This is a genomic window from Trinickia sp., from assembly GCF_051953955.1.
Taxonomy (GTDB): Bacteria; Pseudomonadota; Gammaproteobacteria; order Burkholderiales; family Burkholderiaceae; genus Trinickia.
Genome location: NZ_JBQCIF010000020.1, coordinates 1 through 49,923 on the forward strand (window position 1 = coordinate 1; position 49,923 = coordinate 49,923).

At 63.4% G+C, this 49,923-nt stretch carries 48 protein-coding genes, 2 pseudogenes and 1 riboswitch; of the genes and pseudogenes, 28 read left to right on the top strand and 22 right to left on the bottom strand.

Annotation, left to right across the window (positions count from 1 at the left end; all coding sequences use genetic code 11):
* Window positions 1–382: 382 nt before the first annotated feature.
* From ACTHNZ_RS03650 to ACTHNZ_RS03670, 5 genes are all read right to left on the bottom strand, one after another.
* Complete coding sequence (locus tag ACTHNZ_RS03650) at window positions 383–970, bottom strand: YceI family protein (RefSeq protein WP_440541135.1); 588 nt, start codon at window positions 968–970, stop codon at window positions 383–385.
* A gap of 33 nt (window positions 971–1,003) precedes the next feature.
* Entirely contained in the window at window positions 1,004–1,567 is a 564-nt protein-coding gene (locus tag ACTHNZ_RS03655) for a YceI family protein (RefSeq protein ID WP_440541136.1), read from the bottom strand.
* Between the two features lie 13 nt (window positions 1,568–1,580).
* Window positions 1,581–2,129, bottom strand: coding sequence for a cytochrome b (locus ACTHNZ_RS03660; protein WP_440541179.1), 549 nt, complete (start codon window positions 2,127–2,129; stop codon window positions 1,581–1,583).
* An 82-nt stretch (window positions 2,130–2,211) separates the two neighbouring features.
* Window positions 2,212–3,201 carry a fumarylacetoacetate hydrolase family protein gene (locus ACTHNZ_RS03665; RefSeq protein ID WP_440541137.1) on the bottom strand — a complete coding sequence of 330 codons (990 nt, stop codon included), beginning with the start codon at window positions 3,199–3,201 and terminating at the stop codon, window positions 2,212–2,214.
* A gap of 8 nt (window positions 3,202–3,209) precedes the next feature.
* A complete protein-coding gene (locus tag ACTHNZ_RS03670; protein ID WP_440541138.1) occupies window positions 3,210–4,475 on the bottom strand; it encodes an MFS transporter in 1,266 nt (421 codons plus the stop codon).
* Window positions 4,476–4,815: 340 nt separating this feature from the next.
* Here ACTHNZ_RS03670 and ACTHNZ_RS03675 point away from each other — a divergent pair, with 340 nt between their 5' ends.
* Window positions 4,816–5,880 (top strand): LacI family DNA-binding transcriptional regulator, encoded by a 1,065-nt coding sequence (locus tag ACTHNZ_RS03675; RefSeq protein ID WP_440541139.1) that lies wholly within the window; start codon window positions 4,816–4,818, stop codon window positions 5,878–5,880.
* Here the strand turns inward: ACTHNZ_RS03675 and ACTHNZ_RS03680 are convergent.
* Window positions 5,855–6,016, bottom strand: a complete 162-nt coding sequence (locus tag ACTHNZ_RS03680; RefSeq protein ID WP_440541140.1) for a 3-hydroxyacyl-CoA dehydrogenase family protein — start codon at window positions 6,014–6,016, stop codon at window positions 5,855–5,857. The genes ACTHNZ_RS03675 and ACTHNZ_RS03680 overlap by 26 nt on opposite strands.
* Before the next feature lie 25 nt (window positions 6,017–6,041).
* Window positions 6,042–7,196 (bottom strand): porin, encoded by a 1,155-nt coding sequence (locus ACTHNZ_RS03685; protein WP_440541141.1) that lies wholly within the window; start codon window positions 7,194–7,196, stop codon window positions 6,042–6,044.
* Between the two features lie 266 nt (window positions 7,197–7,462).
* Here ACTHNZ_RS03685 and ACTHNZ_RS03690 point away from each other — a divergent pair, with 266 nt between their 5' ends.
* Both ACTHNZ_RS03690 and ACTHNZ_RS03695 read left to right on the top strand, forming a co-directional pair.
* Window positions 7,463–8,425 carry a C-terminal binding protein gene (locus ACTHNZ_RS03690; protein ID WP_440541142.1) on the top strand — a complete coding sequence of 321 codons (963 nt, stop codon included), beginning with the start codon at window positions 7,463–7,465 and terminating at the stop codon, window positions 8,423–8,425.
* 43 nt (window positions 8,426–8,468) lie between these two features.
* Complete coding sequence (locus ACTHNZ_RS03695; RefSeq protein ID WP_440541143.1) at window positions 8,469–9,497, top strand: phosphotransferase family protein; 1,029 nt, start codon at window positions 8,469–8,471, stop codon at window positions 9,495–9,497.
* 70 nt (window positions 9,498–9,567) lie between these two features.
* Here the strand turns inward: ACTHNZ_RS03695 and ACTHNZ_RS03700 are convergent, their stop codons facing one another.
* Complete coding sequence (locus ACTHNZ_RS03700; RefSeq protein ID WP_440541144.1) at window positions 9,568–10,629, bottom strand: DMT family transporter; 1,062 nt, start codon at window positions 10,627–10,629, stop codon at window positions 9,568–9,570.
* Between the two features lie 139 nt (window positions 10,630–10,768).
* On the opposite strand from ACTHNZ_RS03700, the gene ACTHNZ_RS03705 reads away from it, so the two are divergent.
* From ACTHNZ_RS03705 to ACTHNZ_RS03750, 10 genes and pseudogenes are all read left to right on the top strand, one after another.
* On the top strand, window positions 10,769–11,746 hold the full coding sequence (locus tag ACTHNZ_RS03705; protein ID WP_440541145.1) for a chromate resistance protein ChrB domain-containing protein: 978 nt from the start codon (window positions 10,769–10,771) through the stop codon (window positions 11,744–11,746).
* 2 nt (window positions 11,747–11,748) lie between these two features.
* Window positions 11,749–12,927, top strand: coding sequence for a chromate transporter (locus ACTHNZ_RS03710; RefSeq protein WP_440541180.1), 1,179 nt, complete (start codon window positions 11,749–11,751; stop codon window positions 12,925–12,927).
* Window positions 12,928–13,298: 371 nt separating this feature from the next.
* Window positions 13,299–13,580: pseudogene (locus ACTHNZ_RS03715) on the top strand (Fe-Mn family superoxide dismutase); the annotation flags it as partial.
* Between the two features lie 41 nt (window positions 13,581–13,621).
* Window positions 13,622–13,939 carry a hypothetical protein gene (locus ACTHNZ_RS03720; RefSeq protein WP_440541146.1) on the top strand — a complete coding sequence of 106 codons (318 nt, stop codon included), beginning with the start codon at window positions 13,622–13,624 and terminating at the stop codon, window positions 13,937–13,939.
* 40 nt (window positions 13,940–13,979) lie between these two features.
* Window positions 13,980–14,411, top strand: coding sequence for a chromate resistance protein ChrB domain-containing protein (locus ACTHNZ_RS03725; protein ID WP_440541147.1), 432 nt, complete (start codon window positions 13,980–13,982; stop codon window positions 14,409–14,411).
* Window positions 14,398–15,654, top strand: a complete 1,257-nt coding sequence (locus ACTHNZ_RS03730) for an MFS transporter (protein ID WP_440541181.1) — start codon at window positions 14,398–14,400, stop codon at window positions 15,652–15,654. Before ACTHNZ_RS03725 ends, ACTHNZ_RS03730 begins: the two co-directional genes overlap by 14 nt.
* Before the next feature lie 119 nt (window positions 15,655–15,773).
* The gene (locus ACTHNZ_RS03735) at window positions 15,774–15,989 is read left to right on the top strand and encodes a hypothetical protein (RefSeq protein WP_440541148.1); all 216 of its coding nucleotides are present in this window, start codon (window positions 15,774–15,776) and stop codon (window positions 15,987–15,989) included.
* Window positions 15,956–16,459: a DUF1259 domain-containing protein gene (locus tag ACTHNZ_RS03740; RefSeq protein ID WP_440541149.1), complete on the top strand. Its 504-nt coding sequence runs from the start codon at window positions 15,956–15,958 to the stop codon at window positions 16,457–16,459. Before ACTHNZ_RS03735 ends, ACTHNZ_RS03740 begins: the two co-directional genes overlap by 34 nt.
* Before the next feature lie 81 nt (window positions 16,460–16,540).
* The gene (locus ACTHNZ_RS03745; protein ID WP_440541150.1) at window positions 16,541–17,635 is read left to right on the top strand and encodes a YVTN family beta-propeller repeat protein; all 1,095 of its coding nucleotides are present in this window, start codon (window positions 16,541–16,543) and stop codon (window positions 17,633–17,635) included.
* A gap of 7 nt (window positions 17,636–17,642) precedes the next feature.
* Window positions 17,643–18,029, top strand: a pseudogene (locus ACTHNZ_RS03750) (Tn3 family transposase); the annotation flags it as partial.
* 74 nt (window positions 18,030–18,103) lie between these two features.
* Here the strand turns inward: ACTHNZ_RS03750 and ACTHNZ_RS03755 are convergent.
* Window positions 18,104–18,919 (bottom strand): fumarylacetoacetate hydrolase family protein, encoded by an 816-nt coding sequence (locus tag ACTHNZ_RS03755; protein ID WP_440541151.1) that lies wholly within the window; start codon window positions 18,917–18,919, stop codon window positions 18,104–18,106.
* A gap of 243 nt (window positions 18,920–19,162) precedes the next feature.
* Between ACTHNZ_RS03755 and ACTHNZ_RS03760 the strand changes: the two genes are divergently transcribed.
* From ACTHNZ_RS03760 to ACTHNZ_RS03785, 6 genes are all read left to right on the top strand, one after another.
* Window positions 19,163–19,744, top strand: coding sequence for a cupin domain-containing protein (locus ACTHNZ_RS03760; RefSeq protein ID WP_440541152.1), 582 nt, complete (start codon window positions 19,163–19,165; stop codon window positions 19,742–19,744).
* A gap of 122 nt (window positions 19,745–19,866) precedes the next feature.
* Window positions 19,867–21,192, top strand: coding sequence for a phosphopyruvate hydratase (gene eno / locus ACTHNZ_RS03765; RefSeq protein ID WP_440541153.1), 1,326 nt, complete (start codon window positions 19,867–19,869; stop codon window positions 21,190–21,192).
* 54 nt (window positions 21,193–21,246) lie between these two features.
* Window positions 21,247–22,254 carry a VOC family protein gene (locus ACTHNZ_RS03770; RefSeq protein ID WP_440541154.1) on the top strand — a complete coding sequence of 336 codons (1,008 nt, stop codon included), beginning with the start codon at window positions 21,247–21,249 and terminating at the stop codon, window positions 22,252–22,254.
* Between the two features lie 22 nt (window positions 22,255–22,276).
* Complete coding sequence (locus ACTHNZ_RS03775) at window positions 22,277–22,810, top strand: carboxymuconolactone decarboxylase family protein (RefSeq protein WP_440541155.1); 534 nt, start codon at window positions 22,277–22,279, stop codon at window positions 22,808–22,810.
* A 74-nt stretch (window positions 22,811–22,884) separates the two neighbouring features.
* The gene (locus ACTHNZ_RS03780; RefSeq protein WP_440541156.1) at window positions 22,885–23,994 is read left to right on the top strand and encodes an alcohol dehydrogenase catalytic domain-containing protein; all 1,110 of its coding nucleotides are present in this window, start codon (window positions 22,885–22,887) and stop codon (window positions 23,992–23,994) included.
* Between the two features lie 262 nt (window positions 23,995–24,256).
* Window positions 24,257–24,604 carry a DUF4148 domain-containing protein gene (locus tag ACTHNZ_RS03785; RefSeq protein ID WP_440541157.1) on the top strand — a complete coding sequence of 116 codons (348 nt, stop codon included), beginning with the start codon at window positions 24,257–24,259 and terminating at the stop codon, window positions 24,602–24,604.
* Window positions 24,605–24,650: 46 nt separating this feature from the next.
* On the opposite strand, the gene ACTHNZ_RS03790 is transcribed toward ACTHNZ_RS03785, so the two are convergent.
* The 3 genes from ACTHNZ_RS03790 to ACTHNZ_RS03800 all read right to left on the bottom strand — a co-directional run bounded on the left by ACTHNZ_RS03790 (window position 24,651) and on the right by ACTHNZ_RS03800 (window position 28,641).
* A complete protein-coding gene (locus ACTHNZ_RS03790) occupies window positions 24,651–25,592 on the bottom strand; it encodes a LysR family transcriptional regulator (protein ID WP_440541158.1) in 942 nt (313 codons plus the stop codon).
* A gap of 428 nt (window positions 25,593–26,020) precedes the next feature.
* A complete protein-coding gene (locus ACTHNZ_RS03795) occupies window positions 26,021–27,652 on the bottom strand; it encodes a hypothetical protein (protein WP_440541159.1) in 1,632 nt (543 codons plus the stop codon).
* 245 nt (window positions 27,653–27,897) lie between these two features.
* Window positions 27,898–28,641 (bottom strand): IclR family transcriptional regulator, encoded by a 744-nt coding sequence (locus tag ACTHNZ_RS03800; protein WP_440541160.1) that lies wholly within the window; start codon window positions 28,639–28,641, stop codon window positions 27,898–27,900.
* Window positions 28,642–28,762: 121 nt separating this feature from the next.
* Here ACTHNZ_RS03800 and ACTHNZ_RS03805 point away from each other — a divergent pair, with 121 nt between their 5' ends.
* Window positions 28,763–29,752, top strand: coding sequence for a nitrilase-related carbon-nitrogen hydrolase (locus ACTHNZ_RS03805; protein WP_440541161.1), 990 nt, complete (start codon window positions 28,763–28,765; stop codon window positions 29,750–29,752).
* Window positions 29,749–30,675: a threonine/serine dehydratase gene (locus ACTHNZ_RS03810; protein WP_440541162.1), complete on the top strand. Its 927-nt coding sequence runs from the start codon at window positions 29,749–29,751 to the stop codon at window positions 30,673–30,675. The genes ACTHNZ_RS03805 and ACTHNZ_RS03810 overlap by 4 nt, the downstream gene beginning before the upstream one ends.
* 49 nt (window positions 30,676–30,724) lie before the next feature.
* Here the strand turns inward: ACTHNZ_RS03810 and ACTHNZ_RS03815 are convergent, their stop codons facing one another.
* From ACTHNZ_RS03815 to cbiE, 6 genes are all read right to left on the bottom strand, one after another.
* Complete coding sequence (locus tag ACTHNZ_RS03815; RefSeq protein WP_440541163.1) at window positions 30,725–31,102, bottom strand: VOC family protein; 378 nt, start codon at window positions 31,100–31,102, stop codon at window positions 30,725–30,727.
* Between the two features lie 133 nt (window positions 31,103–31,235).
* Window positions 31,236–31,796 carry a cupin domain-containing protein gene (locus ACTHNZ_RS03820; protein ID WP_440541164.1) on the bottom strand — a complete coding sequence of 187 codons (561 nt, stop codon included), beginning with the start codon at window positions 31,794–31,796 and terminating at the stop codon, window positions 31,236–31,238.
* Window positions 31,797–31,799: 3 nt separating this feature from the next.
* Window positions 31,800–32,525, bottom strand: a complete 726-nt coding sequence (gene cobM / locus ACTHNZ_RS03825; protein WP_440541165.1) for a precorrin-4 C(11)-methyltransferase — start codon at window positions 32,523–32,525, stop codon at window positions 31,800–31,802.
* Window positions 32,522–33,295 carry a cobalt-precorrin-6A reductase gene (locus tag ACTHNZ_RS03830; RefSeq protein ID WP_440541166.1) on the bottom strand — a complete coding sequence of 258 codons (774 nt, stop codon included), beginning with the start codon at window positions 33,293–33,295 and terminating at the stop codon, window positions 32,522–32,524. The genes cobM and ACTHNZ_RS03830 overlap by 4 nt, the downstream gene beginning before the upstream one ends.
* A complete protein-coding gene (locus ACTHNZ_RS03835) occupies window positions 33,292–34,395 on the bottom strand; it encodes a cobalt-precorrin-5B (C(1))-methyltransferase (RefSeq protein ID WP_440541182.1) in 1,104 nt (367 codons plus the stop codon). The genes ACTHNZ_RS03830 and ACTHNZ_RS03835 overlap by 4 nt, the downstream gene beginning before the upstream one ends.
* Before the next feature lie 12 nt (window positions 34,396–34,407).
* Complete coding sequence (cbiE, locus tag ACTHNZ_RS03840; protein ID WP_440541167.1) at window positions 34,408–35,637, bottom strand: precorrin-6y C5,15-methyltransferase (decarboxylating) subunit CbiE; 1,230 nt, start codon at window positions 35,635–35,637, stop codon at window positions 34,408–34,410.
* A gap of 200 nt (window positions 35,638–35,837) precedes the next feature.
* Between cbiE and cobG the strand changes: the two genes are divergently transcribed.
* Genes cobG through cobJ form a run of 4 tightly spaced genes read left to right on the top strand, consistent with a single transcriptional unit; the run spans window position 35,838 to window position 40,328 of the window.
* The gene (cobG, locus tag ACTHNZ_RS03845; RefSeq protein ID WP_440541168.1) at window positions 35,838–37,265 is read left to right on the top strand and encodes a precorrin-3B synthase; all 1,428 of its coding nucleotides are present in this window, start codon (window positions 35,838–35,840) and stop codon (window positions 37,263–37,265) included.
* Window positions 37,262–37,888: a precorrin-8X methylmutase gene (locus tag ACTHNZ_RS03850; RefSeq protein WP_440541169.1), complete on the top strand. Its 627-nt coding sequence runs from the start codon at window positions 37,262–37,264 to the stop codon at window positions 37,886–37,888. Before cobG ends, ACTHNZ_RS03850 begins: the two co-directional genes overlap by 4 nt.
* Window positions 37,885–38,619 (top strand): precorrin-2 C(20)-methyltransferase, encoded by a 735-nt coding sequence (locus tag ACTHNZ_RS03855; RefSeq protein WP_440541170.1) that lies wholly within the window; start codon window positions 37,885–37,887, stop codon window positions 38,617–38,619. Before ACTHNZ_RS03850 ends, ACTHNZ_RS03855 begins: the two co-directional genes overlap by 4 nt.
* A complete protein-coding gene (gene cobJ / locus ACTHNZ_RS03860; RefSeq protein WP_440541171.1) occupies window positions 38,607–40,328 on the top strand; it encodes a precorrin-3B C(17)-methyltransferase in 1,722 nt (573 codons plus the stop codon). The genes ACTHNZ_RS03855 and cobJ overlap by 13 nt, the downstream gene beginning before the upstream one ends.
* A 15-nt stretch (window positions 40,329–40,343) precedes the next feature.
* Here the strand turns inward: cobJ and ACTHNZ_RS03865 are convergent, their stop codons facing one another.
* From ACTHNZ_RS03865 to cobW, 4 genes are all read right to left on the bottom strand, one after another.
* The gene (locus ACTHNZ_RS03865) at window positions 40,344–40,832 is read right to left on the bottom strand and encodes a vWA domain-containing protein (RefSeq protein WP_440541172.1); all 489 of its coding nucleotides are present in this window, start codon (window positions 40,830–40,832) and stop codon (window positions 40,344–40,346) included.
* A gap of 197 nt (window positions 40,833–41,029) precedes the next feature.
* Window positions 41,030–42,133, bottom strand: a complete 1,104-nt coding sequence (locus ACTHNZ_RS03870) for an ATP-binding protein (protein ID WP_440541173.1) — start codon at window positions 42,131–42,133, stop codon at window positions 41,030–41,032.
* Entirely contained in the window at window positions 42,130–46,002 is a 3,873-nt protein-coding gene (cobN, locus tag ACTHNZ_RS03875; RefSeq protein ID WP_440541174.1) for a cobaltochelatase subunit CobN, read from the bottom strand. The genes ACTHNZ_RS03870 and cobN overlap by 4 nt, the downstream gene beginning before the upstream one ends.
* Window positions 46,003–46,023: 21 nt before the next feature.
* Window positions 46,024–47,112, bottom strand: coding sequence for a cobalamin biosynthesis protein CobW (gene cobW, locus ACTHNZ_RS03880; RefSeq protein ID WP_440541175.1), 1,089 nt, complete (start codon window positions 47,110–47,112; stop codon window positions 46,024–46,026).
* Between the two features lie 54 nt (window positions 47,113–47,166).
* A riboswitch (cobalamin riboswitch) is annotated at window positions 47,167–47,441 on the bottom strand.
* Window positions 47,442–47,597: 156 nt separating this feature from the next.
* Here cobW and ACTHNZ_RS03885 point away from each other — a divergent pair.
* The 3 genes from ACTHNZ_RS03885 to ACTHNZ_RS03895 all read left to right on the top strand — a co-directional run.
* Window positions 47,598–48,044: a cobalamin biosynthesis protein gene (locus ACTHNZ_RS03885; RefSeq protein ID WP_440541176.1), complete on the top strand. Its 447-nt coding sequence runs from the start codon at window positions 47,598–47,600 to the stop codon at window positions 48,042–48,044.
* Entirely contained in the window at window positions 48,041–48,643 is a 603-nt protein-coding gene (cobO, locus tag ACTHNZ_RS03890) for a cob(I)yrinic acid a,c-diamide adenosyltransferase (RefSeq protein WP_440541177.1), read from the top strand. Before ACTHNZ_RS03885 ends, cobO begins: the two co-directional genes overlap by 4 nt.
* Before the next feature lie 2 nt (window positions 48,644–48,645).
* Window positions 48,646–49,923, top strand: a 1,278-nt coding sequence (locus ACTHNZ_RS03895; protein WP_440541178.1) for a cobyrinate a,c-diamide synthase, incomplete at its 3' end; no start/stop codon positions are given.

Consider the following 49,923-nt stretch of genomic DNA (forward strand, 5'->3'; position numbering starts at 1 on the left):
CCGTTCCACAGCCTGCCTTCTACGCTGCTTCGATCGAGAACCATGAGAACCGACAAACGGCGAACCCGACATTCCATTTAGCCGAAAGCGGACATTTGAACTTAGCCCACACCCGGACATTTGAATCCGGATTTGACAGGCTGTGTAGCGGCTATATGCAAATGTCGTGTTCTAGCCAAATAGAAATGTCGTAGCTGGCGGTTGATCGGTGCATGCTGGACCCCCTCGTGACGCGCTTGCGGAGTCCATCGTGGTCAACAACACCAATGGCGGGATGATCAGCATGAGCATGCGGGAATTTGGGGATCGGATGCACGCGCCGGCGCACGATGCCCATTCGGTGACATTTCCCGGTGCAATGACGCGATCGTCCCCGCCACGGCTAGTCTTGCTTGATCCCTTCCGCCTGGATATGCAGCTTCGTGAGCATGTCGAATCCGAGTTTGCTTCCCACGTCGATGCCGAAGTCGGCACGATTGAATTGCGCGCTTGCTTCGACGCCACAGACCTGGCGCTTGAAAAAAGGATTGATGATGCACTTGAACGACTCGATTTTCAGGTTGACCGACCGAGTCACCCCATGCAGCGTCAACATCCCGATTACCTCGCTAGGCCGATCTCCATCGAACTCGATTCGGTTGCCCGTGTAAGTCGCATGCGGAAAGTCGTTGGTATCTAAGCCGTCCCTGCCACGCAGGGTTTTGTCGAGCAGCGCGTTGCCCGTGTCGATCGACGACGGATCGATGGAAACCTCCACCGTGCCCGTCTTCTTCGCCAGATCGAGCGTCACCGAACCGCTCGATTTCGTAAACTTTCCGCGCCAGATCGATACGCCGCCGAAATGATCGACCGCGAAGCTCGGATACGTATGTGTCGGATCGAGTTGATAGGTCGTGGCGAACGCGGTGCCCGAGCATGATGCGGAAGCCGCGATCACGCCGGCCGCGACGAACAGGCTTCGTTTATTCATAGTCTCCTCCTGGTTTGTAGATGGGACGGCACTTCAAAACTTCGCCGCGACAAGGTGGAATTTGATGGACACTTCATCTGCGACGATCGACGTATCTTTCCACTCGCCGGTGCCGATATTGAATTGCGAGCGCTTGATCGGCAACGTACCGTCCAGCGCCTGCGCGTTCTCGCGCTGCGTGAACGTCACCGGCACCACGACGAGTGCGGACTTGCCCTTGATCGTCAGCTTGCCCGTGACGTCATACCGGTTGCTGCCGGCAGCGGCAATGGCGCTCGACACGAAGGTCGCTGTTGGATAGCGCCGTGCATCGAACCAATCCTTTCCCACGACCTGGCTGTCATAGCTTGGATCGCCCAAATCGTAGCTGCCGACATCGACCGCGATCTGGGCGCTGCCGGAAGCTGGCTTCGCCGGATCGAAGCTCACTCGCGCGCTGAATTTCTTGAAGACGCCCTCGATGGGAACGTTCATCTGCTTCGATACCGCCGTGATCGAGCTCTTGCTCAAATCGACTTGGGCGTGTGCGCCGCACGGCGCCGCGACGGCGAGCGCCGCAAACGCGGATGCCACGCAGTGGTGAAACAATGGCTTCATTTGAAATCCTTGATTACTTGAGGAAAGGCAGCATGCGCCGCAGCAACCCGTCGCGGTCGATCCACTCGTGTTTGACCGCGGCGGCAGCATGGCCGAGTACGAGGACGAACAACGCGTAATCGAGCACAATATGAACAGTCTTGAGCCACGCTTTGAGCGCGGAGTCGGGCGCGATGAGCTTTGGCAGCGGCACGATGCCCAGATAGACGACCGGCACGTTCGCCGCCGAGCTATAGAGATAGCCGGACACTGGAATCGCGATCATCAGCAGATAGAGTGCAATGTGAACGGCATTGGCCGCGCATCGCTGCCAAGCGCTCATATTCGCAGGCAGCGGCGGCGCGCGGTGAGTCGCACGCCAAACGATACGCGTCAGTGCGAACGCGAGTACCGTCACGCCGATCCATTTGTGCCACGAAAAGAAACGCAGTTTGTCGGGCGTGATGCCCGGAATGCGCGTCATCGTCCAGCCGAGTGAAAATCCCGCCGCAATCAACGCTGCGATGATCCAATGCAGCGCGATCGCGGTAGTCGTATAGGCATGGCCGGCGCCGGCATGCATCGTCCCCGACACGCTTTCGGGCACATGCTCGGGAACGACACGCTCGCGGTCGGCGCTGCTCAACTGAGTCATTGTTCCTCTCCTAGTCGATCCGGTGCGCAACGATCGAGTCCACACAGACGGTGCGCTGGGCGCCGAGTCCCGACACCCCTGCCTCGACGACATCGCCCGCACGCAAATAGCGTCCGTAGTGGCTGCCGATCCCAGCGGGCGTACCGGTGCAGATCAAATCGCCCGGTTGCAAAGACGTATGTTGGGACAGATATGCGATCTGCTCGGCGATACTGAAAATCATGTTTTCGGCTGCACCGTCTTGCATCGATGTCCCATTCAGGCGTAGCCAGGGACGCAGCGTCTCCGGACGCTCGACGTTCCAAGCAGGCACGAGCCAAGGCCCCGCGGGAAGCCATCCCTTGCGCGACTTCGATTGCAGCCAATCCGTTCCCACCGTGGGTACGTCCTGCCGCAGGATGCGTTCGCGCAACGTGATGTCGTTGACGACGCAGTAGCCGGCCACATAGCCAAGGGCCTTCGACGGCTCGACGTCGTGCGCGACCCGCCCCATGACCACGCCGATCTCCACCTCCCAATCGAGCGTCGACATTTCCGCTTCGACGAGCAACGGATCGAACGGCCCGGCAATCGCCGCCGGCCCTTTCAGACAGACGTAGGGCGCGCCGTCGCGGCGACGCTTTTCGATGGAAGCGAGCGTCGCGTCGCGGCGGCTACGCTCATCGGCCTGCCCCTCGGCGTCCAACGCCGCTTGCATGACTTGGCAGCGGTAGTTGCCAATCGTGCAGTAGACCTGCCGTGGCGCGACCGGCTCATGAAGCGCGAAGCCAGCGAGTTCGACTCCTCGCCGCTCGATGAGCGAGCGCGTCGCTTGCGAAGCGCAGATTTGCTTCAGCAGCTCGGCATTGACATCCCATTCGATGAGCAATTTCGCCATCGACGAGGTACCGCGCAGGCCCTCGGCGCGCCAATGCGCCAAGGCAATCACGCGCCCTTCGCACAGCAGCGCCGGAAAGGGAGCGCAAGCCGCGGTCGAAAGATTGACGAGTACGGGAGACATGAGGATTTTCAAAGATCGTTGGCCGAAGGCGCGACGGCGACGTCGCCCGCCCTCCCCGCCGCAACGCAGCGGCGAGGCGCGGTCTCGACGAGCAGGACGACCACGAGTGCGCCCGCCACGAGACTGTAGAACGCGAAGTCGAGCGTGCGAGCCAGGCCGTAATGCTGGGCGATGAAGCCCGCTATCACGGGCGCCACGCCGCCCCCAAACGTTTCGCCGACGCCCGAAACGAAGCCGATCGTAGAAGCGACGAGGCCGACTGGAGCCGCTTCCGTCGCAACCGGGCCGCTCAGCAGCGACAGCAATCCAATGGAAAACATCGACAGACCGAATAGCAGCGCGAACAACAGCGCCGGATTAGGTCCGGTGCGCGCGAAGCAATAAAGCAGCAGCGTCGCGGCAGCGAAGCCGAACAAGGCGGTCGGACGACGGCCGAGATAATCGGAAATGCCCGGCAATGCGAACGAGCCTGCGAAGCCGCCGAAACCGATTGCAGAAGCAACGAAGCCCATGCTTCGCGTATCGAGGTGGAGTTCAGCAACGAGATACGTGGGCACCATCGCGCCCATCACGAAAATGCCGCCCATCGCACACAAGATCGCGGCGGTTGCGACCAGCACATTGCGCGTGCGCAACAACTGCGTCCACGGCATTTTCGCGGCATCGGAGCCGCGAGCCGATGCGCCGCCTCGGCCATGCTCGGTCAGCAAGCGCCAAATGAGCGCCGAAACGATCAGCCCAGGCACGGCCGAGATCATGAACACCCAATGCCACGACGGAACGATTCTGAGCAACTGCGTGGCGGCGATCGGCGCGAAGCCCAGCCCGACGAGCGGGATCATGCTCAGTTGAAGCCCTTGATTGAGCCCGCGGCGCGAGGCGCGCGACGCCTCGCTATTGGCCGCGAGGCTCGCCGGCGTGAACGCGCCTTCGGCCACGCCCATCGCCGCACGCAGCAGCATGAGGCTCGCGAAGCCGGTGGCAAATCCCGACAAGCTCGACAGAATCGAGAAGACCACCATCGTCGCGATGAGAATCCTTTTCCGACCGATGCGATCCGAGACCGGGCCCATGACGATCGACCATAAGCCCCACGCTACGCCGAGCACGCCGATCAAGCTGCCCAGTTGGGAATAGTCGAGGCCCAGGTCTTTCATCATGTACGGAAACATGGGCGCCATCAGCCACCGGTCGAACCCGACCAATCCGAACCCAAGCCCGAGCAGCACGAGCGTTCTGCGCTCGTAACCGATGTCATGGTGAGGTGTGGTCATCAAATGTCTCCAGTGAGTTGTCTTTCGTCTGATGTGGGAATGCGCACGGCGCTAGCGTGCCGGCGGAACGACGCTCCAACTGCCGTCGTTCTGCCGGAAGAAATAGATCGCCGTCCCATGTGTTTATGCTAACGTTAGCGTAGATTAGATGCGCATTTGGAGGATGTCAAATGCGTAGATCCACTGATTCAGTGCTTACGTATGCATTGTCATGTCGTAGGAACTGAGAATTCTGGCGACAACGAGGCCTTCGCATGGGCTCTGTGCGGCTGCCGCGACGGACAGCATCAGCGCAGTCCAGTGTGCTATCGTTTGTCCTAAATCGCCTCATCGGAACGCCATGATCACCATCAAAGACATCGCCGCACGACTGAATGTCTCTCCGTCTACCGTGGGCCGCGCCCTCGCCGACGATCCGAGAATCAGCGCCGCCACGAAAAAGAAGGTCACGGAAGTCGCGAACGAAATGGGCTACGTGGCCAATCTCGCCGCGCGAATGATGCGCGGCGTGTCGAGCAATCTCGTCGGGCTGGTGTTGCCCGACATTCGCAACAGCTTCTACTCGACCATTGCGCATGCGCTGTCCAAGTGCGTGCAAAGTGCGGGGTTTCAACTGACGCTGTCGGAAACCGAAGACGATCGCATGGTCGAACTGCAGCACATCCGTGAGCTCGCGAGCGCGAACGTCGCCGGCATCATCATCGTCCCCACGGCAAAGCCGCATCGCGAAACCGTACGCTTGCTCAAACTATCGCCGCACGTCCAATTGATTCGCCGGCAAGCGGCCATCGGCGAGCAGTTCTTCGGCATCGACGATACGCAAGCGCTGTTCGACGCGACGAACCATCTGATGTCGCTCGGCCATCACCGCATCGCGTATATCGGCGGTACCGACGAGTTGCCCACGGGCGCGTCGCGTCTTCTCGGGTATCAAAAGGCGATCGATTCGTTGCCGCGCAATCAGCGGCCCGGCGCCGAACTCGTGCGGCTCGGCTCTCCGGGTTCGGTCGAATTCGGTCACGAAGCCATGAACGCCCTTCTATCGCAGGCCGCGCCGCCCACGGCGGTGGTGGCGGGTACCGTACGCGCCACGCAAGGCATCCTCGAAGCGCTCATGGTGCGGCGTATCGCGGTTCCCGATCAACTATCCGTCGTGGGCTTCGGCGATGAAGTGGGATTCAGTTGGTGGGGACCTGGGCTCACGACCATTGGCTTGCCCGTCCACGATTTGGCGACCGCGTGCGGGCTTTGGTTCGTGCATCAGATTCGTCAGAATGCGGCCGCCGGGGCGCCTTATGCCTCCATCGCCACGGCGACGCTGATTCAAAGGGGCAGCACGCGTGCGCTCGCGTCCGCGGCGCCGCGCGAGCGTACCCCCGTCAGTAGAAGTAAAAGCCACGCTTAGCCTTGCGGCCGCCGTAGCCGGCGCTCACCCTCTCCCTGAGCATCGGCGCCGGCCGATACTCGTCGTCGCCAAATGCTCGATCGAACTTCATGGATGCTTCGATTTCCGCAATTGGATCGCGGGCAGGGCCGGCCATCCTGCGGCCCTGCCCGCGCCTCGGCTTAAAACTTGTGCCGCAGGCCGATGCTCGTCAAGAACTGATGGTTCGTCGAAGAGGGGCCGCCGCTGCCGCCGATGAACGCGCCGTTGAATATCGTCGGCCCAGCGCCGCTGACGGTTTGGTACTCCGCCATCAAGTAGACGTCGGTGCGCTTGGACAGCGAATAGGCTGTCATCAAATTGAACTGATTCCAGCGCGGCTTCGCTCGCACCGAGGCGTTCGAATAGCTGCCGTCGGTGAACGTGTACGATGCTGCGACCACCCACGCCGGATTGATCAGGTACCGAATGTTGGCTTCGTAATTGTCGAACGTCAGATCGGTGGGCAACCCCGTCGCCGCCGGCGACAGCGTGCTGCCACGATAAACCGCGCTCGCCGCGCCGTAGTGCGAATGGCTCCAAACGAGCCCTAGCGTTGCCGGTCCGATCATATAACCCGCCCCGACGCCCCACACCTGCTGCTTGGCGGCATGGAACGTCGCGTCGCCCGAGGTCGAGGAACCGTCGAGCGCGCCCGCCGCGCCATCGCCCGGGTTGTCGATGCTCATATACGCCGCACTGACCGTGACGGGCCCACGCTCGTACGTCGCGCCGGCGCTGAACGCACGATTGTCCGCGAAATCGCCCGCCTTATTGGAAAACGCGTACAGGCCGCCGAACTTCAGGCCCTTGAAGTCCGCGCTTGCAAATTTGACGGCATTGTCGAGCCGAAAAAAATCGCCGAAGTTGTCGTTGTCCATAGGGTGCATGAACTCGAGCCCGCCCACGAAGCTTTGCGCCAAACTGCGCGGTGCGAGATAGTCGACCACGGAGTCGTACTGACGACCCAGCGTGGCCGCGCCCCAGGGGGTCGACAGGCCCACCCATGCTTGCCGGCCGAACAAGCGCCCACCCTGCTGCAGCGTGCCGTTTGTGCCCGTAAAGCCGTTTTCTAGCTTGAAGATGGCTTTCAATCCGGCTCCGAGATCTTCGCCGCCTGTCACCCCCCAGCGATCGCCAACGATATTCCCGGTCGACGCGAATGCGGCGCTCTGTCCTCGCTGATTGCTTACGTAGGAAATGCCGTTGTCGATGAGGCCATACAGCGTGACCGAGCTTTGAGCGTGAGCCGCCGCGCAAAGACAGCCTCCGATCGCGAGTGCGAGTTGCCGCTTCATTCCTTGTCTCCTGATTGTTGTCGGTGTCGTCTGGTGCGATCGAACGCGCCACATCGAGATCATGTGAGCTAACGTTAGCACTAATAGGCAGGATATTTCGCCTGGGCACGTCGCAACATTGGGGTTTTCGATAGCCAGGTCAGCGAGAAGAAGCGGCACGGCCTGCACGAAGTATCCGATGGAATATTGGTTCGGTCGGCTTGGCATGCGCCGTTTGCCGTGCTAACGTTCGAACAAATTCATCTCTTTCACGAGCAAGGTCATCCATGAGCGACACCGTTCTTCTCACCGACTACGCGTGGCCCGACGACAACGTGGAGCGCACCGTCATTGAATCGGCCGGCTTGCGGCTAGTGAGCGGGCCCGCGTCGCCCGCGTCCGCTTCGTCGATCGAAGCCCTCGTCCGCGAACATCGGCCAGCCGGCATCTTGACGTGTTGGGCGCAGGTATCGGCAGAAGCGATCGCAGCCGCGCCGGATCTGAAAATCGTCGCGCGGCTCGGCGTCGGGCTCGACAACATCGCCGTGCAGGCTGCAACGGCAAGAAGCGTTCTAGTGACGAACGTGCCAGACTACTGCGTCGAGGAAGTCTCCGACCATGCAATCGGTTTCGCGCTGGCCTGGACGCGCGGCATCGTCGCGTTCGACCGTGAGGTGCGCGCGGGGCGTTGGTCCCCGGCCGACGCGAAGCTGCGCCGCTTGTCGTCACTCACCTGCGGACTGATCGGCTATGGCCGAATCGGGCGCGCGAGCGCGCGCAAGTTCGCCGCCTTCGGATGCCGCGTACTCGCACACGACCCGTTCATGCCCGCAGACGCTGCGGGCGTGCAAGCCGTTGGACTCGACGAATTGTTAGCGGCAAGCGACATCGTCGTCGTGCATGCCCCGCTGACCGACGGCACCCGCCACCTCGTCGATCGCGAGCGGATCGCGCGCATGAAGCCCGGAGGCCTGCTCATCAACGTTAGCCGCGGCGGCATCGTCGATACGGACGCGGTCATCGAAGCGCTCGAAAGCGGTCGCCTCTCAGGGGCCGCGCTCGATGTGCTCGAATCGGAGCCCGCCGTTCCGGCGCGCTTGCGCGAGCAGCCCGGCGCGCTGCTGACCCCTCACGTGGCGTTTTCGTCAGACGCTTCGCTGCACGAATTGCGCGAACGCGCGGCGCAAGAAGTCGTACGCGTCTTGCGCGGCGAAGCAGCGCGCAACCCTTGCAACTCGTATAAGGTGTGACGGCGAGCGTGCCGTTTCGATTTTCCACCACTGCCGTCCCACGATGAACGAACGAAATTGCCCCGACCCGCGCCTCGACGCCTTTCTCATCGAGCATCGGCTCGCTGCCCCGAACGAACCTGCGTCTTGGCACGCCTTGACGGGCGGAGTGTCGTCCGACATTTGGCGGGTCGATCTTCCGGGTCGATCGCTGTGCGTCAAACGCGCGCTTTCCACCTTGAAGGTTGCCGCGCGATGGGAAGCGCCCGTTTCGCGCAACGCCTATGAATGGGCATGGATGCAATTCGCCGCGCAGCACTGCCCTGAAAACGTGCCCGCGCCGCTGGCGCATGACCCGGTCCTCGGGGTGTTCGCGATGTCCTTTCTTTCCCCCGCCGAACATCCCGTTTGGAAGCAGCAGCTCATGGCAGGCGAAGTGGAGCCCAGCACGGCGAAAGCAGTGGGCCGCTTGATCGGCAGCTTGCATAGCGCGAGCGCGGACAGCAGCGAACTCGCCGATGCGTTCGATACCGGCGCGAACTTCCGCGCGCTGCGTCTGGACCCTTACCTTATTGCGATGTCCGCGCGGCACCCGACGCTCGAGCGAAGACTCGGCACGCTGGCACTTCAAACGGCCTCCGTGCGCACGGCCCTCGTCCATGGCGACGTGAGCCCGAAGAACATTCTCGTCGGCCCGACAGGTCCGGTGCTGCTCGATGCTGAATGCGCGTGGTTCGGCGATCCGGCATTCGATCTCGCGTTCTGCCTCAATCATCTGCTGCTCAAGTGTCTCGTGCGCCCCGACAAGGCCGAGGCGCTGATCATGTCGTTCAAGGCGCTGACCGAAGCCTACTTCGACGAAGCCGATTGGCAATTGCGCGCCAGCCTCGAAGCACGTGCGGCTTCGCTGTTGCCGGCCTTGCTGCTCGCGCGCGTGGACGGCAAATCGCCGGTCGAGTATCTGACCGACGACCGGCTGCGCGATCAGGTCCGTTGGGTCGCCGTCCCGCTGTTGCACGAGCCTGTCGATCATCTTCACCAAGTGGCAGCGGCATGGGTCGAGGGACTCGATCGCTACACGCCGGCAAGGTGAGCGGCTGTTCCGTTGGGCCGGAGTGCGCGTGTGATGATTTGACGACGGATTTCGCCTCCCCGGACAGAGCCTAGTGCTGATGACGGTGATGGATGTCGGGGAAATGCGCATGCGAGTGCGTGATGGGCAGATGGACATGAGGATGGGTATGCGGTTCGTCGCCGGCATACTGGAAGTCGTGCTCATGCTGATGATGTTCGTCGTGGCGATGTCGATGCGTGTGTTCGAGCAACTCGTGCGTATGCTGGTGCTCATGTCGCTCGCGTACATGCAGCCATACGCCAAGCGCCATCAATACTGCAGCACCCCAGAAGAATACGGAGGGTAGCTCAGGCCACATGCCGATCGAAAGCGCCACGCCGAACAGTGGCGCCACCGAGAAATACGCTCCAGTCCGGGCGGTCCCCAAGTGCCGAAGCGCAACGACGAACATGACAAGGCTCACGCCGTAGCCTGCGAGGCCCGTCAGCATTGCAGCGCTGACGGCGCTGGCGGACGGCAGCGTCGCCCCGGTGGCAAAGGCGATGGCCAAATTCACGGGCCCGGCGATCAAGCCTTTCAAACATGCGATCACCATCGCGTCATTCGCTGATACCTTGCGCGTCAGGTTGTTGTCGACTGCCCAGCACGCGCAGGCGCCGACGATCAGCAGTGCGCCCACGGGAACGGCCACTTGGCCAGGGTGCCACGATAGCAACACACCTCCCGCGACGATGGCCACCATCCCGAGAAACACCTGGACGTCAACGTTCTCTCGAAAAACCACCCAGGCGATCACAGCGGTCAAAACGCTTTCAAGGTTCAGCAGTAGCGAGCTCGTTGCTGCCGACGTGCTCGACAAGCCCAGCATCAGCAGCGCGGGCCCCACGATACCTCCCGCGAGGATGGCGCCCATCAGCCACGGCAGTTCGCCTTTCGGGATTCGATGGCTGGCCGTCGCGTTCTGAGAAGAGCGCCGGAGCCTCCGGGCAAGGATGCCGATGCCGAGGCCGACGCCGCTGCCGAGGTAAAAGAGGCCGGCCACCATGAAAGCGGACATGGAGCCGAGGAGCGCTTTGGCAAGCGGTGTGGCCGCACCGAACAGCGCGGCGGCAGCGAGGGCGACAAACACTGCACTAAGTCTTGAATTCATGGCTTCTGAGTACGGGGATCAAGGCGCGCGGCGCCCGAACGCAGTGTAGCGGATCGTCATCGCTGGCATATATGGCCCGCTCGAATCAAATCGCAAAGTTAACTTGTATGAATATCAACAAAGACGTAGCATATTCAACATGAATTCTTTATCAGCTTGGTCGTTACTCGTGCTGACGCTGCCCACCGAGAACGCGACCGCTCGCATGCGCTTTTATCGGGCACTGAAGGCCAAGGGCTGTGCGGTCCTGCGGGACGGCGTCTACCTTTTGCCATACAGCGAGGCGCACGAAGAGACGCTGCGTGAGCTCGCCGGTGCCATCGCCGAAAGCGGCGGTACCGCGCATCTGTTGCGCGTGCCAAGCCTCGACGCGTCTCAGTACGAAGAGTTCCGGACGCTTTTCGACCGCGAGAGCGACTATGACGCCTTCATTGGATTGCTGGCCGAGGCACGCAAGACCATTTCGGGGCAATCGGCCACCGAGTTGTCCCGGCTAGTACGGCGCCTGCGCAAGGACTACGAGGCCATCCAGGCCGTCGACTACTTTCCTGACGATGCCGCGACGCGTGCCGAGGCCGCATGGCAAGACTTCGTCGCGCTGGTCGACACGGTGCTCTCGCCCGGTGAGCCGCATCCCGCCGAACGCACCATCCGTCTGCTTTCACGCGATGAGTACCAGGGCCGCACCTGGGCCACGCGTCAACGGATGTGGGTCGATCGCGCAGCGAGTGCTTGGCTCATTCGGCGCTTCATCGATTCGGATGCGCATTTCCTCTGGCTGACGTCGCCGGACGCGTGCCCGGACGGTGCGCTGGGTTTCGATTTCGATGGGGCAGCGTTCACCCATGTGGGTGAGCGGGTGACGTTCGAAGTGCTGCTCGCGAGCTTCGGTCTGGACAAGGATTCAGCTCTGCTGCGGCTAGGTGAAATCGTGCATGCGCTCGACGTAGGCGGGCCGGCCGCTCCGGAGGCAGTCGGCTTCGAAGCGGTGATGGCGGGCACACGCCGGCGCGTCGACAACGACGATGAGTTGCTCGATCAGATGAGTCCGGTATTCGAGGCGCTCTATACGCATTTCGCCGCGAGCGCAAAGGAAGAATCAGGGAGACGTTCTTGAGCATGGTCACCACGGCGGCACCCGCCTATTCATTGGGTCAACTCGTCCGATACATGTTGCGTCTCGGCACATTCGGCTTTGGCGGTCCGGTTGCACTTGCAGGTTACATGCGGCGCGATCTCGTCGAACGGCTCGGCTGGATCTCCGAATCAGACTACAAGGAAGGCCTCACGCTGGCGCAGCTCGCGCCGGGACCGATGGCCGCGCAACTCGCGATTTACCTCGGCTTCGTCCACTACCGGATCTTGGGCGCCACGCTCGTGGGTTTCGCCTTCGTCCTGCCCTCGTTCCTGATGGTCGTGACGCTCGGCTGGGCCTATGCCCACTTCGGTGGTTTGTCGTGGATGCAGGCGGTGTTTTACGGCGTGGGAGCGGCCGTCGTTGGCATCATCGCCATGAGCGCGTACAAGCTCACGACGAAGACAGTCGGCAAAGACAAGCTACTGTGGGCGATCTATCTCACGCTTGCAATCGTCACGTTCGTGACGGAATCTGAGATTGCGTGGCTGTTCATTGCCGGGGGGCTGATCGGCTGGCTGTGGCGTGCTCCGCCGAAGTGGCTGCATAAGGGCGGCGTGAATGCGCTGGCGGCCGCGAACCTGCCTGCGGCAAGCGGCGTTGTCGCTGGCTTCGACTGGCCTCTCCTTGCGCAGATCGGGGCGTTCTTCACGAAAGCGGGCGCGTTCGTGTTCGGCTCGGGGCTTGCCATTGTCCCGTTCCTTTACGGCGGCGTCGTCACCGAGCATCACTGGCTGAACGATAAGCAGTTCGTCGACGCCGTCGCTGTAGCGATGATCACGCCTGGGCCGGTCGTCATCACGGTGGGCTTCATCGGCTATCTCGTAGCGGGTTTTCCGGGGGCGCTCGTTGCGGCGCTCGGCACTTTCCTGCCGTGCTACCTGTTCACGGTCATCCCCGCACCGTACTTCAAGAAGTATGGGCATCTGCCGGGAGTCAAGGCATTTGTCGACGGCATTACCGCAGCGGCGGTGGGCGCCATTACGGGTTCAGTGATCGTGATTGCCAGGCGTTCGATCGTCGACATCCCGACCCTCGTCATCGGCCTCGTGACAATTGCCCTGCTGTGGCGCTTCAAAAAGCTTCAAGAACCGGTGATCGTCACGGCGGCCGCGCTCCTGGGCCTTGTTATTTATCCGCTTACCCATTCGCACACTATGTGACGGGGTGCGTGCGCGCGAGCGAATCGGCGGGTTCAACGCGGAGGATTACCGACCATGCGGCGTGTAACTCGATCTACGCTGCTCGCGGCAGTGGAGACGGATCGGCTCCAATGGATCGTCCCCACGCGACTCGCGACGGGTCTGCTGCTGCTCGCGCCGATCGAGGGTCGCATCGAACACCTATTTGCGTTCCAGCATGCCGGGTCACCGTCGTTGGCTTTCGCCTCGGTAGCTGCTGGACTGTTTCTGCGCGGCATTGAAGTGTTGGCAGGAGTCAGTTTCATCGCGGGATTCGGAATCAGGCTGGCCGCGCCTGCTGCGCTGGCGATCTTTATGGTGCGCGCTCTGGCCAACTCGGCGAACTCGTCCGCGAGCGCTGGCAGGCGGAATTCGTCGCGATGGGCAAGGCGCTCGGGGGCGGCTCTGGTTGGGTGCTCTTGAGCTGGTCGCCCCGACTCGGGAAGCTGTCGAACCAGTGGGCCGCCGATCACGCGCATACGCTGGCCGACGGTGCGCCGATTCTGGCGCTCGACATGTACGAGCATTCTTACCATATCGACTTCGGCGCGAAAGCCGGAGCCTATGTTGACGCGTTCATGGAGAACGTGAACTGGCAACGGGTGAAGACGCGATTCGAGGCTCTGATTGCGTAAGGTGCAATCGCGCACTTTGCGCGCCAGACACGGAGGACAACATGTTGATTCGTAACAGACGGTATGCCATCGCCGTCCTCGCGCTTTCATGCGGGCTCGCCGTAACGGCGTGCAAGGAGCGGTCCATCGAAAAAGCGGGTGGGCAAACCATCGATCTCGCACAGGTGCCGGCACCGGTCAAAGCCACCATTGACCAACAGGCGAAAGGCCGCGCGGTGAGCGAACTCGAGAAGCATACGGACAAAGGCGTAACCCGATATTCCGTGACATTGGGGTCGGGCGATCAGAAGCAGGAACTCGTCGTCGATGAAAGCGGCAGGGTCGTTGCAACAGGGGATCGTGAGGAAGACGACGATTGATTGACCGGCTGATCCACGGCCATGTCAGAGGAGCGAAGTCATGAAATGGATTACGCGCGAACGTCCCAAAGTCGATCGCATTGCCTGCCCTTGGCTGATTGCCCGCTTCATCAATAACGAGCCCGAGTTTCTGTATGTGCCGCGCGACGACGTGATGCGCATCGCACAGGAATCAGGGGCGACCCCCTTCGACGTACCGAGCGTTGAGCTCGGTCATCACGGCGAGCTCTGCCGCTTCGATGCGTTTCTGAGCAAGTATCGATTGGACGATCCCGCGCTCCTGAAGCTTGCCCGTATCGTCCGCGGAGCCGACACGGGGCACCTCGATCTGTCTCCCGAAGCGGCCGGCCTCTATGCAATCTCAATCGGGCTCTCGCAACGCATCGGCGACGACCACGAGCAATTGCGTCACGGCATGATCGTCTACGACGCACTGTATGCCTGGTGCAAAGGCAGTGATGAACCCGCGTGAAGCTGGACGTGCTGCCTTGTTGCGCGACCGACTGTGGCACGGGATTTTGCCGGCTGGCGCCGACAGCGCCGCACGAGTGCTGCTGATCAGCCGGAGTTTGCGAGGCACGTGCGACGGTTTCGTCGCTGTACTGCTGCCTGCATACCTGCTCGCACTTGGCTTGGGAAAACTCGACGTCGGCTTGGTGAGCACCGCGACGCTCATCGGCTCCGCGGGCGCCACGATCGCCGTCGGCGCGCTCGCGCATCGTTTCGCGGCGCGCCGGATGTTCATGGTCGCGGCCACACTGATGATCGCGACCGGCATTGCTTTTGGCGCATTATCGTCGCTTTGGCCGCTCCTGATCGTGGCATTCGTCGGCACGCTCAACCCGAGTTCGGGCGATGTCAGCCTTTTTCTGCCGCTCGAGCAGTCGCGTCTTGCCGAGTCGGCTGCAGGCAATGCCCGCACGGCTTTGTTCGCCCGCTACAGTCTCGTCGGCGCGGTGTCGGCCGCAGTCGGCTCTCTCGCGGCGGGCATACCGGAGTGGCTGGCCGATCATACGCGAATCGCGGTGCTCCTCGCGATGCGCACGATGTTCTTGCTGTATGCCGTTACGGGCATCGCCATCTGGTTGCTCTATCGTAGGCTGCCGCGCACGGCCCCACATACCGAACGTCGTTCGGCGCCGCTTGGGCAATCACGGCGCATCGTGACACGACTCGCACTCCTGTTCAGCGTCGACGCGTTTGCTGGTGGCCTGGTCGTCAATTCGTTGCTGTCGCTATGGCTCATGCAGCGCTTTGGCCTGTCTCTCAGCGCGGCGGGCCAGTTCTTTTTCTGTGCCGGGCTCCTGAGCGCGGCGTCCCAGCTCGCAGCACCACCCCTCGCGGGCAAGATCGGCCTGCTCAACACGATGGTGTTCACGCACATCCCCGCCAGCCTGTGCCTGATCGCCGCGGCGTTTACCGTATCGCTTCCGGTGACATTGACGCTCTTGCTGGTCCGCAGCGCGCTATCGCAGATGGATGTCCCTACACGAACCGCCTACGTAATGGCGGTTGTCACGCCGGCAGAACGGCCTGCTGCCGCGAGTTTCACGTCCGTGCCGCGCAGCCTTGCCGCGTCGCTCGCACCAACGTTGGCGGCCGGCCTGATTGGAATGGGATGGCTCAGTGCGCCGCTCGTTGCCTGTGGCGGATTGAAGATCGCCTACGACCTTTCGCTGCTATTCACCTTTCGCCACGTCAAACCGGATCCCTAAGCAGACCCGCTACACGCTTACATGCGCCACAAGAAGCGAAGCGCCGAGCAGGAATAGGCCCTTCCGCAAAACAATTTGGTGCGCGGTCTATCCACCCACTTTCTAAGGAGGGCAATGTGATGTCTTCGCTACGACGTCTCTCGCAAGCAATCGTCTTTGCCGTCGGTGCCTTTATGGCCGCTGGCCCTGCACTCGCTCAGCAACATGCAGCCATTGACACCGCACGCATTGAGCAGATTACCGGCTTAAAAGGTACTTTCTCCAAGCAGGAGGACGTGTTCAAGGTTTGCATATCGGTGGCATGGGGGACTCCGCGCAGCTCGCTGAAGGGGTGAAAAAGGTTTACGACGCGATCGCACAAGTCCGTTCTGCTCATGCCGAACCGCAGTCCACTTTTCCGGGGAATATTCCCGACAAGAGCAGTATTACGCCGGAGCCGCTGGAAGCCAGCTTCGGCTCGAAGGGGCAAGCCAAGGACGGCATGTTCAAGGTCGTCGTCGGCCGGACGGCTGCGATGCATGGTGTGACGGTCGGTAATGAAATGGGCGTCAACACATGGGCCGCATTCGCAGGCACGGATGACGACGCGGTGGTCGACGGCGACTTCGCGATGCACGAGTCCGAGCTACAGGCAGTGCTGAAGAACATGAGGGCATCCGGGATCAACATTGTGGCAATCCATCAGCACATGACCGGTGAATCGCCTCGCATCTTGTTCCTGCACTACCGGGGCAAGGGCAAGGCAGTGGACTTGGCGAGGGCTGTCAAGAGCGCCCTCGACACACAAAGTTTGACCGCCCGATGATCTCGGGAATCTGTTCTTAGTCTATCGGCACTCCGCCGCGTCAGGTATGCGAGGCGGGGGCTGTTGTTGCCGGAGGTAATCTTGAAACCTTTACGAAATTGGCGCCTGTGCCTGCCGTTGCTCCTTGGCGCATGCCTGATCCTCGGGGGCGCAGGTCTGCTCTCGGGGAAGATGTCGACCGCGGCAGACGACCCATCGTTGGGCAATCTGCCGCTCAAGCATATGGCCGACGTTCCTCTTCCCGGCCATACCACCCGACTCGATTACGAAAGCTATGATGAGAATCGCCATCTGCTTTTTATCGCTCACCTTGGGGATGGCGAGGTGATCGCTTTCGACGTCGGCTCATCGCGCGTAGTCGCACGCATCAGCGACGTCTCGTTAGTACACGGCGTGCTCGTCCTTCCGAAACTGTCGCGTGTCTACGCTTCGGCCACGGGCACGAATGAGATCGTTGCGATTGACGAAGCGACGCTCGAGATCGTAGCGCGCACGCCGGGTGGCCAATACCCGGACGGGATGGCCTATGCACCCGACGTCAACAAGCTTTACGTGTCCGACGAGACCGGCGACACCGAGACAGTCATCGATGTTCGAACCAACCAGCGCGTCGCGACGATCCCGCTTGGCGGGGAAGTCGGCAATACCCAGTACGACCCGGCATCGCGTCACATCTTCGTGAATGTGCAGACCCGCAACGAGCTTGTAGAGATCGACCCGACGGCGGACCACGTGGTGGGCCGTTTTTCTCTAGCGGGCGCAAGGCACAACCATGGGCTATTCATCGATTCGCAGGACCATCTCGCCTTCATCGCTTGCGAGGGGAACGACAAGCTTCTGGTCTTCGATATGGGTTCGAAGCGCGTTGTCCAATCCTTTGATGTCGGCAGCGACCCGGATGTGCTGGCGTTCGACGCGGCGTCGAGAACACTGTACGTTGCCGGAGAAGCGGGCATTGTTTCAATGTTCAGCGTGAAAAGCGCCGAAGTAAGAAAAATCGGCGAAGGCCGAATCGGACCGAATGCGCACGTCGTCGCTGTCGATCCGACTACTCACCGCGCCTATTTCCCGCTGAAGAACGTCGGTGGACAGCCCGTATTGCGCGTAACGGAGGCACGGTCGGCGTCGCCGGCGCGCGCCGCGTCCAGGCGTTTTTTGCCACGTACCCGGCGTTGACCGAACCCACGAGATGCGTGCTCTCAAGCCCGCCAAACGATACACGCTTGCCGTGTTGTTCATCTTCTCGCAGTTGCAGAAGGTGCTCGACGACGTTGCCGAGATCTTCATCAAAACGGTTCGCAATCTCGATAGCACGGCAAAATTCCGGTTGGAGCAATATCGACTGCGACACGCCGATCAGTTGCAATCGCTCGTTAGCCAGTTTCGCGATGTCCTCCACATCCTCCAAGACGACGAGTTGCCTGCGGCCGCGTGCATTGAGCGCATGCATGTCGCACTCAACGACGACCTAGATTCGGTTTTGGTTCAGTGCAACGAGCGCATCGCACAAGCAGGCAACCACACGTTTCCATTCCTGCTCGCGCCATACCAAAAGCTTCGCTCGCCGTTGCGCTGCATGTGGAAGCTTTTTAGGCGTACTTGGCGCGGAGCGAGCACTCCGGCCATCGATGAGCGTGCACTGCGTCAGTCGCTTCGTCTTCGTTCATGCGTCGACGCCTCGGCCACGACGTTATTGCGCAATACGCCGATCGGTGCGATTTCGATCTCGATGGTGTCCCCGACGTGAATCGGCCCCACGCCGGCCGGAGTGCCCGTCATGATGATGTCGCCCGGCAGCAGCGTGACGTAGCGGCTCAGGTAGGCAATCAGGTACGGCACCGGAAACAAAAGTTCCGCAGAATTGCCGTTTTGCCGCACTTCACCGTTCACACGCGTGACGATCGGCAGATTGAACGGATCGAGTCCGGTCACGATGGCGGGTCCGAGCGGCGCGAACGTGTCGTAGCCCTTGCCCGCGAAAAGACATCCGAAAGCGCTTTCTCGCCGTTGCAGCACCCTATCGCTGACGTCGTTGCCGCATGTGTAGCCGAGCACGTAGTCGAGCGCGCGGGCTTCAGGAACATGTCGCCCGGCTTTTCCGATCACGACGCACAGTTCGCCTTCGAAATGCACGATCTCGCCATCGGAGGGATAGACGATCGACTCATCCGGGCCGATCACTGCGGTGCTCGGCTTCATGAACAGTATGGGCAGGTCCGGAACAGGCTTGCCGACCTCGTTCGAATGCGCCTTGTAGTTGTAGCCGAGACCGAAAATCCTGGGCTGCTCGACGGGCGCCAAAAGACGAGCGTGGCTCAATAGATCGCGCTCGCCGCTGCGGTGAAGGCCGTCGAACGGCGACCCGGCCAAGCGTGCGATCGTGGCGTCGTCGGACATCACGCCGTAGTGGGTCGCTCCATCGAGCGCATAGCGAACGATCTGATCGGACGGCACTGACATTCTCCATGGTCATTATGGTGCCAACGTTAGCATTGCGGATAGCTGTGGTCAATGGATCTTATGCAACAGGGTTCATGCATCTCCTCTCTTGACAGACTGAACAATGCGCTGCCAGAATCGATGCTAACGTTAGCAAACATGGAGACGAGCCATGCATCGGACATGCCGCGCAGAGCCAAGCCCTTCGGGCCGGTTCGCCCTCCCGCCCTCGTGCCGCCTCCGTCTTACATCGGGAGAATAGCCGTGAGCCAAGCGAATCGTGCCTCTCTTGATGGCGTGCCGCTGGCGATACGCCGGGTTGTCACGGGGCGTGACGAAACCGGCGCATCGATGGTCGCGCACGACGGCGTGGCGCCCCGTTCCGACGCATTCCGGCACATTCCGGGCATGATGTCCAGGCTCATTTGGGCCACGGACCCCGCGCCGTCATTGTCGTCCGCGCCCACCGACCCGACGTTGTCGGTCACGAGCATCGTTCCGCCGCGCTCTGGCACCCGCTTTCTCGTGGTGACGTTTCCGCCGGACAGCGTATTCGGTGCGCCGGGTTTCGATCCGGCCGCTGCCGCTGCCGAGAATCTGACGATCAGCCCGGGCCTCGCGGAATTGTTCGAAGCCGACGGCATGCATACCACCCCGACGATCGACTACGGCATCGTGCTCGATGGCGAGATCTGGCTTGAACTCGACGGCGGGCGCGCCGAGGTGCTGCGCCAGCACGATGTCGTCGTTCAAAACGGGACTCGCCATGCCTGGCGCAACAAAAGCAACCGCTCAGCGACGCTCGCGTTCATCTTGATCGGCGCAGCCAAGGACGCGGCGCCCTGAGCCCGAATGGAAATACGGCCGCTTGCCGGCGTTCATCTGCTCGACGGTCGAGCGAAAACACACCCTTCCGCGGACCCAACACTTCGCCACGGCGATACACACGAAGACACAAAGAGAAAACCATGACTGATGCAACGATCGCCAACCTCCGCGGGCGCCGCGTCTGGGATTCACGCGGCCGCCCCACCGTCGAAGTCGAAGTCGCGCTCGCGAACGGCGCGAGCGGTCGTGCCATCGCCCCCGCGGGCGCCTCCACGGGCACCGGCGAAGCCGTCGATCTGCGCGATGGCGGCAACGCCTTCGGCGGGCTCGACGTCACGAATGCGTTGGCAGGCGTCAATGGACCGATCGCCAGCGCGCTGCGCGCAAAGGACGCCTATGATCAGGCGGGTATCGATGCAGCGCTCGTCGAGCTCGACGGCACGCCGAACTTGAGCCGGCTCGGGGGCAATGCGGTGGTCGCGACTTCGATGGCCGTCCTCCATGCCGCAGCCGCGAGCAGCGCTCAACCGCTCTGGCGCTATCTGGCCGGCGACGGCCAGGTGCTGATGCCGTTGCCAGAAATCCAGATCTTCGGCGGCGGCGCACACGCGGCCCGCCGCGTGGACGTTCAGGATTTCATGGTGATGTGTCCATCGGCAGGCAGCTTCAGCGAAGCGCTCGAATGGACCGCCGAGGTGTATCGCGCCGCGGGCGCACTCATGAAGCGAGCAGACAAACTGCAAGGCGTCGCTGACGAAGGCGGCTATTGGCCTGCTTTCGACAGCAATGAAGAAGCGCTCGAAGCGTTGACGCGCGCGATTTCGGATACCGGCTTGCGCCCTGGCAAGGACGTCGGCATTTCGCTCGACATCGCCGCATCGGAATTCGGGCGCGACGGCCGTTATACGCTTGCGCTGGACGGGCGCACGCTCGACACCGCTCAACTAATCGACATGCTCGGGCGCTGGCTGAACGCCTATCCGATCATATCGATCGAAGATCCGTTGGCCGAGGACGACGAGGCCGGCTTTCGCCAGTTCACGCAAACCTATGGCGCGCGCTGTCAAATCATCGGCGACGACTTTCTGGTGACGAACGCCGCGCGCGTCGAGGCAGCCGCCTCATCGGGTGCCGTCAACGCCGTGCTAATCAAGCCCAACCAAGCCGGCACGGTCAGCGAAGCGCACGCCGCGCTGCGTGCGGGGAAAAGAGCCGGATTCGGCACGATCGTCTCGGCACGCTCGGGCGAAACGGAAGACGTGACGATCGCGCACCTGGCCGTCGGCTGGAACGCCGGTCAGCTCAAGGTCGGCTCGTTCTCGCGCTCCGAACGGATGGCGAAATGGAACGAAGTGCTGCGCATCGAAGAAGCGCTCGGAAAACAGGCGCTGTTCAGCGGATGGGCCGCGCTGCCGTTTTCCCGTGCGCGCACCGCCGGCCTCGGCAACACGCACTCTGAGTGCTAACGTTAGCCATCGTTTGCACGATCTCTTGGCACGACAAATTCAGCGAGAACATCCATGCTACCCACCGTCGATCTAAAGCCGCCGTTCAATATCACGCGCGCGAGTCACATCGTCTTGAACGTCGCCGACTTGGCGAAGAGCCGCGAGTTCTACGTCGACATCGTCGGCCTCGTCGTCACGGAAGAAACCGGCGATATCTGCTATTTGCGGGGGCTGTCCGAGGCTTGCCATCACAGCCTCGTTTTGATTCAGTCGAAGAACGCAGCATCGACCTGCAAGCGTATCGGCTTTCGCGTCTTTCTCGACGAGGACCTCGATTTCGCCTGTGCCTTCTTCAAGGAGCAGGGGTTGCCGGCGCAATGGGTCGACGTCGCGCACCAAGGGCGGACGCTGCATGTCGAAGACCCGTTCGGCACGAAAATCGAGCTTTGCGCCCGGATGGAAACGCGTCCGCGCCTCTATCTCGAGCGCGATAAATTCAAGGGCGCGCACGCTCAACGCATCGACCACTACCAGATCTTTTCGCCCGATACGTACAAGTCGTGCGAGTTTTACAGCAAGCTCGGCTTTCGCAATTCGGAGTATCTCGCTCACGGCGAAACGCTGCTCGGTGCGTTCATGTACCGCAAGGGCACGTGCCTCGACCTGGCCATCGTGCAGAACGACGGGCCGTGCATGCATCACTTCGCGTACATCGTCCCCGAGTCGCACGACATCTTCACCGCCTGCGATCTAGCGGGCATCTACGGCTATGCGCATGAAGTCGAGCGCGGCCCCGGACGCCATGGCCCGGGCGGAATGCTGTTCGTCTATCTGCGCGACCCGGACGGCCACCGCGTGGAGTTGTGCGATGGCCACTATCAAACGATCGATGTCGAGGTCGAGCCGGTTCGCTGGGATGCGGCTTCGCTCAACACGAGCGTGCGCTGGGGGTTGCCCGCGCCGCACCGGTGGTATTTCGAAGCCTCTCGATTCGAAGGCGCCGAAATCGTCGAAACGCCGAGCAAACCCAAACCCGAGACGCTCGAAACCTACGTCAAGAAGCAATCGGCTCTCGACTGAACTCATATACGGTAACCATCAAATGGCACGCGTCAAATATCTACAACGTTCCGACCTCGTCGGCGTCAACGACGCCTTGTTCGATCGTCTCGAACGCGAGCGCAAGGTCCCGACCGCGAACATCTTTCGCGCACTCGCGCACGCGCCCGACATCCTCGATCAATTCCTCTCCTACGCGAACGCGATCCGGGCATCGTCGATCAGCCCCAAGCTTCGCGAGATGGCGATCCTCACCGTGGGCCACTGCACGGGATCCGAATACGAGATCGCGCATCATCAGTCACATGGGTTGAAGGCCGGCATCAGCGCCGAGCAGCTGAAAGCCATTCCCGACTTCGAGACGTCGCCTCTTTTTAGCGAAGAAGAGCGCGCCGTTATGGCAGTGGCAAAGGAATCGACGCTGAAGGTCGACGTCAACGACGCAACGTGGCAGCGCGTCGCCGCGTTTCTCGACGAGCGCCAACTCGTCGAATTGGCGCTGAACGTCGCTTGGTACAACTCCGGCGTTCGGATCATGGGTGCGCTCGGCATCGAACTCGAAGACGGCTATCGGTGAGACGCGATGGCGTCGCACGGCGCTAGCGGAGACGAACACACAAGCACGGCGATTTGACAAGCATAGAGGTAGACATGGAAAGAACAATGGTTGCAGCGCGGCTGCACGCTCTCGGCACTCCAATGACGCTCGATACGATTCCCATCCCAAAGCCGCGGCCGACGGATGTGCTCGTGCGCGTGAAGGCATGCGGCATCGTGCCGAACATGGCCAATGTCATCAACAACTGGCCGACATGGTTCCCACATCAGCCGCTGCCCGAGTTTCCCGCGATTTTCGGGCTCGACCCGGCCGGCGTCGTGGAAGAAGTCGGCGAAGCCGTCATCAATGCAAAGCCCGGCGACCGAGTCTATGTGAGCCCGCTGCGTTCTTGCGGGTCTTGCAAGGCCTGCCGGGCAGGCCGGCGCAGCGAGTGCCGCTACTACACGCTCAACGGCTACTTCAGCACGAGCCGCGACGGCCAACGCATCTTTGATCTATACCCGTACGGCGGCTTCAGCGAGTATATGACGGCGCCCGAATATGCACTCGTCAACCTCCCCGACAATCTAAGTTTCGAGCAAGCGGGCCGCTTCGGCTATTTGGGCACTTCTTACGGCGCATTGAAGAATGCGCAGGCTGGCTCGGGACAAGTCGCCTTGATCGACGGCATCACGGGGACGCTCGGCGTGGCCTCGACCATGCTAGGTCTCGCCATGGGGCTGACGCGCATTCTCGGCACGGGGCGCGATGAGCACCTGCTTCAGCGCATCAAGGCCATCGCACCGGATCGCATCGAAGTCATGAAGCTCGGCGACGGCTCGGTCGGCGATTGGGCGAAGTCGCTCACGGGCGGCGATGGCGTCGATTTCGTGATCAGTGCGCTCGGCGCGAAAGCCCCCGCGTCGACGATGCTGGATTCGATGAAAGGCGTTCGGCGCGGCGGCAAGGTCGTCAACGTCGGCGGCGTGGCCGAGGAGCTTCCCATCGACGTCAAATGGCTGATGGACGAGCAGGTTCATTTGATCGGCTCGAACTGGTTCACGACGGCTCAAGGCCAAGAAATGGCGGATATGGTCGGCACCGGCGCGCTCGATCTCCACTATCTCGAACATCGCAAATTCCCGTTGTCGCGCGTCAACGAAGCGATCTCGGGCCTCAAGGATCGCGACGGCGGCTTCAGCAATTACATCGTCATTCCTTAAGCCTTCCATTTTGCGAGCGCCGCACAGGCGCCGCTCCCCTGCTCCGGGTGACGATGCGCCCGTTGGCCAGCCGATGAGCTGGCCTTTTTCATGCGCGCGCATCATGCTTCACGCGATCGCCGATTACCCGCATAGCCGGCAACGGTGCGTTCCGTACCGTAGGTATTCACCCTAATCGTTTGCCTCTCTACACTGCATACATCGGTTGCAATCAATCGATCGAGATCGACAACGGATGTCGCAGTCAAACGCAGAGGTAGCCATGAAGAAATCGCTGATACAGACCATCGCCATTGCAATTGCAATGGCCACCACGGCACCGCTCGCCGCCCTCGCGCAAGCGAACAACCCCACGCCGGCAACGCGCGCGCAGGTGAGGCACGAACTCGTGCAACTCGAGAACTCCGGGTATTCACCGGCCGGCGGCAACATCGAGTTTCCAGACGATTTGCAGGCCGCCGAGGCACGATCCGGCGCGGCAACCGTCGCCGCCATGACGAACGCGTATGGCGGCAGGCCCGGGGGAACGACCGATGCCGGTTCACGCGTGGCGACTCCGCCAAAATCGCTTTACCTCGATAACGGGGCGTCGCTGTACGTTGGTGACTAACTCGTCCGCGGCCGGTGTGCAACTTCGCATCCTTCAGCCCCAATGGTCACCGCGCGCCGTCTATGGAAGCCAATGCGCGATGATCCGCCTCGAAAGTCGACGGCAGTTCCTCGCGCATGAAGGAGATCCACGTGCGGATCTTCGCGTCGACGAAATGCCGCGATTGATACAGTGCGTGGACGATGACCGGCTGCACGTCATAGCCGCGCAAGATTCTCGCCAGTGCGCCGGAACGCAAGCCGGGCAGCGCGACCGCTGCTGGCAAAATGCCGATCCCCAAACCGCTCCTGACTGCTGGCTCGAGCGCCTCAACGATATTGACGGCATAACGAGGTGCGCCGATCTCGACGGCGACGGGCGTATCGGCGCCGGAGAAGATCCATCTATTGAACGGAAACACCGGCGTTGCCAACTGAAGGCAGTGATGATGCCGGAGGTCATCGGGCGTCTTGGGTTCACCGTGAGCGGCGAGGTAGCGCGGCGATGCGCAAACCACGCCGGACGTACTTCCGAGTCGAATACTGATCAACCCCGAGTCCGGCAAACAAGGGGCGACCACGATCGATACGTCATAGCCTTCGACCAGTATGTCGGGCACGGTACCCGACAACGTGAGTTCGACTCGCAGTGACGGGAATTGCTCCTGATATCGCAACACCGTCGGCACCACGAGATGATGACCGAAGCTCGACAACGCATGCACGCGCAAGCAGCCTGAGGGATGCTGGCGAGCGGCGTTCGCCTCTGCCTCCGCTTCATCGATATTGTCCAAAATCTGCCTGCATCGATGAAAATAGCGCTCGCCTGCTTCCGTCAATGCGGTATGTCGCGTCGTTCTGTGCAGCAACCGAGAGCCTAGATGATTCTCCAGCGACGATACGGCGCGCGAAGTCACGGACGTTGTCAGATTGAGCTTGCGCGCCGCGGCCGCGAAGCCGCCCTCGACCGCAACCTTTGCAAAAATGCGCATACAGTGAAGTGTGTCCATAAACTGTGTCGTATCGGCGCTTCGCGAGACATGGGGGGAATGTCCAGCGGTGTGCTAGAGGGGGAAGGTGCGGCGCTTCTCAACGCGCCGAAACGCCCATTGCGCCCGGTAACGGGCCTACCCCAAAATGCTATCGTTAGCATAACATAAACGAGATCGTAAGGCGGCGTCCCGAGGCATGGATGCTGCCAAGCGAACTCAGCCCGAATCGGCTCGAGCCGTGGCCTGGTGATGATCGGTAGTAACCTGGGTGGAATGCTTGGAGAGGCTGCAAACGATGCCTACCAAGACGAACTGGTGGAGTTCAGTCGTTGGGCTTCGAAATAATGGGCGACAGCTATGTCGATGACATTGGCCGTCCCTGCAGCCTGTTCGACGGCGCCGAAACTCATCCCGCCACTTGGCGCCCGCACCGCCCTCGTTTTCTATCAGCTCGCGGAGAGGAACGCCGCAGCCTTGCCCGCCATCGTATCCCGCCCGTGATGATGCACGGCGTGATCGAGCAGGCCCTGGATACTTCCGCGCGTTTCCGACTGGCGCGCCGAGAACTTGAAGCCGGAACTCTGCATGTACTGCGCGCCGAAAGCCTTGAGCCGGGAAAAATAAGCCTCCCCGCTGCCGTAGGTTGCCCGATCCACCACTTCGCGACCGGTTACCTGCTCGTCCCTGAATAGATTGACCAGCGTCATCAGGCTGCCGCAAATGCCGGTGTTCAGGGTGAGCATCGGGATCAACGGGCTCGCGTCGCAGCCTTCCTGGAAGAAGGCCGTGAACTTGTCCACGTCGTGAATGATGCCGCCTTTGCTCGGATCCATGTTCGGCTGAAACTCCAGGCCACCCGCGCCCGGGTCGCGCTTGGCCAGCTCGCGCTCGTGCAGGTACAGTTCGCGCGCCTTGACGAGAAATGCGTGGATCTTGCTCTGCTCCCACAGCCGGAAGCAGAATTTCACCAGCCATTCAACGCCTGTGACGATGGCCGATACGAGGCTGCCGGCTCCCGGCAGGAACGAACTCAGCGCCATCGAGACGGCCCCCTTCAGCGTGGTCCACAGCCCCTGGAAAAGCCCCGCCTGCATTTCGCCCTCGAGCGCCGTTGCGATCAATTCCGGGTGTCCGGCGTTCAGTTCGATCCGGCGCCGCTCGAGCCAGGCGCCGACCTTTTCCGCCGCGGCACGCAAGGTTTTGATAATGCCCGCGCCCAGATCGATGGCCGCACCGACGAAAGGCGCCGCGCTCGCGAGGCACTGCGTGACCACCACCTTGATCAAGGAGCGGACGATACCGCCTGCAACGTTGAACGTGCTGGCCGACGTGCCGAGCAACGCGTTCTTGATCTTCTCGAAGGCCCAAGTGACTGCGCTTTCGATCTCGCGCCGCAGGTTGTTCAGCGTTTCCGTGACGGTCACGAGCGCCGCGCCCACCAGCGTGGTCGGCAGGACCCAAGGGTTCAGGAACAGCGCCGGATCCTCTTTGATCATCTCGAAGCCGGCTTGGGTGGTCGGGTACGTCCAAGTGACCTTGGATTTGATCGGACCGCTGCTCGCGTTGTCCATGGCGGGCCGGACGGTGCCGGTCTTTGCCCAGCGCCGCTCCCTCGTGGCGGCGTTGCTGATGCCGAAAGTCTCGTCGAGCGTCTTGCCTGCTCTCGGCGCCGATTTGGCGGCTGCCGAGCCCGCGCCGACGATTGCCCGCGCCGATACTTCGTGCCCCGCTACCGAGACATGTCGGGCGGCCTGCGTGGCGCTGTTCAGATGGCTCATGTTCGTCGCGAAGCCGGATCCGATGGCGCCGCCCACCGCGCCTACCCCTTCCATGGCGATGGTGAAGGCGTTCATGTCGACGTCGATGTTGCCCAGCAGGTAAAGCACTCCATAGCGAGAGTGCGGGATATCGAAAGACCGGATTCTGTCGCGCGCCGCCGCGGCCGACGGTTGCGGCGGTGCAACCGCTTTCGCTTGCTGGTGGATGTATTGCATGAGGCCGCCGCTTTCGGTGTTGCGCGGCACCTTTGACCAGTCACCCCCCTTCTCGGCCAGGTAGTCTTCGAGCGCGTCGCGCAACGTGGCGGCCTTGGCCCGGTCGAAGCGTGCGTTCCACCAGGCTGCGTATGCGGTATCGATGCGGACGGTGCTCGCACTGCGCGAACTGAGCGTCAGCGCGGTACGCCTGATCCACTCGCGCGAGCTGACGACTTCCAACGGTCCCTTTGCGCCCATGACTCGGTCTCCTGCGGTCTCCGAGTGGTTAATCCACCCTGGTTGTCGGCGCAGTATAGCAGTCACGCCAGACTACAACGAGGCGGCCCCTACACCGAACTCGACAACGTTTTCGCCGCGGCTTTGAGGCGGTTCGCCAACGTCTCCGGATCGCCGATTCGAGCCGTCGGGCCTGCGACCGAGATCGCGCCGCGAATCCGTTCTCCGATCATCACCGGCACGGCCACGCAAGTCAGCCCCTCGATCAACTCTTCGTCATCGAACGCATAGCCTTGCTTGCGGATCTGCGCCAGTTCCGCCTCGAGCTTAGCTTTCTCAACGATCGTCTTAGCGGTGAATCGCTCTAGCCCCTGATCGCAGATCCGTGAAAGCAGTTTTGCTTCCGTCGCGGCGAGCAGGACCTTGCCCACCCCCGTCGCATGCAGCGGTCCGCGCCAGCCGATCTGCGAAAACATGCGAATCGGATGCGGAGAATCGACCTTCGCGAGGTAGACGACGCGATCGCCGTCGAGCGCCGCAAAGTGGGCCGTCTCCCCCGTTTCGTTCACCAGGCGACGCAGCACCGGCGTGATGCGTTCCGCCAGCGCCGCCTGCGCGCCCACACCCGCGCCGCGAAAAAGCTCCGTTAGGCGGAAGCTGAGGCGATACGTCTTGTCGTCCTGAATGACCCACTCGCGCTGGCCCAACGTCTTGAGCAGCCGATAAACCGTCGCGCGCGGCAAATCCAGCGACTGCGCCATCTGACTGACGCCGAGGGGGATCTCCGAACCGGCCATCAGTTCGACGAGACGAATGGCGTGGTCGACGCTATTGACTGTCGCGATTTCTCCCATCTCCTCGCTCCTCAACGGTGAACGCAGACGAATACGCGTCACTTGCCCAACATCGGGCGAGCGACTATAGTGTTCTTTATTGATACTAACATGTTCACTATAGATACACAAGGAGATGACAATGAACGAGTCGAACATGGAGGCGCCGTGGATCGCTTCCGTCATCCAGGGCACCCCCGTTCCTTTCGATCAGCGCCGCACCTTGGCAAAGGTCGACGATCTGGTCGCCTCAGCGGTGTCCCGCAACGCCAAGCTCGTCGTTTTTCCGGAAGCGTTCGTGGGCGGCTATCCCAAGGGGCATGCGTTCGGCTCGTATGTCGGCGGGCGCAGCGACGAAGGAAGAGACGCTTACCGCGAGTATTGGGAATCGGCGATTGACGTGCCGGGGCCGTGCGTGGACGAACTTGCGGCTATCGCGGGGCGTTACGGCGTCCATTTGGTGATCGGCGTGATCGAACGCGATGCCGGAACCCTTTATTGCTGTGTCCTGTTTTTTGGACCGGCCGGCGATTTTCTAGGCAAGCATCGCAAGCTGATGCCCACCGGCGCCGAACGGCTGATCTGGGGTTATGGCGACGGCTCGACGATGCCCGTTCTGGATACCCCGCTCGGGAAACTCGGCGCCGTGATCTGCTGGGAGAACTACATGCCCATGATGCGCGCAGCCATGTACGCGAAGGGAATTCAGCTTTACTGCGCGCCGACGGCCGATTCGAGGCCCTCGTGGATCGCATCGATGCAGCACATTGCCGTCGAAGGCCGATGCTATGTCCTTGCCAGCAATCAGTTTCTCCGTAGAAGCGATTTCCCCGACACCTACGCGAGCCTGTTCGGAGACGATCCGGAAACGGTGGTGCAAGCCGGCGGAAGCTGCATCGTCGATCCGTTCGGACGCATTCTGGCAGGCCCCGCGTTCGGCGAAGAAGCCATTCTCACGGCGGAGATAGATTTGAAAAATATTGCGCGCGGTAAGTTCGATTTCGATGTGACGGGGCATTACAGTCGCCCGGACGTTTTTCGCCTGACGGTGGATGAGCGTCGTCAAGCGCCGGTGACCGTCATCGCTGCTGCCCACGAGCAACAAGCCCATTACGAGGATCGGCTCAAATGATCACGAAAGAAGACATTTCCGCGGCTGCGGAGCGCATCGCTCCCTACATTCGCACCACGCCCGTCATCCGGTTGGAGTCCGGCTGGTTCGACGTGTCCGGCGACACATTCCTCAAGCTCGAATCGCTGCAGGTCACGGGCTCGTTCAAGCCCCGCGGTGCATTCAATCGTCTGCTGAGCGCCGATCTTCCGCGCGCGGGCGTGATCGCGGCGTCGGGAGGCAACCACGGTATCGCCGTTGCCTATGCGGCGCAAAAGCTGGGCGTGCCGGCCGAGATCTATGTGCCGAGCCTTGCAACGGAACTGAAGCGCAACGTGCTGACGCAACTCGGCGCGCGGGTCGTCGTCGCCGGCAGCAACTATGTCGAGGCACTGGCGGCGAGCGAAGCGAGGGCAGCTGAAACGGGCGCATTGAAAGTGCACGCTTTCGACGATGCCGCGACGGTCGCGGGGCAAGGCACCCTTGCAATCGAGCTCGACGCGCAGGTGCCGGATGTCGATACCGTGCTCGTTTCCGTTGGCGGCGGCGGCTTTATCGGCGGTATCGCCGCGTGGTTCGCCGGGCGCGCGAAGATCGTCGCCGTCGAACCGGAGCGATGTCCGACGTTCAATCGCGCGTTGTTCGCTCGCGCCCCCGTCGATGTCGAGACGGGCGGCATCGCGGCGGATTCTCTCGGGTGCCGCCGCATCGGCAACGTGCCGTTTTCCGTTCTTCTTCCGGCCGTGCACGACTCGGTGCTGGTGTCGGACGAGCAGATTCGGGAAGTGCAAAAGGTGCTATGGGAAAAGCTCAGGATCGTCTCGGAACCGGGCGGCGCAACCGCCTTCGCCGCACTCGTTTCGGGCGCTTACGTGCGCTCGCCCGGGGAGAAAGTCGCGGTCGTGATCTGCGGAGGCAACGCCGATCCGGCGTCGATCGCTTGAGAAACGAACAAGCGTTGCGCACGATAAGCGTCGTGCGCAACCGCCAGGGCTAACCGCTGACGTGACAATAGGCTTCCAGCCGATACCCGTCGGGATCGATCACGAACGCGGCGTAATACCCGGGCGAGTAATCGGGGCGGATGCCCGGCGCGCCGTTGTCCTGCGCGCCGGCTGCGATCGCCTTCGAATGGAACGCATCCACGCTCGCGCGCGTCGGCGCGATAAAACAGAAGTGCAGGCCCGATTGCATGTCGGGCGCAACGGGGCTCGCGGACGGGGAAATCCAAAGCTGCACGGAGTCCGCCCCGTAGCCTAGCAATTCCGATTCCGCGCGCAGGCAGCGATAACCGAGCGTGCCGAGCACCGAATCGTAGAACGCTTTCGTCTTCGCGAGATCTCGCACGCCGATCGATACATGGTCCAACATGTCCTTTCTCCTTCGTCGAGGGATTCGAATAACGGAGCCACGATTTTCCGACAGGCACCTGCAAGCGTGCTTTGCAAAAATTGCGCCGCGTCGGTTCCTCGGTTCCTCGGTTGCGTCGCTTACTGCGCGATTTCTACGCGGTCGCCCGCGGTCGTAGCCGCCGTATCGCCGCCGCGTGTTCAGGACACTCGACCGACAGCCTTTCGACGTCGGCTAGCTCGAAATCGGCAAATTCGAATCCGGGCGCGACCGTGCAGCCGACGAGTGCGAAGCCGGCGGCATTCGCTTCGGGCGCGAGCGCGGAACGCTCAGCGGCGAACCAGCAGCCGGATGGGACAATCACTTGGAAGTCGGCGTCGTCTCGCGTCAAGGCGTTGCCGAGCCGATGCGTGCTCAGGTGATGCTTCGCGTCGATGACATGCACGTCGATCGGATCGCCTGCATAGAAATGCCAGACCTCGTCGGACCGAATCCGATGCCAGGCCGAATAAGCGCCGTCGCACAGCATGTAGTAGATGCAAGTCGATGCCGACCGCGCAATCCCCCCGCTTTCGTTGCCGGGGGCCGCCGGCCCGAGGATTCGTGCGACGCGCGCCGAATCGCGATGCGTTTCACGGTAGTAGCCGCCCTCCGGATGCGGTGCGAGTCCGAAGCGGTCGATCAGGCGTTGCTTGACTTGATGGGTGGGATTCATGACTCATTCCGGAGCATACAGTGTCGATTCGTCGAATTGCTCGGCCGCGAGCACGCGCCCGACGAGAATCAACGCGGTGCGGGCGATGTCCGTTTGCGCCACCTTGCCGACGATGTCCGCCAGCGTGCCGGTCACGCGCTCTTCGTCAGGCCAACTGGCCCGATACACGACGGCGATCGGGCAGTCGTCGCCATAATGCGGCCGCAATTCGTCGACGATCCGCGCGAGATGCCGCACGCCGAGATGGATCGCCATCGTCGCGCCGTGGCGAGCGAGATCGGCGAGATGCTCGCCTGCGGGCATCGACGTCTTCGTCGCATAACGCGTGAGAATAACCGTTTGCGACACCCCCGGCAGCGTCAGCTCGCAACCGAGCGTGGCCGCGCATGCTGCCGTGGCAGTCACGCCCGGCACGATTTCGTAGGGAATGTTCGACGCCCGGATTCGGCGGATCTGCTCGCCGATCGCACCATACAACGACGGATCGCCTGAATGCACGCGCGCGACGTCTTGCCCTTTGGCATGGGCCTGCACCAGCAGAGCCACGATCGCATCGAGGTCGAGATCAGCCGTGTTCACGACGAGTTCGGCCGTATGCTCGGCCAGCACCGCGTCCGGCACCAGCGAACCTGCGTACAGGATCACGGGGCAACTGCGGATCAAGCGCTGCCCTTTGACCGTGACGAGTTCGGGATCACCGGGGCCTGCGCCGATAAAGTACACCGTCATGCTTCGCTCCGTGGTGGGACGGGCCGGATTATCCGGACAACGTTTTCCGTACGCAACGTTTCGAGCGCGGCCAGCAGCGCATCCGCGGTTTCGAAGGTTCGATCGACGTTCGGCAAAGCCGGACGTTGCAGCATGATGACCGGCACGCCGCGCTCGCGCGCCACCTCGAGCTTCGCCTCCGTGGCCGCCCCGCCGCTGTTCTTGCTGATCACGACATCGAACCGGTGTTGCTCGAACAAGGTTCGCTCACCGTCCAACGTGAACGGGCCTCGTGCGCCGATGACGCGCGCCCGCTCGTTGCCCGGATGTTCGTCGAGACAACGGATCGTCCAATATTGATGCGCGGGAATTTCGCCGAGATGCGACAGCGGCGCTCGTCCGAGCGTGAACAACGGGCGAGTGAACGCCGCCATCGCGGCAACGAGTTCGTCCCATCCGTCGACGAATCGCCAATCGTCGCCGGCCCGAGCTTCCCAGGGCGGCCGGCGCAGCGCCCAGCACGGCACGCCTGCGAATCCGCACGCCGCTGCGGCATTCGCGCTGATCCGCGCGGCGTAGGGATGCGTCGCATCGACGACCAAGCCGATATGCTCGGCTTCGATATAACGAGCGAGCCCTTCTCCACCCCCGAAGCCGCCGACGCGGACCTCGCACGGCAAATCGCCGGCAATCTTGCCGAACCCCGCAAGGCTATAAACATCGCCGGCACTCAACCGGCGCGCGATCTTCAATGCATCGCCGGTGCCCCCGAGAAGCAAGATGCGCATCACCGCGCGACTCCCACGAACCGCCCTTCGCGATCGATCGCGAACACTTCCACCGCTACCTCGGGTGGAACGATGGCGCGAGCGACGTCGCGTGCATGGCGGCAAACAGCGTCGCCCAACGCAACGCCGTGCGCCGTTGCCATCGCAAGCGCTTGCTGACTCGTGTTCGCGGCGCGGATCTCGGCTTGCAAGGCATCGCTGCCGCCTGCTTCGGCCGCCCATTGCGCGAGCAGCGGCAAATCGATGCTCGAATGGCTGCTGTGCAAGTCGAGATGTCCCGCGGCAAGCTTGCTGAGTTTGCCGAAGCCGCCGCATAGGCTGAGCTTCGCAACGGGCGCCCGGCGCAGGTGCTTGAGCACGGCACCGACGAAATCGCCCATCTCGATCAGCGCGATGTCAGGCAGGCCGTAGTGGGCGCGCATCGCGTCTTCGCTGGCGTTCCCCGTGCAGGCCGCGACGTGCATATAACCGTTCGCGCGCGCCACGTCGATGCCTTGGTGGATCGACGCGATATAGGCCGAGCACGAAAACGGCCGGACGATACCGGTCGTGCCGAGAATCGACAGCCCGCCGACAATGCCCAACCGCGGATTCATCGTCTTCAGAGCCAGCGCTTCGCCACCGGCCACACCGATCGTGACCTCGAACCCGCCCGCGTAACCGTGTTCCGCGGCGAGCTCCGTGAGGTGATCGGACATCATGCGGCGCGGCACCGGATTGATCGCCGGCTCGCCGACCGCCAAGGTCAAGCCTGCTCGCGTGACGGTACCCACGCCGGGCCCCGCGTGGAAACGAACGCCGGGCTCGGGACTGAGACGCACGCGCGCAAAAACGAGTGCGCCGTGCGTGACGTCAGGATCGTCGCCGGCATCCTTGATCGTCCCCGCCTCGGCACCCGCGGCGCTGTCCGCCGCGTCGATCAAACGACAAAAGGTCAACGGCAGCGACACGCGCTGCCCTTTGGGGAGAACGATCTCGGCACAATCGCTGTCGACGCCAGCCAACAGCAGGCGTGCCGCCGCCAGCGACGTGGCGGTTGCGCAGCTTCCTGTCGTGTAGCCGCTGCGCAGCGGGCGCGGCTCGTCCGGGGTCTCTTCTCGCATCGTCACGTCGGCTCACTCGTTCGGCACGGGCTGCTCGGCGCCAGCCGCTTTGGTCGTCTCGTACAACGTGATCGGCAATGCCGCCCGCCAGGCGTCGAAGCCGCCGAGCGGCTGTGCCTCGCTGACCGCAATGCGCGTCAGCGTTCCGCCGTAACGATCACGCCATTGCACGAGCGCGGCCTCGCCTTGCAGCGTGACGGCGTTGGCCACGAGCCGTCCGCCTTCGCGCAAGCTCGACCAGCAGGCATCGAGCACGCCTGCCGCGGTTACGCCGCCGCCGATGAAGATCGCATCGGGCGCGGGCAACCCGCTCAACGCGTCGGGCGCGCGCCCTTCGACCAATCGCAGCGCGGGCACGCCGAGCGCATCTCGGTTGTGAGCGATGAATGCTTGTCTTCGAGGGTTCGACTCGATCGCAATCGCCTTGCAAGCGGGATGGGCGCGCATCCATTCGATCCCGATCGATCCGCATCCGGCACCGACATCCCACAGCATCGCCCCGGGAGCCGGCGCGAGACGCGCAAGCGTCACGGCGCGAACGTCGCGCTTGGTGAGTTGGCCGTCATTCAAGAAGGCGCCGTCGGGTAATCCGCTCGTCAACGGCAAGGCATGGCCGCCGTTCGTTCGGCACTCGAGCGCCACGATATTCAGGGGACCGACCGCTTCGTCCCGCCAGGTTTCCGCTCGCGCATCGATGCGGCGCTCGCGCGGGCCGCCGAGGTTTTCGAATACGGTCATCGGCGTCGGGCCGAATCCGCGTTCGTTCAGTAACGCGGCAATTTCGAGCGGTGATGTGCCGTCTCGGCTCAAGATCAGCACGCGCGTTCCCTCGCGTACATACGCATTGAGCGTTGCGAGCGGCCGTCCGACCAAAGAGACGGTGGCGACGCCTTGCAACGGCCATCCGAGGCGCGCAGCCGCGAAGGACAACGAGGACGGCCCGGGAATGATCCGCATTTGCGCCGGCGGGAACGCGCGCGCAAGCGTCGCGCCAACGCCGAACAGCATCGGATCGCCGCTGGCCAGCACGCAAACGTGCATGCCTTCGTATGCCGCGATACGGGTAACGTCGAACGGTGTGGGCCACGATTCTCGCCGCGCGCGAATGCGGGCCGGGAGCATCGCAAGGTGACGCTCTCCCCCGATCACGATCGCGGCATCGAGCAGCGCGCGCCGCGCCGCCCGCCCCAATCCGAAAAAACCGTCTTCTCCGATGCCGACCACCGTAAGCCAAGGCACCATCACTTCCTCGCCAGTCGTACTCGTTCCGATCACCGCTTGCCGCCGGCCCGCGGTATTCGCACCGTTGCAAACAGGGCATAATACTCGCTTTGCCGGCGCTCAGATCGTTCGCGCAAGCCACAGCCGGGCAGCATTTTGCCCGTCAGCGTTCCATTTGCCGGGGTAACGTGGCGGCCCGGCGACGCCAACTCCGTTGAATCTTGGGCTACCCTCCGTCTTCTTCGCTTCGGCCGTCGGCATGTCCCGCGCTTTCGCGCATCGTCGCCGCGCGCGACGGCGGGCTATGCCGCATCAAACTGCCCGGCGGGAAGCTGCACGCGCGGCAAGCGCTGGCGATTGCCGATGCGGCCGACCTCCATGCGTCGGGTCTCGTGGAACTGACGAATCGGGGCAATCTGCAGTTGCGCGGCGTCAAAGCCGGCGATGAAACGCCGCTCAGCCAGCGGCTGTCCGATGCCGGGCTCGGTCCCCGCCTCGGCGCCGCGGAATCCCTCGATCCGGTGCTGGCCGCGAAGCAAGCGGCGATTGCCGACGACGCACGCAATCTGCTGCTGAGCCCAACCGCTGGTCTCGACGTCGATGCGTTGCACGACACGGTGCCGCTCGCGGAACGGATCCTCGCGCTGCTGCAAAGCGAGCCGCGCGTTGCCGAGCTCTCCCCGAAATTCTCCGTGTTGCTCGACGGTGGCGAACGACTGGCAGCGCTCGATCATCCGCACGACGTTTGGTTCGCGGCCATGCCGCCCGCGGCGCGCGTCCCGGGCGAAGCGCGGTTTGCCGTCGGTCTCGCGGGGCAGCCGTCGGCGCACGGCGGCGATGCGCTCGCCGCGGTACGGGCGGACGATATCGTCGCCTTGATGCGGGCGCTGTTGCATACGTTCCTCGATCTGGCCGCTCGCGACGAAAATCGCATGCGCGACCTGCTGCGCTCGCACGATCGCCACGCGGTGCTCGCGCACGCCGCGGCAAAGGCCGGCATCGATCTGCAGCGGGGCTCGGATATCGAGACATGGCGGCGCGCGCCCACAGATTCGGCTCGGCGATTCGGCGCCCACGCGCAAAGCAATGCCGGTTTCTGGCACGTTGGGGGGCAACCGCCGCTAGGACGCCTTGGTACGGCGACGCTGCGGGGGCTGGCCGAACTTGCGTCCGCGCTCGGCGACGGCTCGCTGCGATTGACCCCTTGGCAAGGCGTATTGATGCCGAACGTCGGTGAGCGGGCCGTGCCGCAAGCTCTGGATGGGCTTCGCTCGCTCGGTTTCGTGCTCGATGCGAAAGCCCCGGTCGCACGCCTCATTGCTTGCGCGGGATCGACCGGATGCGTGAAGGGGATGGCCGATACCAAAGCCGATGCGCTAGCGCTGGCCGAGCAGCTTCCCGCCGGCATCGAAGCCCATCTGAGCGGATGCCGGCGTTCGTGCGCGGCCGCGCATTGCGCGCCCTATACATTGCTGGCCGTGGCACCGGCTCGCTACGACCTCTATCGCCGAAGGCAAGCGGCCGATAGCGAACGTTCGTCGCCACTGCTCGACGGTGCCGCACGCTTCGGCGAGCGCATCGGCATCCATTTGACCATCGAAGAGGCCGTGACATGTCTTCGCGAAGCGGCCGGAGTTCAAGTTCCATGATCGACTACGTCCGCGACGGACAAGCCATCTACCGCCAATCGTTTGCAACGATCCGAGCTGAAGCGGATCTCTCCGGCGTGCCGCCGGATCTCGAGAAACTCGTCGTGCGTGTCATTCATGCGTGCGGAATGGTCGATATCGCCCAATCGATACGCTTCTCGGAAGGTGCCGGCGCGGCGGGCCGCCAGGCTCTGGCAAACGGCGCGCCGATTCTTTGCGACGCCCGCATGGTGGCCGACGGGGTAACGCGCGCGCGGCTGCCCGCGTTAAATCCCGTGCTGTGCATGCTCGGCGAGCCCACCGTGCCCGACCTCGCGCGAACGATCGGCAACACACGCTCCGCGGCCGCGCTCGAGCTCTGGCGCCCGTGGCTCGAAGGCAGCGTCGTCGCGATCGGCAACGCGCCGACGGCCCTCTTCTACTTGCTCGACATGCTCGACGCCGGCGCACCGCGCCCCGCGCTGATCCTCGGCTTTCCCGTCGGTTTCGTGGGCGCGGCGGAGTCGAAGGCCATGCTGGCGGCCGATAGCCGCGGCGTCCCCTACGTGATCGTCGAGGGCCGGCGCGGCGGCAGCGCCATGGCCGCCGCGGCCGTCAACGCACTCGCATCGGAAATCGAATGATGAATCACCGTGGACATCTCTATGGCATCGGCGTCGGCCCGGGCGACCCGGAGCTCCTGACGCTCAAAGCGCTGCGCCTGCTGAAGGCCGCGCCCGTCGTCGCGTACTTCGTCGCAAAGGGCAAGAAGGGCAACGCGTTCAGCATCATCGAAACGCACCTCGCCGAAGGGCAAATTCGGCTGCCGCTCGTTTATCCGGTGACGACGGAGACGCTCGAGCCGCCGCTGTCCTACGAAGCCATCATCGCGGACTTCTACGATACCGCCGCAGGCGTCGTCGGCGCGCATCTCGAGGCTGGGCGCGACGTGGCCGTCGTCTGCGAAGGCGATCCGCTGTTCTACGGTTCGTATATGTATCTGCACGATCGGCTCTCGCCCGAGTTTTCGGTCGAAGTCGTGCCGGGCGTCTGCTCGATGCTCGGCGGGGCTGCCGTGCTCGGCACGCCGCTCGTCTATCGGAATCAGAGCCTCTCGATCCTTTCCGGCGTCATGACCGAAGAGGAACTGAAGCGCAAGCTCGCGGATACCGATGCCGCCGTCATCATGAAGCTCGGACGCAATTTCGATAAGGTCCGCCGCGTGCTCGACGAGCTCGGGCTCGCCGGCCGTGCGCGCTATGTCGAGCGCGCCACGATGCTCAATCAGCGAATCGTGCCGCTGGAAGACGTCGATCCGATGGCGTCGCCCTACTTTTCGCTGCTGATCGTGCCGGGGCAAAAATGGCAGGGGTGATCGCCGCACCCGCGATCGTCGTGCTCGGGCGCAGCGCGTTGGGCACCGCCCGGCGCATTCGCGCCGCGTGTCCCGGCGCACTGATTCACGGGCTTCAAACGCGGGTCGAAGGCGAAACCGACCGCAGCTATGCGCACCTGAGCGAGCATCTACGAATGCTCTATGCGCAGGGCACGCCGATCATCGCGCTCTGCGCAGCGGGCATCGTCATCCGCTGCATCGCGCCGATGCTGGCCAACAAAGGCATCGAGCCGCCCGTGCTGGCGGTGGCCGAGGACGGCAGTGCCGTCGTGCCGCTGCTCGGCGGGCTGGCCGGCGTCAACGTGCTCGCACGCGAAATCGCCCAAGCGCTGAGCGTCGCGCCCGCCATCACGACGAGCGGCGAACTGAGGTTCGGCACCTGCCTGCTCAATCCGCCCGACGGCTATCTTCTAGCGGACTTGGAGCAAGGCAAGCACTTCGTGTCCGATCTGCTCGCCGGCGAAACGGCGCGCATCGACGGCGAAGCGCCTTGGCTCGACGAAGCTCAAATACCGCAAGACGATGCCGCTCGGCTCACGATTCGGGTAACGCCGCGCGCATCGGATGGGCGTAAAGACGAACTCGTCATTCATCCTCGCAGCATCGTCGCGGCCATTCCCGAAGCAGGCCCGATAACTGCCGACATCGTCGTTGCGGCGCTGCGGGAGCACGGGTTTGCACCACAATCGCTGGCGGCGCTGCTCGCGCCTGCGGCTCGGATGAGCGACTTGGCCGTCGAAGCGGCGGCGCATGATCTGGGCGTCGTGCTGCGCTTTGCGGCTGGCAGCCCGAAAGACGTGGCGCAACTGCTCGCCGACTCGCTACCTACGAGTCACGAAGTCAGGACCTCGGACATGCATGGCATCGCGCTGGGCGTCGCTCGGGCTCCGATCGATGGGGACCGAATCGGTCGCCCGCGGGGGCGCCTCACCGTCGTGGGGCTCGGGCCAGGCAGCGCCGGCCTCATGGCGCCCGATGCACGCGCGGCGCTGAATGAAGCCACCGACGTGCTCGGCTACGAGACTTACGTGAAGATGGCCGGTCCGTTTCGCGCGGATCAACGTCTGCATTGCAGCGACAACCGAGAAGAGTTGCAGCGCGCGCGACACGCGTTCGCGCTCGCGTGCGAAGGACAGCGCGTCGTCGTCGTATCGTCGGGCGATCCCGGCGTTTTCGCCATGGCGGCCGCGGTGTTCGAGGCGCTCGATGCCAGCGACGACCCGAGCTGGAAAGCGATCGACCTGCGCATCGTGCCCGGCATCTCCGCGGCGATGGCGACGGCCGCGAAAGCCGGTGCGCCGCTCGGCCACGACTTCTGCATGCTGTCGCTCTCCGATAACTTGAAGCCGTGGAGCATCATCGAAACGCGGCTCGAACACGCAGCCGCGGCCGATTTCGTCATGGCGCTCTACAACCCGATCTCGCGCGCTCGTCCCTGGCAGCTCGACCGCGCACTCGAGATCGTTCGCAGCCGACGCGGCGCCGGCACGCGCGTCGTGCTCGGGCGTGACGTCGGCCGGCCGGGCGAGACGTTGACGACGACGACGCTCGGCGAATTGCAATCGTCGCAGGTCGATATGCGAACGATGGTCATCATCGGCTCGTCGACGACGCGCGGCATCGCAGGCGGGCCGCACGGCGAATGGATCTATACGCCGCGCTGGTACGAGGATGAGCGCCACGGCTAACGGCCTACGCGTGGCCTATGCCGACATGGCGATGTCCTCGGGCCGCAGGTAGTCCGCCTCCCATTCGCGGGCCAGCCGTTCCCATCGCCCCAGGGCCGCACGGCCGGTGCTGTCTCGTTCGCAGTCGACGATGACGATGCGATCGGCCGCGCGCGGCCGATCCGGGCGGTCGCGCGTGCGTCCGTCTCCGAGTATCCAGAGCACGCGTTCTCGCGCCGGTTCGCGCCGCTTGCACCGCTCGAGCAGCTTCGCGGCTGCGGCCATGCCGATCGACAACGAGGTGCCTCCGCCTCCGCCGATCGGCTCGACCCAACGTTCGTTCCACCAGCGCGGTATCGCCGGTCCGAATCGTAGATCGGCGCGGCCACCGCCGAAGCAGATCAGCGCGGCATGCACACGTTCGAGCGCGGCTCGATCGAAGCACGCCAGGATCAAGCCTTTCGCCTTCGATAAACGCTCGCCGCCCAGCATCGACGCCGAGCAATCGAGCAAGAAGCAATGCAAGGCGCCGCCGCCAGGGTCGTTCGGGAGGTAGCGCAGGTGGCTTTTGCGCAGCGGCGCGCGCCGCTTTTGCGCGAGCGATGCCGGCCACGCGATGTGGCGGCTCTTGCGCGCCGCCGCGGCGCGGCCGGCGGAACCCTCTGCGCCGGATGGCCATCGAAATCCGCTGCTCGAATCAACGGAGGCGCGCTTTCGATGGCTCAGCGTTTTTTTGTCGAGAGGGGGACCACGCCCTTGAAATGCGCAATGCCCACCTGCTCGGGCGGCAGGTAGCCCCAATCGGAAGCATCGCTGCTTGCCCCGTCGCCGCGTTCCCGGCCTTCAGGCGCGTGCGCGTCGCTCGGTGCTTTCTCGTCTCGAGCGCGCTGCGCTTGCATCGCAGGCTGCGTCGTCGAATCCGCCCGAGCGTCGCTCATCGGCTGCGCCGGTTCGCGCCTGCGATGCCGCAGCACGAGTTCCGCCACGCGTTCGACATGACCGGCGCTCACCATCGCGGCGGACTCCAAGGCCGCCAACGCGCGCGCGGCGCGCAGCATGACGAGATCGGCCCGCAGCCCATCGACGGCCGCGTCGATGCATCGCGCGGTGACGGCATCATGAACGGTGTCGGCAAAGGGCAACTCCGGCAACACCGCCCTCGCCTCGCGTATCCGCTGTGCCAATTGCTCCTGCGCCGGTGCATGGGACCGGCGAAACGCCTCCGGCTCCAAATCGAAAGCGATCCGCGCCTTGACGATGCGTTGCCTGATCTCAGGATCGAAGCAATTATCCAACTGCACCATCAAGCCGAATCGGTCGAGCAACTGCGGCCGCAGTTCCCCTTCCTCCGGGTTCATCGTGCCGATCAGGACGAAGCGAGCGAGGTGGCTATGAGAAATCCCATCGCGCTCGACCACGTTGACGCCGCTTGCGGCTGCGTCGAGCACTACGTCGACCAACGCATCGGCCAACAGATTCACCTCGTCGACATAGAGCACGCCGTCGTTCGCGCGCGCGAGCAAGCCCGGCGAAAACTTCACTTCGCCGCCGCGCAAGACTTCATCGAGATCGAGCGTGCCGACCACCCTGTCTTCGCTCGCGCCCAGCGGCAGCGTGACGAAACGGCCGTCGGGCAGCAATTCGGCGAGCGAGCGGGCCGCCGTCGATTTCGCCGTGCCGCGCGGGCCGCACACCAATACGCCGCCAATCGACGGATCCACCGCAACGAGCAACAGCGCCTCGCGCAATGCATCGTGGCCGACGATCGCGCTCAAAGGAAACGGCGGCGGCACGGCGCCGGATAGCGGTGCATTCGATCGATTCACGATGATCTCTCTTCCATGTGCTGCTCGGTCGCCAGCAGGTGTTCTTCGATCTGCTCGCGATAGGCCCCGGGCGCTTGCCACAATCCTCGGCCGATCGCTTCCAGCAAACGCTCGCAGACCGAATGGAGCGCATGCGGGTTGTGTTGCTGCATGAACCCGCGCGTGTCCGGATCGTTCAGGTAGGCGTCGGTGACGAGCGCATATTGATGATCCGAAATCACGCGCGCGGTCGCGTCATAGCCGAACAGGTAATCGACGGTGGCCGCGATTTCCGCTGCCCCCTTGTACCCATGCCGCTTCACGCCGTCCAGCCATTTCGGATTGACGACGCGCGAGCGAATCACGCGGGCGATCTCTTCGCTCAACGGCCGCACGCGTGGCGCATCGGGATTGCTGTGATCCGCGTGATAGATCCGTGGCTGCTGCCCGGAAAAATGGCGAACCGCGGCCGTCATTCCGCCCTGAAACTGGTAGTAGTCGTTCGAATCGAGCAGGTCGTGCTCGCGGTTGTCCTGGTTCTGCAGCACGACGTCGATACCGGCCAGCCGCGTCGCGAACGCGCCAGGCGCGTGCTCGCCGGCGCTTGCCGATGCGTACGCGTACGCGCCAAACGCGCGATAGGCATCGGCCAGATCGGCATCGGTGTCCCACGATCCCGTATCGATCATCTGCTGCAACCCTACGCCATAAGCACCCGGCTTCGAGCTGAAGACGCGCCAGCCGGCCCGCTTGCGGGCCTCATTCTCGTCGAGCCCTTTCGCCATCCACACCTCGCGCTCTCGCAGCACGCGCGCGCGGATCGGGTTGATGTCGTCGGGTTCGTCGTCCAGTTCGGCAACGGCCTGCACGGCCGCGTCGAACAGATGCATGACGTTCGGGAAAGCGTCGCGGAAAAAGCCCGACACGCGCAGCGTCACGTCGATGCGCGGCCGTTCGAGCACGCCGGCCGGCAGAATCTCGAAGTCGGTGACGCGATGGCTGCCGGGCGCCCATTTCGGGCGCACGCCGAGCAGCGCCATCGCTTGCGCGATATCGTCACCGCCCGTGCGCATCGTAGCCGTGCCCCAGATCGACAGACCGATCGCTCGCGGGTAGTCGCCATGCTCCTGTAAGTGTCGTTCCAGCAATTGACGCGACGATTTCAGGCCCAAGGCCCAGGCGGCTTGCGTCGGGATCGCGCGCGTATCGACCGAATAGAAGTTGCGGCCGGTCGGGAGCACGTCGGGCCGGCCGCGCGACGGCGAGCCGCTCGGCCCCGGCGGCACGAAGCGGCCTTCGAGGCCGCGCGTCAGGTGCCGCAATTCTTCGGAGCCGCATGCATCCAGACGCGGCGCGAGATCGAAGCGGATGCGATCGAGCACCTGGGCGGCGTGCGGAAGCTGGTGCAACGGCAGGCCGTCGGCGGCATTTTGCAGGACATGGCCATTCGTATCGACATCGGCATCGACATCGACATGGGCATCGACGTGGTCAACGTCATCGCCTTCGCAAACGCTCTGCAACAACTGCTGCGCAAGCAACTCCAGCCGTTCCCGCGTGTCGCCGTTGTGACGCCAGGCAGTGTCGCTGACCTGCTCGAGCAGTGCCGGACGCGGCCCCGTCCACGGCATGGACCAGTCCGCCGTCAACGGATCGAATCCGTGATCGAGTTGCAGGTCCTTGGCTAGTGCATCGATCAGGCCCGCATGCCGGCCGCGCCCGTCTCCAATCGGAAAACGCGCGAGCGCGAGCAGCGTATCGCGCCGTTCGCGCCCCCTCGGCGAGCGCCCGAAGATATGCAGACCATCGCGAATCTGCGCTTCTTTCAGTTCACACAGCCATGCATCGACGCGCGTGAGCAGCGCGTCTTCCTCGTCCTGCCTGCTGGGCTTCGCGAGACTCAGTTCCTCGTGGAGACGATGCTCGACGATCGTTTGCAGAATCGTGCCGCGCAGCAGCTTCGCGCGGCGCGCGTCGACCATCAGCGCTTCGTAGTACTCGTCGACCTGCCGTTCGAGATCCTGCAGCGGACCATAGGACTCGGCGCGCGTGAGCGGCGGCATCAGATGATCGATGATGACGGCCTGCGCGCGCCGCTTCGCTTGGCTGCCTTCTCCCGGGTCGTTGACGATGAACGGGTACAGATGCGGCATCGGGCCGAGCGTGAGGTCGGGCCAGCAGCGATCGCTGAGCGCCACGCTCTTGCCCGGCAGCCACTCGAGGCTGCCATGCTTGCCGACGTGCACGACGGCATCGACGCCGAAGACCTTGCGCAGCCAGAAATAGAAGGCGAGATACGCATGCGGAGGAACGAGATCCGCGTCGTGATAGCTTGCGTAATCGCCGTCCATGCGCGAGCGCGACGGTTGAATGCCGATGAAAACGCGGCCGCAGCGCCATCCCGCGATCATGAAGCGCCCGCGGCGAACCGTCGGGTCGCTCTGAGCGGGGCCCCAACGTTCGTTCAGCGCCTCGCGAATCTCGGCCGGCAGCGCCGCGAACGCTGCTCGATAATCGTCGAGCGACAAGCTCTGCAGCGCCGGACGCAAATCGCGGACGTCGGGGTCGTTCGTCACGCCTTGCGTCAGACGTGCCATCAGCGCGTCGCCGTCCGCCGGCAATGCGTCGAGGCGATAGCCGGCCGCGCGCAACGCCCTCAAGATCTCGATCACCGATGCCGGCGTATCGAGCCCAACGCCATTGCCGATTCGCCCCTCGCTGACGGGATAATTCGCAAGCACGAGCGCCAGGCGCTTTTCATCGTTGCGCAGCGTGCGCAGCCGGCACCAGCGACGGCTCAACTCGGCCACGAACGCGACACGTTCGGCATCGGGCTGATAGCGGACCACGTCGACTTCCGTGTGCGGACACCGATAGGCGAGGCCCTTGAAGCTGATCGCTCGCGTGACGATGCGGCCGTCCACTTCGGGCAGCGCAACGTGCATGGCGATATCGCGCGAATTGAGCCCTTGGCTGTCCTCCACCCAGTCCTCGCGGTTGCCGCCGCTCAGAATGACCTGCATGACGGGGGCATCGAGCCCGAACACCGGAAATCCGCCGTCTTCCGGTGTCGAAGCCGCGAATGCCGTCGTGTTGAGCACGAGCGCGACGTCGTGCTCGGCGCATAGCTGCATGACCAGTTCGTGGCTGATCGCATCTTTGAGCGAGGTGATGGCAATCGGCAGCGGATTGAGTTCGCGCGCTTCGAGCGCATCGATCAGCGCATCGAAGACGGCCGTGTTCGATGCTTGAAGATGAGCCCGATAAAAGAGAATCGCGACGACGGGCGCATCCGCGCGCCAGCGTGTCTGCCAATCGGCGATCGTCGGCCTGTCGTGCCGCGGATGATAAAGGGCGGCATTCGGCACGGATACCGGCAGCGGCGGCTCTTCGCCCCAGCCGAGCGCATGCCAGGCGATCGTTCGCAGGAACGCCTCGGCGTTGGGCACACCGCCTTCGCGCAAGTAGCGCCATAAGCGCCGGCAAAAGTCAGGGCTCGCCGTGCTCTGTGCGATCAGGTTCTCGTCTTCCTGCAAGTCGCCCGAGAACATGACGAGCATCTGCCCTTTGCGCCGCGCCAAATCGACGACGCGCTCGATCCCGTAAGGCCAATACGCTTCGCCGCCGAGATGATCGATGACGACGACTCGCGCATGCTGCAGGACATCGTCGACATAGAAATCGACGGACGCCGGTTGCCGCAAATACGTGACGTTCGTGAGCCGCAGGCTCGGGAATTCGGGCCCGAGCCGATCGACGACGCCGGCCAACAGCGACAGGGTGGTATCGGCCGAGCTCAGAACGACGATGTCGCCGGGGCGTTGATCGATGCGAACGACACCCGCCGTGTCATCGACGAAGCCACCCGGAACCGTCCGTAGCAAATGCATGCGAGCGTCGCTTCCGGCCGATCAAGCAGACGGCGCCGCAGCGGCCTGGGCGGCCAACGCTTCGTCGAACTCGCGCTGGAGCATCGCCACGTCGAGATCCTCGCCGATCAACACGAACTTGCTCGTGCGCGGTTCGTCGTCGCGCCAGCGGCGATCGAAATAGGTGTCGAAACGCTGCCCCACGCCTTGGATCACGAGCCGCATCGGTGCGCCGGGCAGCGCGGCGAATCCTTTCGCGCGATAGATCGTGTTGCTCTCGACGAGCCGCTTCAACGCGGTAATCGCCGCGTCGCGCGAGACCGGCGCTCCCGAGACGACGACTGAATCGAAATCGTCGTGATGATGATCGGGGTCGTCCGCGGAACCATGATGATCGGGCCGTTCGTCGATGGTTTCTTCCGACGCCGAATTCAGCCCGAGCAGGACCGGAAGATCGAGCTTGCCGTGGCTGGCCGGCACGATTTTGACGTGCGGGGGAATGTCCTCGCGGATGAGCGCGCAGACCGATGCAAGCGAGGCTTCGTCGAGCAGATCCGTCTTGCTCAGCACGACGAGATCGGCCGCGCCGAGCTGATCTTCGAACAATTCATGCAGCGGCGACTCATGATCGAGATTCGGGTCGCTTTTGCGTTGTTCGTCGACGGCCCGTGGATCGTCGGCGAACTGCCCGCTCGCAGCGGCGGGCCCGTCGACCACGGTGACGACGGCATCGACGGTGAAGCTGTTGCGGATCGAGGGCCAGTTGAATGCTTGAACCAACGGCTTCGGCAGCGCCAGGCCCGACGTTTCGATCAAGACGTGATCGATCGTCGAACGCCGCTCGACCAGCGCCTCCATGACCGGGAAGAACTCTTCCTGCACGGTGCAGCACAAGCAGCCGTTCGCGAGTTCGTACAATTGGCCTGCCTGCTCCGAGCCCGCTTCATCGCAGCCGATGCCGCAGCCTTTGAGGATTTCGCCGTCGATGCCGAGTTCGCCGAACTCGTTCACGATGACGGCGATTCGCAGGCCGCCTGCTTGGGACAAAATATGGCGCAGCAGCGTAGTTTTGCCGCTGCCGAGAAAACCCGTGATGACGGTCACGGGGATCTTGCGCATCGAAGTCGACATAATCGGGGGCGTGAAGAAGCAACGGTAGATGGACAGCGCGCCGCCTACCCGCAGCGCGTGTCGTCTTCTCCGGCCGGTATCCGGGCTGGCGAAAGCACCGCTTCACCTTCCCACGCCGCCGTTCAGGCTCGAGCGCAGTGGTATTGCACATGCATGCCGATGCATGTCGAAGCCGGCCTTGCATCGCAGGAATGCGACACATTCGCTTACCGTTGCGGGGGCAGCACAGGTAGGCCCAGCCGCGACGCGCTGTCGTGCCGAACCGCTGTTTCCCGTTTAACTGCGCATGTCCGAACGCATGCGCGAGCACCAGATTAGTCGCGAGTGTAGGTATATGGGATCGACGCGTCAAGGACGAAGCGCAGACGAAAATCGGCGCCGAGGCTGGCACTCCCCGCGATCCGTGAGAGCCGGCCGTTGCCGAATCGGTGCTCGGCGAGGCCGCTGTGGTATCTTCGTTTCCCTTCACGCGGGCCTCGACCAACATGCGATCACTGACGATCGGCCTCGGGTTCCGGCGCGGCGTCACGGCCTCGCAAATCGCTGCGGCAGTCCGTGCGGCGCTGGAATCGCTGCCCACGCCGCGCACGATGGCCGATGTCGCCTGTGTCGCGACGCTCGAATCGAAGGCGCGCGAGCGCGAGCTCGTCGTCTTTTGCGAGCGCCATCGCCTGCCGCTCGTCGCCTTTTCGGCGCAAGACATTCAGGCATGCTTTAGCGAACGCCGCTCGCTGCGCGGCTCGACCATCGTGCAAACGCATACAGGGGTCGAAGGCGTATGCGAGCCGTGTGCGCTGTTGGCCACCCCCGGGGGCATGCTCGTGCGAAGCAAGCTCGCGTTCGGCGGCGTCACGGTCGCCATTGCCGCCGCTGAGAAACAGGATCGAGATCAGGACCGAGAATCGGACCCGTCAAGGGCAAGGACATCATGAAAACCGACAATGAATCGCATCTGCGCATGACGCAGCGGCGCCGCGAAGGCCATGAGAAGAAGCAGGCGTCGGCAACGCTCGAGAAAGGCTTGCTGATCGTCAACACGGGCAACGGCAAGGGAAAGAGCACGGCCGCGTTCGGCATGGCCGTCCGGATGCTCGGCCACAACGAGCGCGTCGGCATCGTCCAGTTCATCAAAGGCGCGTTGCATACGTCGGAGCGCGATTTTCTCGGCGCACACGCGGCCTGCGATTTCGTCACGATGGGCGACGGCTATACGTGGAACACGCAGGACCGGGCAGCCGACATGGCTACCGCTCGCAAAGGCTGGAACGAAGCGGTAGCGATGATCGAGAGCGGCAATTATCGGATGGTGATCCTCGACGAGCTCAACACCGTCCTCAAGTATGAATATTTGCCGCTCGACGAAGTGCTCGGTGTGTTGACGGCCCGCGCGCCGATGCAGCATATCGTCGTCACGGGCCGCCATGCGCCCGACGCACTGATCGAAGCCGCCGATCTCGTCACCGAGATGCGGCTCGTCAAGCACCCGTATCGCGAGCAAGGCGTCAAGGCGCAGCGCGGCGTGGAGTTCTGACGATGCCGGCTTGCCCTGCCCTCGTCATCAGCGGCCCCGCGTCCGGACAGGGCAAGACGACGATCACCGCAGGCCTGGCGCAGCTGCATCGCGGGATGGGCCGCGACGTGCGCGTCTTCAAGACGGGCCCCGACTTTCTCGATCCGATGATTCTCGAGCGGGCGAGCGGCATGCCCGTGCACTCGCTCGATCTTTGGATGGTCGGCGAGCAAGGTTGCCGCCGGCTGCTTGCGGAAGCGGCCGAACAGGCGGACCTGATCTTGATCGAAGGCGTCATGGGGCTGTTCGACGGCACGCCCAGCAGCGCGGATTTGGCCGTGACGTTCGGCGTGCCTGTGGCCGCCGTGATCTCCGCGAAGGCAATGGCTCAGACGTTCGGTGCGCTCGCATTCGGGTTGGCGCGTTATCGGGCAGACGTGCGCATGCATGGCGTGCTGGCCAATCACGTCGGCTCGGAGCGCCACGCACAGATGCTGCGCGAGAGCTTGCCGTCCGATCTCCGGTGGCTGGGGCACCTCGCGCCCTCTGACCGGATTGCCTTGCCGGAGCGGCATTTGGGGCTGCATCAGGCGGGCGAGATCGATCGGCTCGACGAGCGCATCGCAGCCACGGCGCAGGCGCTGGCCGAGACGGCGCTCGCCGAGCTGCCCGCGCCGGTTTTCTTCGAACCGCAGAGCGTGCCGGCGCTACCGCGGCTGCTCGACGGGATGCACATCGCCATTGCGCGCGATGCGGCGTTCTCGTTCATCTACGCCGCTAACGTGAGCCTGCTGCAAGCGCTCGGCGCACGCGTCACGTTCTTCTCGCCGCTGGCGAACGAGGCGGTCCCTAGTGGGGCCGATGCCCTGTTCTTGCCCGGGGGCTATCCCGAGTTGCACGCGGCGACGCTTGCCGCCAGCACGGCAAGTGCCGAGACCATCCGCACTCATGCCGCGTCGGGCAAGCCGATCGTGGCCGAATGCGGCGGCATGCTGTACTTGCTCGAAAGCTTGACCGACGTGGAGGGTGTTCGCACGCCCATGCTAGGCGTGCTCGACGGACATGCGACGATGAGCAGGCGGCTCGGCGCACTGGGCATGCAGGCACTCGATACGAGGCATGGCGCAATGACGGGGCACACGTTTCACTACTCGAGCATGACGACCGGCATGCGCGCGGAACGGCACGCGATCCGGCAGCAAACGCAAGCTGCCGGCGAGCCGGTATTTCGCTCGGGGGCGATCACGGCGACTTACCTGCACGGCTATTGGCCGTCCAATCCCGTGCTGACGGCCGCGTTG

Excerpts from the sequence above, each read along its gene's own strand:
- ACTHNZ_RS03805 (WP_440541161.1), top strand. The coding sequence starts at position 28,763 with ATGAACGAGTCGAACATGGAGGCGCCGTGGATCGCTTCCGTCATCCAG.
- ACTHNZ_RS03815 (WP_440541163.1), bottom strand. The coding sequence starts at position 31,102 with ATGTTGGACCATGTATCGATCGGCGTGCGAGATCTCGCGAAGACGAAA.
- ACTHNZ_RS03740 (WP_440541149.1), top strand. The coding sequence starts at position 15,956 with ATGGGGGACTCCGCGCAGCTCGCTGAAGGGGTGAAAAAGGTTTACGAC.
- ACTHNZ_RS03700 (WP_440541144.1), bottom strand. The coding sequence starts at position 10,629 with ATGAATTCAAGACTTAGTGCAGTGTTTGTCGCCCTCGCTGCCGCCGCG.
- ACTHNZ_RS03800 (WP_440541160.1), bottom strand. The coding sequence starts at position 28,641 with ATGGGAGAAATCGCGACAGTCAATAGCGTCGACCACGCCATTCGTCTC.
- cobJ (WP_440541171.1), top strand. The coding sequence starts at position 38,607 with ATGGCAGGGGTGATCGCCGCACCCGCGATCGTCGTGCTCGGGCGCAGC.
- ACTHNZ_RS03810 (WP_440541162.1), top strand. The coding sequence starts at position 29,749 with ATGATCACGAAAGAAGACATTTCCGCGGCTGCGGAGCGCATCGCTCCC.
- ACTHNZ_RS03660 (WP_440541179.1), bottom strand. The coding sequence starts at position 2,129 with ATGCATGCCGGCGCCGGCCATGCCTATACGACTACCGCGATCGCGCTG.
- ACTHNZ_RS03665 (WP_440541137.1), bottom strand. The coding sequence starts at position 3,201 with ATGTCTCCCGTACTCGTCAATCTTTCGACCGCGGCTTGCGCTCCCTTT.
- ACTHNZ_RS03695 (WP_440541143.1), top strand. The coding sequence starts at position 8,469 with ATGAACGAACGAAATTGCCCCGACCCGCGCCTCGACGCCTTTCTCATC.
- ACTHNZ_RS03835 (WP_440541182.1), bottom strand. The coding sequence starts at position 34,395 with ATGCGAGAAGAGACCCCGGACGAGCCGCGCCCGCTGCGCAGCGGCTAC.
- ACTHNZ_RS03820 (WP_440541164.1), bottom strand. The coding sequence starts at position 31,796 with ATGAATCCCACCCATCAAGTCAAGCAACGCCTGATCGACCGCTTCGGA.
- ACTHNZ_RS03770 (WP_440541154.1), top strand. The coding sequence starts at position 21,247 with ATGCTACCCACCGTCGATCTAAAGCCGCCGTTCAATATCACGCGCGCG.
- ACTHNZ_RS03730 (WP_440541181.1), top strand. The coding sequence starts at position 14,398 with ATGAACCCGCGTGAAGCTGGACGTGCTGCCTTGTTGCGCGACCGACTG.
- cobO (WP_440541177.1), top strand. The coding sequence starts at position 48,041 with ATGAAAACCGACAATGAATCGCATCTGCGCATGACGCAGCGGCGCCGC.
- cobN (WP_440541174.1), bottom strand. The coding sequence starts at position 46,002 with ATGCATTTGCTACGGACGGTTCCGGGTGGCTTCGTCGATGACACGGCG.
- ACTHNZ_RS03670 (WP_440541138.1), bottom strand. The coding sequence starts at position 4,475 with ATGACCACACCTCACCATGACATCGGTTACGAGCGCAGAACGCTCGTG.
- ACTHNZ_RS03675 (WP_440541139.1), top strand. The coding sequence starts at position 4,816 with ATGATCACCATCAAAGACATCGCCGCACGACTGAATGTCTCTCCGTCT.
- ACTHNZ_RS03720 (WP_440541146.1), top strand. The coding sequence starts at position 13,622 with ATGTTGATTCGTAACAGACGGTATGCCATCGCCGTCCTCGCGCTTTCA.
- ACTHNZ_RS03755 (WP_440541151.1), bottom strand. The coding sequence starts at position 18,919 with ATGTCAGTGCCGTCCGATCAGATCGTTCGCTATGCGCTCGATGGAGCG.
- ACTHNZ_RS03710 (WP_440541180.1), top strand. The coding sequence starts at position 11,749 with ATGGTCACCACGGCGGCACCCGCCTATTCATTGGGTCAACTCGTCCGA.
- cobW (WP_440541175.1), bottom strand. The coding sequence starts at position 47,112 with ATGTCGACTTCGATGCGCAAGATCCCCGTGACCGTCATCACGGGTTTT.
- cobM (WP_440541165.1), bottom strand. The coding sequence starts at position 32,525 with ATGACGGTGTACTTTATCGGCGCAGGCCCCGGTGATCCCGAACTCGTC.
- ACTHNZ_RS03650 (WP_440541135.1), bottom strand. The coding sequence starts at position 970 with ATGAATAAACGAAGCCTGTTCGTCGCGGCCGGCGTGATCGCGGCTTCC.
- ACTHNZ_RS03775 (WP_440541155.1), top strand. The coding sequence starts at position 22,277 with ATGGCACGCGTCAAATATCTACAACGTTCCGACCTCGTCGGCGTCAAC.
- ACTHNZ_RS03785 (WP_440541157.1), top strand. The coding sequence starts at position 24,257 with ATGAAGAAATCGCTGATACAGACCATCGCCATTGCAATTGCAATGGCC.
- ACTHNZ_RS03725 (WP_440541147.1), top strand. The coding sequence starts at position 13,980 with ATGAAATGGATTACGCGCGAACGTCCCAAAGTCGATCGCATTGCCTGC.
- ACTHNZ_RS03790 (WP_440541158.1), bottom strand. The coding sequence starts at position 25,592 with ATGGACACACTTCACTGTATGCGCATTTTTGCAAAGGTTGCGGTCGAG.
- ACTHNZ_RS03735 (WP_440541148.1), top strand. The coding sequence starts at position 15,774 with ATGTCTTCGCTACGACGTCTCTCGCAAGCAATCGTCTTTGCCGTCGGT.
- cbiE (WP_440541167.1), bottom strand. The coding sequence starts at position 35,637 with ATGGTGCCTTGGCTTACGGTGGTCGGCATCGGAGAAGACGGTTTTTTC.
- ACTHNZ_RS03885 (WP_440541176.1), top strand. The coding sequence starts at position 47,598 with ATGCGATCACTGACGATCGGCCTCGGGTTCCGGCGCGGCGTCACGGCC.
- ACTHNZ_RS03690 (WP_440541142.1), top strand. The coding sequence starts at position 7,463 with ATGAGCGACACCGTTCTTCTCACCGACTACGCGTGGCCCGACGACAAC.
- ACTHNZ_RS03705 (WP_440541145.1), top strand. The coding sequence starts at position 10,769 with ATGAATTCTTTATCAGCTTGGTCGTTACTCGTGCTGACGCTGCCCACC.
- ACTHNZ_RS03680 (WP_440541140.1), bottom strand. The coding sequence starts at position 6,016 with ATGGCCGGCCCTGCCCGCGATCCAATTGCGGAAATCGAAGCATCCATG.
- ACTHNZ_RS03685 (WP_440541141.1), bottom strand. The coding sequence starts at position 7,196 with ATGAAGCGGCAACTCGCACTCGCGATCGGAGGCTGTCTTTGCGCGGCG.
- ACTHNZ_RS03850 (WP_440541169.1), top strand. The coding sequence starts at position 37,262 with ATGATCGACTACGTCCGCGACGGACAAGCCATCTACCGCCAATCGTTT.
- ACTHNZ_RS03655 (WP_440541136.1), bottom strand. The coding sequence starts at position 1,567 with ATGAAGCCATTGTTTCACCACTGCGTGGCATCCGCGTTTGCGGCGCTC.
- eno (WP_440541153.1), top strand. The coding sequence starts at position 19,867 with ATGACTGATGCAACGATCGCCAACCTCCGCGGGCGCCGCGTCTGGGAT.
- ACTHNZ_RS03780 (WP_440541156.1), top strand. The coding sequence starts at position 22,885 with ATGGAAAGAACAATGGTTGCAGCGCGGCTGCACGCTCTCGGCACTCCA.
- ACTHNZ_RS03855 (WP_440541170.1), top strand. The coding sequence starts at position 37,885 with ATGATGAATCACCGTGGACATCTCTATGGCATCGGCGTCGGCCCGGGC.